The organism is Chlorobaculum thiosulfatiphilum, from assembly GCF_006265165.1.
GTDB lineage: Bacteria > Bacteroidota > Chlorobiia > Chlorobiales > Chlorobiaceae > Chlorobaculum > Chlorobaculum thiosulfatiphilum.
The window spans coordinates 1-57,671 of sequence record NZ_VDCH01000006.1 but is presented as its reverse complement, the minus strand read 5'-3'; the positions used below and the strand labels follow the sequence as shown (position 1 = coordinate 57,671).

Genomic DNA, 57,671 nt, shown 5'->3' with positions numbered 1-57,671 from the left:
GCTTCTGAAATGTATTGTGCCTGTGTTCCTTTGCCGGCGCCCGGCGCGCCCAACAGGATGACTCTCATGAAACGATGTCCTTTTATGAATTTTTCTTCAGGGAGATGACGGTAATTTTCGGTTTCGCAGGTTTCTTCACCTCTTCGACATCCTGATCCGGGGCGGACGACTGTGCGCCATTCTGGACGACCGGGATGGCTTGGGATGAAACTGCGGTTTTTACGGTTTCTCCACTACTTTTGGATGACTTGAACTCTATCTGCTGTTTGGCGGGTTTTTTCAGCTCGATGGGCTTGGCTTTCGGTGAGCTTGGCCGGTGTTCGAGCGTGGATTCATTGAAAAGCTCCTGGAATGCGGCGCTCGAGTTTTTCGGATCGATGGAGCGATGAACGTACTCATCTTCGTGCACGATCTGCGGCCTGAACTCGAAATCGAGCGCGACCAGCATCATTCTGAGCATCCTGCGGCTTTCGCCAAGGTCGCCTTTAGAGTCGATCCTGGTGTGCGCCTTGCCATTGACCGTGGTGATTTTGCGGCCGTTTATGTCTGTTTCTTCAACCAGTCCGAAAGTGACATCGATCTTCATGCCGAGCAGGGCGAACGAGGAGACTTCGGCACGGATGGTTTTCATGCCGCCGACAGCCGTTTTCTGGTTTTTGAGACCCCAGCCAACCCAGCCTTCTATTTTGTTGTTGATAAATTCGGCAACATCGTCAATCGGGCAGGAGTAGCGGCGAACCTTGAGTTCACTGAAAACCGGTTTTTCGGAGGTGTGGGTCGCATTATTGGTCAAGCAGTGATAGACCTTGACCATTTCGTCTCTGAAGGGGAGGAAAGAGGATAGATCCATGAGATGGGCCGGTTAAAGATTTCTTCGGTTTCAAGCCGTTATTTCCGTACAGTCCGGGTAGCCAGTTGTCCGCATGCTGCATTGATGGCTGCGCCCTGACTTTTTCTGACGGTAACGGGCAATCCAGCATCGAGCAACCTTTGAATAAACATGGTTTTCGAGCTGCTGCAACCCGACTCGAACTTCAAGGTAACGATAGAATTATAATCAATCAAATTAATTTTGCACAACACGCTCTTCGCGAAACGAGCCAGTTTTCGGGCATCTTCGGGCGAGTCATTGACTCCTTCCAGTAGCATGTAAACCAGCGTCACCGGTTGGCCGGTTATGGTATTGCAGATGCTGATTGCTTTGGCAAGCTTGTCGAGGGGGACATCAAGGGCGACCGGCATCATCCGCTCCCGTACGCTCTGATCGGCGCTGTGCAGCGACACGGCGAGTTTGGTTTTGAGGCCCGACCGGGCGATCCGCTCCATCTCCGCTGGCAGGCCGACGGTCGAGATCGTAATTTTTTTTTCGGAGATGCTGAAGCGGTAATCCTGTTCGGTGAGTGTGCCGATAGACTCGAATACATTGTCGAGATTCAGCAATGGCTCGCCCATGCCCATGAAGACGATATTGCTCAGGCCGCGTCCGTGGCGTTTCAGGGCTTCGGCATCGAGCAGGAAGGCTTGATCGGTGATTTCCGATGTCGCGAGGTTTCTTCTGAAACCCATCTGGCCTGTGGCGCAAAAGGCGCAGCGGAGCGGGCAGCCGACTTGCGAGGAGATGCAGGCGGTCATGCGCTCTTCGGAAGGGATCAGAACGCTTTCGACCAGCTCGCCGTCCTCCAGCCGGATGAGAAATTTTGCTGTCTGGATGTCAATCGCAGCGTCTGCCTCCCGAGCTTCGCTTTCGGAACTGGCGATCGAAGCCGGACGTATGCTCCATGCCGAGGCGAGTTTTTGGCGGAGTTGCTTGCCGAAGGTGCTCATCTCTTCAAAATCGAGGGTCTGGTTACTATATAGCCAACGGTGCAGTTGAGTTGCGCGGTAGGCGGGTTCACCGAGAGCCGCCAGGTGTTCCCCAAGCTCCTTTCTGGTCAGCATCCTCATATTTGGTCGCTCGTCATGCTGTATTTTTTTTCGTTCTGGTTGGTTGTTTATCGTCATTTTGTCCGTTATACTTTGTATTTATCGATAAAAAAAGTACTTTACCTTATATATTTTAAGATTTTATAGGTCATATATAATTTTTGCATCGAAAAGTGAAGTCGGCTGTAATAATTTTAAAAGATAGGATGACTTTGGAAACGATGAAAAACAAAAAGGATTACGATCATCAGCTTCTCGACAAGGTTATTCATGCGCGAATTCGTTTTGCGGCGCTGGCTTACCTGTTGAGCGAAACTGAAGCATCGTTCGTGGAGATTCGCGACAGTATCAGAGCTACTGACGGAAATCTCAGCATTCATCTCAGAAAGCTCGAAGCCGCAGGGTATGTGGAGTGTATCAAGAGTTTCGAGAGCCGCAAGCCCCTGAGCAATTACCGGGTGACTGAAAAAAGGCGGGAGGCATTTTCCCGTTATCTCTGCAATGTGGAAAAATTCTGTGACGATATGCCCGGGTTGCAAGCGGAAACCGCTTGATCATCTCTGTTTTTGATTAAGTTCAGGAATTCAGAACGTTTGGCTTTTTGTTGCCGTTCTTCAAATAACCGGATTTCGTGCGTCCGGTTATTTATGTATTATAACGTTCGTTTCCGTTGAGGATTTTTTGCCAACCATTTCCTGAGCTGATGATTATACCTGAATATGGCCGGACATTGACCCCTGAAGAGTGGAAGCCGGTCATCGATGAGATGCTGGTATCCTCGCACATTCTTTTTACTACCCACGAAAATTCCGATGGCGACGGGCTTGGCAGCCAGGTCGCGCTGGCTCTGGCGCTCAAGGCGCTTGGCAAGGAGGTTGCGATCTTCAATCCCACGGAAGTGCCGCCGAACTACCTGTTTCTGAAGGAGCTTCATGACATCAGGCTCTTCCGCGATCGCGACGAGGAGTCCATGCAGGAGTTTTTCCTCGCCGATCTTCTGGTGGTGCTCGACGCCAACCTGCACGACCGCATTGGCAGGTTGTGGCCGCAAGTCGAGTTTGCCAGAGAGATGAGCCGACTCCGGGTGCTTTGCATCGACCATCATCTCGAACCCGAAGATTTTGCGGACATAACGGTCTGCGAGACCTACGTCTCTTCGACCGGTGAGCTTGTCTGCGATCTCATTGCCGCCCTGGAGCTGCGCACCGGCCAGAAACTTTTCACCGCCGAGGTGGCTTCGGCCCTCTATGTGGCCATCATGACCGATACCGGCTCGTTCAGGTTTTCCAAAACGACTCCCTATACCTATCATGTTGCCGGTATGCTGGTCGAAAAGGGGGCCGATCCCGAAATGGTCTATGACCGCATCTACAACTCCCTGACTCCGGAGGCGCTCAAGCTGCTCGGCCTGGCGCTTTCAAGCATAAAAATCATCGAGAATGGCCTGATCTCCTGGCTTTTCATTTCGCAGGATATGCTCAATCAGACCGGCAGCAAGCTGTTCGACACCGATCTCATCATTCGCTATCTTCTGAGTGTGCCGACCGTGAAGGTGGCCGTGCTGCTTGTGGAGATGCAGGATGGCCGGGCCAAGGTCAGCTTCAGGTCGCGGGGGAAAATTTATGTCAACCAGCTGGCCAAGCATCATGGCGGCGGCGGCCACATGAACGCCGCGGGCTGCCTGTTGCGGATGTCCGCAGAGAAGGCCCAGCTCGTGATTCTCGAGGATGTTCGCAAGTTCACCCTCGAGCAGGTCAATAGTTAATTCTTTCAATTATTTCTACTTACGCGGAAGCATGAAATGTACTGTTACGGTTAGGGATGGCGGGTCGGTCAAAGCCGATATTCTTGTTCAGTTCTTCAGCAAAAAAGAGATGAAGCGCGATGCCGCGAAGGTTCTCGCGGGCCTTGGCATCATTGCGAGTCCCGATGGCGATTTCAAGGCGGCCGCAGGCGAACTCTCCCTGCTTTATCGCCAGATCTCGGGCAAGTCGGCTTCGCGGGTGCTTCTGGCCGGTATCGGCGAAGGCAAAACCACCGAAGATTTTCGAAAAGCTGCCGATGCCGTTGCCCGCAAGGCGGTCGATCTGCATCTGGGTGTTCTGGCCATCGATTGCTCGCCTGTCGATGAGTGGTCGAAACAGTCTGGTCACAAGCAGGAAGAGCTGGCCGCCATTCTCGTCGAAGGCGTACTGTACGGCTCGTATCGTTTCGACCGCCTCAAGAGTGGCAAGCTCGACAAGGAGGAGAAGAAGGCGGGCAAGCTGAAAGGCATCGACGAACTGGTGCTTGCCGGATGCGGCGACCGGCTCGAAGCTGTCGAAAAAGGCGCTGGAAAGGGGATGATCGTCGGCGAGTGCCAGAACCGGGCGCGAGACCTCGTCAACCTGCCGGGCAACCATCTCTCTGCCGAAGCGCTGGCCGACGCGGCCATCGAGGCCGGTAAACGGGGCGGCTTCGAGGTGACGGTGTTCGATAAAAAGAAGATCACCGAACTTGGCATGGGCGGTCTCCTGGCCGTCAACAAGGGGAGCGAGGAGCCGCCGACCTTCACCATTCTCGACTACAAGCCGAAGGGCAAGTCGAAAAAGACCATCGCGCTGGTCGGCAAGGGCGTGACCTTCGATTCCGGCGGCATTTCGCTCAAGCCCGCCCAGGGGATGGAAGAGATGAAATCGGACATGTCCGGAGCCGCCGCGGTGATCGCCACGGTCGAAGCTGTCGCGGGCCTCGGACTTCCGCTGCGGGTGATCGGCCTTGTTCCGGCCACCGACAACATGCCGGGCGGATCGGCGCAGAAGCCGGGCGATGTCATTACGACCATGTCGGGCATTACGGTCGAGGTCGGCAACACCGATGCCGAGGGACGACTGATCCTTGCCGATGCCCTGACCTACGCCAAAAAGGAGTACGATCCCGACGTGATCGTCGATCTGGCTACGCTCACCGGCGCCTGCATCGTGGCGCTTGGCAACTCGGTTGCCGGACTTTTCAGCAACGACGACAAACTGGCCGAGAGTATATTCGAGGCTGGCCAGTCGTCCGGCGAAAAGGTTTGGAAAATGCCGCTCTGGGACGAGTACGACGAACTGATCAAGTCCGACGTGGCCGACGTGCACAACACCGGCGGACGCGGCGCGGGTTCGGTGACGGCGGCGAAGTTTCTCCAGAAGTTCATCGACGGTCATAAGCGCTGGGCGCATATTGATATCGCAGGCCCGGCATTTCCGGCAAAAGGCGGCTCGAAGACGCCCGGCGCGACTGGTTTTGGCGTCCGTCTCGTGCTCGATCTGCTCAAGGGCTGGTCGTAAGCAGAGTATCGCGGGAACCAAGCCGTCATAAAGCATGGAATTGCCAGTTATTTCAGTGGTCAGGCAGAATCCGGTGGTGATCGTTCCGGGTGTGCTTTTCTGGGACTCCCTTTACGAGGTGATGCGCCAGGCGCTCTCCGCCTGGATTCCGGCTGAGAAGATCGCCATCGCTCCGGTCAATCTTCTCGACTGGATCGGGTTTCCTCCATCGCCCGAGCGTTCGACCAACCGCGTCATGGCGGTGCTTGACCGGACGGTGCGCGCCATGGCCTCGCGTTTTCCCGGCGAGCCGGTCACCATCGTCGCGCACAGCGGCGGCGGCACGGTAGCCATGGTCTATCTCCTGGAACGTCCGTTTCAGGGCGATGTTTATGCCGTGAACGGTCTGGTCGGCAGACTGGTCGCGCTCGGAACTCCATTTCATACCCACGAGCATTTCGCGAAAATCAAGACCGATTTTATTTTTCAGCATCTCAGCTCCGAATTTTTCCGTAAATATAAAGTCGTCTCGGTCGTTAGCGACCGGTATAAAGGTTCGCTCGATGGCGGCATGATCGAAAAACTGTGCTATATGTTTTACCTGGGAGTGACCGACGATGGAAATCTTGCCGGAGACGGGGTTGTTCCGGCGAGATGCTGTTTTCTTGAAGGCGCCGAAAATGTTACTATTCCCGAATGCGAACATTTGCCTGCGCCGCATACAAAGTGGTATGGTACCAAAGATGGAGTTGAACAATGGATAGAGTGGCTTTGAAGCCATTGAGACGCTTTGCCGTTATCTTTCTGGCAGGAGCGATAATTGCCACAGTTTCTTCTTGCACACGGGAAGAACGGAAAAAGGAGGAGCAAAAGCATCTCGAGTCGATGATGACCATTCTTGTCCAGGTACAGAAGAATCTTGGACGGATACGTCAGAAAGAGGCCGTGGTCGTTCGGCTCTCCTCGGATGTGGAAGGGCGCAAGCCTCAGAGCGCCGAGCAGATCGGTAAGGAGATCAACAGCAATATCCGCTTCATCGACTCCACGCTTTCGGCAAGCAGGAACCTGGTCACGACGCTTGAAAAGGAGAATCACGAATCGCAATACCGTATCTCGGCGCTTGACCGCATGACCGGTCAGCTCAAGGGCGAGCTGGACAAGAAAAGTCTGGAAGTCGGAGCCATGAAAGGGGAGATTGCAAGGCTGAACCGGAGCATCGCTAGGCTCACCAACACGGTCGATGTCATGGACGAGGTTATCGATGATCAGGAGGCGCAGATGGTCAAGGCCTATTACATCAGCGGCACCATCGATCAGCTTGTCGCCAAGGGCATTTTGCTGCCGCCTGCTCCTTTTTCCCGTTTTCTCGGCGCGCAGCCTGTTCTGGCCGCCGATTTCGATATCCGTCCGTTCAGGATGGTGGATATTACCGAAACCAGGGACATTTATTTTGATAAGCCAGTCAGCCGCCTGCATATCATAACCCCTCATACCAAAGGCTCTTATACACTCGTTGGCGGCAAAACCTCTGCACTGCTTTTGATCAGGAACGAGGCGGAGTTCTGGAAAAAGTCACGATGCCTGATTATCGTCGTGGAGTGAGTGCTGGCGCATTTCGAGGGGGTTAACCTCTGTGCCGATTCTTTTTGCCGAGGAATACTCTTTGTTATCCGGTAGTGAAGAGGCAACAGAGGGGGTCGATTTCAGCCTCTACCAGTTCATCGCCGTCGGCACACCGCCCGACGAGGATGGATCGGCTGACCTGAGCCAAATGCTCAGCATCGCCGAAAGTATCGGACGCAACATGGATGATTACCGTATCGTGATCGACAAATCGACAGTGCCGGTTTGTACGGCCGATCTGGTGCGTGAAACGATCAAGTCTGTGCTTGAAGAGCGGGGCAAGGCGCTCGATTTCGACGTCGTTTCCAATCCCGGGTTCCTCCAGGGGAGGGATGCCGTGGACGATTTCATGAAGCCCGAGCGGCATCGTCTTCGGCGAGGACAATCCGCGCACCAAAGAGCTTCTGCGCAACCTCTACGCGCCGTTCAACCGCAGCCGCGAACGATTCATCGCCATGGGCATCCGCTCGGTGGAGCTGACCCGGTATGCGATAAAAGCGACGCTTGCCACCAAGATCAGCTTCATGAACGAGATCGCCAACATCGCTGAAAGAGCCGGTGATCTTCGACGGCAGGAACCTTTACAACCCCGACATGGTGGCGCAGGCGCGACTCAGATACTTACTACTCGATCGGACGCAGCCCCCGTCTTGTGCTCTGAACTGCCTTATCGATTCATTCCCGGTCTGGCCTTGACCTTCCGGCCCGGAAAATGCTCCAGCGGGCCGTTTCCGCGCCCCAGTCTCCACGACGCCCCGGCCTGCAACGCTTTTCTCGTATAGTCGATAGCCGAGGCCACGGCTTCATCCATCGGCACTCCTTTGGCAACTCCGCATGCTATGGCCGACGAGAGGGTGCAGCCGGTGCCGTGCGTGTTGACCGTGTCGATTTTCGGGTTCGAGTACCAGAAGAACCTGCCCTCGTGCAGTAGGCAGTCCTCACAGTTTCCTCCCTCGCCATGCCCCCCCTTGATCAGCACGGAACGCGCCCCTTGCCGCTGCAATTCCTTCGCCATCGCTTCGATTCCGGCTCTCGTTGCCGGGGCCTTGTTGCGGCCCGTCAGTGACGCCGCCTCCGGCAGGTTTGGCGTGATGAGGCTGGAGCGGCGAAAGAGTCGCTGCATCGGCATCATACTTTCTGCTTCGAACAGCGATTTCCCGCTCGATGAGCGCAAAACGGTGTCGAGAACGACCGGAACGCCGTCGAGGCATTCGATGAGTTCAGCGACCGTTTCCGCCGCTTTCGTCGAGCCGAGCATCCCGATCTTGACCGTGTCGATGCGGATGTCGTCGGTAATCGTCTCGAACTGCTCTGCGATGAATGCGGGCGGAATCTCATGAATCGATCCCACGCCGAGGGTGTTTTGAGCCGTTACGGCGGTGATGACGCTCACTCCGTAGCAATTGTTGGCGGCGATGGCTTTCAGGTCGGCCTGGATGCCAGCTCCGCCGCTGCCGTCCGAACCGGCGATGGTGAGTACGGTGGTGTAATTCTGCATCATAGTCACTGCCGAATTCTCTTGACCAGCTCACGGGTTGCCGCTGCCGGATCGTCGCTTTCGGATATCGCCGAAATGACTGCGATGCCCGACGCTCCGGCGCGGATGACCTCGGCGGCGTTGTCGTGATCAATGCCGCCGATGGCGATGACCGGCAACTGCGCGGCATTCCGGATGGTTCGTATCGCTGCCGTACCGATCGGCGGGGTCGGTTTGTCTTTGGAAAACGTCGGAAAGATATGCCCCACGCCGATGTAGCTCGCTCCTTCCGCAGCGGCTTTTAAGGCTTCGTCGGTACAGGAGACTGATACGCCGATGATCGCGTCGGGGCCGCAGAGGGATCGGGCGGCGGATGCGGGCATATCCTGCTGGCCGAGATGGACGCCATCGGCATGCATGGCCAAGGCTATATCCACCCGATCGTTCACGATGAAGAGCGCATCTTGCTCGCGGCACAGAGCCTGAATTCGCACAGCCCATTGAAAAAGTTCGCGGCCTGTAGCTTTTTTTCGTCGCAATTGCACCATTCCGGCTCCGCCTTCAAGGGCCAATCGGGCAAGTTCAACGGGATCGGTGCTATCATCAGTGATGACGCAGAGGAGTCTTCGAGGGAGGTTCATGAGGGAATGAATGCGAAAAAACGGTTGATGGTTTCTGGCATTGCTTCGGCATCGAGAAACGGGGTGAGCGCGGCGACGCCCCAGGCTCCGCATTCGAGGCAGGCCAAGGCTTTTTCAGGCGTGACGCCGCCAACGGCGAACACAGGAATGCGTACTTTTGCGCAGATTTCCCGGAGTCGCTCCAGCCCTTGGGGCGGGCCGAAAGGCTCTTTCGAGGGCGTATGGAAGACCGGCCCGAAAAGCAGGTAGTCGAGACCCGCCGAAGAGGCTTGGAGGGCAGCAGTTTCGCTATGAACGCTCTGCCCGGCAAGCAGGCCGCGCGCAGCCTTTCGCACGGCATCGGCAGGGCATGAGGATTCGGGAAGGTGTACGCCGCCAGCACCAGTGGCGAGAGCGAGGTCGAAGCGCTCGTTGAGGGCGAGGATCGATCCGGCCTCTTTGAGAATAGGCGCGATCTGGAGGCTGAGTTGCCAGATCGACGCAGCATCGAGGCCTTTTTCGCGGAGCTGAAACAGCACCGGCGCAGATCGTGCGAGCGCCTGCGCCTGCTTCAGGGCAAGGCCGCGATGCGCGAGATGTTCGCCGCCGCTGCTGACAATCATCAGCCGGGGAAGTGAGGGACGTTTTCCTGTCATAGATAGCAATTTCACGCACGATAACTATTTTTCAAAGGAATCCCAATGCCGGAATCAGGTCTCGTATAACTCCTGTTTTCCGGCCTTTTTTTCAAGCAAAACATAATGACAGTCATGGCTTCAAATGAAGAAAATCTGAGACGATCAGGCATCGTCTTGCCTGAATTACCCTCTCCAGCGGGACTTTACCAGCCAGCGATACGTGTAGGCGATCTGATCTACACTTCGGGCCAATTGCCGCTGGTCGGCGGCAAGCTGATGGAGCCTGGAGGCAGGGGAGTCGTCAGCGCGGCGAGAGAGCAAGAGGCGACGGTTGCCGCCAGAACGGCGGCGCTCAATGCGGTTGCTGTTTTACGTTCCGTTGCCGAATCCCTCGATGCCGTGGCGGGTATCGTGAAGTTAACTGTCTATGTGTCCAGCGCCGAAGGATTCACCAATCAGCACAAGGTGGCCAACGGAGCCTCGGAACTTGTCGGTGAAATTTTCGCTGAATCAGGTCAACATGTCCGGAGCGTCGTCGGCGTTACATCCCTTCCTCTCGATGCAAGCGTCGAGATTGAGATGATTGCGTATTGTCCAATCAAATGAGATCAAGTAGCGTATTAACTCTCGTCATAAATAATTAAAAGCAGATTGATGTTAGAGTCAAAGCTGCTTTTTTATTTTCATAAATAATCATTTATGATTTGATTAATGGCAGGTTTTTATTTTTATAATTTTATTATAAAACGTCTCTTTTATTTATTTAATCTCTTTATATATGTTTTTATAAATACTTAAAAATTAATTTAATATTTTTAATCTAAAATATTAAATTAAAAGCGCTTAATAATTTTAGATTAAAAATATTATTAAGTGTTTATTTTTTAAAAAATTAATATTTTAATTTAATTTAATCCTTTGAATATTGTTCTGTATGTGCATAAAATTTCGTTTTTTATTGTCTTTTATTTATCTTTGTAATTCTAGTTAACGGTTAGGTTTTTTTCTAATTAAAATTATTATATTTCGTATTTTTGTTCAAATAAAGTTGAGATTAAATAATTTTATGTAAGTTTTTTTTTCTGATAAAAGACATCTCTCTATCTGAGTAAACTATCCGATTAATTCACGGCGGAGAACGGCAATACTGCGGGATTTGGCTGTCGAGGCTTTTTGTCGTGATCGTTACAGTTGCGAATTCCTCTTCTCTTCGGTACCATTAGATGGAGTCGATTGACATGCTTTTTCTGTCGGTTTCTACTGATCTGTTTTTATTGTTCTGTGTCTGTGCCGCATCTTGGTCTGGAATTCCGGGTCAGGATTTCATGAATTTCTTCCGCTGTTTCGTTATCATTCTGTTATAAAGAGTTTGCCGTGACGACGTCTAGCCCGGCAAGTTCCAATTCCACCGTCAATCTGAACCTTTCTCTATGTCTCGTATATTCAGTGTCCTTCTCATGATTCTCGTCGGAGGATTCGGTTATTTTATCGGATGGCGGATGAATAGCGGGGCTGGCGGAAAAATGGCCGATACCTACAAGCTGATCAGGTCGTATTACGTCGATCCGGTCAACGCAGATAGTCTTCAAAGCGCGGGTGTTCGCGGCATGCTGCAATCGCTCGATCCCCACTCCATCTATCTTGAACCCGAAAAAGCTGCGATTACCCAGTCGAACTTCAATGGCAATTTCGAGGGGATCGGCATTGAGTTCGATGTCGTGCGCGATACCCTTCTGGTGGTTACGCCCCTTGCCGGAGGGCCAAGCGAGTCGGCTGGCATCATGCCCGGAGACCGGATCATTGCGATTGACTCGAAGAATGTCATTGGCATCAAACCTTCGGCTGTTCTCGGCAAACTCAGGGGCGAGCGGGGTACCAGAGTCAGTCTCAAAGTATACCGTCCCCTGACCCGCCGGACGATCGATTTTCTGGTGACTCGCGGAAAAATATCGACATCGAGCATCGACGCGGCTTTTCTCGACGATGCTCGCACCGGTTACATCCGGATCAGCCAGTTTGTCGAGACCACGGGAAGCGAGTTTCACAATGCCGTGCAAAAGCTGCGCAAAATGGGAATGCAGCGGCTCGTCATCGACGTGCGCGGCAATCCGGGCGGCTATCTCGATCAGGCTGTCGTCGTTGCCGATGAGTTGCTTCCCGCCGGAAAGCTTATTGTCTATACCAAAAGCCGTCATGGTGGTGATGACCAGATGAAATACGTCGCGACCTCCGGCGGGATTTTCGAGAAGGGGCAGCTTTGTCTTCTGGTTGACCGCGGGAGTGCTTCGGCAGCTGAAATTCTTGCCGGGGCGTTGCAAGACAACCATCGCGCCTTGCTCATTGGTGAGTTGAGCTTTGGCAAGGGGCTTGTCCAGCGCCAGTTCAAACTTCCGGATGACTCTGTTGTAAGGCTTACGGTTTCGCGATATTTTACCCCGTCCGGACGGCAGATCCAGCGGGAGTATGACGAGGGCCTTCAGGGGCGCGAGCGCTATTACAAGGAGATGTTTACCCGGAATCTGCCAGGTAACTTCATGAAAAAATACGGTGGTCTTATGTACCGGGAGGGGCAGGATATATCGGTTTACAGCACTGGAAATTTGTTGAAAAGCGCCTCGGCGGACAGTCTCCGCGCCGTTCTCGCCAAGGCGGGCGGCATCATGCCCGATTACTGGGTTTTTGGCAAGCCCACCTCCAATCTGTACCAGGAGCTTTATGCCAAAGGCGTGATCGAGGATATCGCCCTGAAGCTGATCGACGATCCTTCCGATCCTGTCCAGAAGTACCGGAGCTCGGTGACTTCGTATCTCAATGGATACCGTGTGCCAGAAAACCTCGAAGCGCTCGTTAGAAAAGGGTGCGCGGATACGAAGGTTACATACGATCCTGCAGAGTTCAGCCGTGATCGGGCCAGGATAGCGCTCGCGCTCAAAGCAAGGATTGCCAGGCATCTGTTCGGAACTGAAGAGCAGATCAGGGTGTTAGTCCGTGAAGGCGATCCCGTCATGAAGGTTGCTCGCCATTTCATCGAGAAAAAGGCTTCATGAGCCGCCTTGGAAGAACTTCTTCCCGGCGTCAGGGATGGCTGTTCACCACTCATTCATACAAACAGGTTTGTCATGTCATTACTTGAAAAAATCAATAGTAACACCTGTGCGCTCAGGTTCAGCAACGACTGGCTGAAGATATTCACCTGTCCGGTGCCTTCATCCGATTTTCTCTCATTTGTTGGCGTGGCCACGATCGACGCGCCTCAGCACTCCGTGCTTGGTCTCCTGTACGATATCGAGTCGGCCACCGAGTGGGTGTGGAAAACACGGGAGATGCGTGTGCTCCAGGAGCTTGCCGACGACAACGAGGGGCGGGTGGTCTATCAGGTCGTCAGCGCTCCGTGGCCGGTTTCGGATCGAGACATCATCACCCGTTCGACGGCCTATGTCGATCCCGAAACTTCGGAGGCGTTCGTTAAGATCGAAAGTCTGCCCGACTTCATTCCCGAGACCAGCAATTGTGTGCGGGTGCGAAAGCTCGAAGGGGCGTGGAACATCCTGCCGCTTTCGGAAAATTCGTGCCGCGTGGTATTTCGGCTGCACATCGAGCCTGCCGGCGAAATTCCGTCATGGCTGGCCAACATCGCCGTCATCGACACGCCGTACCATACGCTGAACAACATGCGCGACATGGTCAAGCGTGAAAAATACCGAAATCCCGTCGGTGCTCCCCTGAAGGAATCGACGGAGGGTATCATCAGGAATTACAACGATTTCATTGTCGAGTAACCCGCCGGGTCTCGCGCTCACTCTACCATAATCGCCAAGCCAATGGATGTAGCAAACGCCCTCGAGGGTAACTGGGAATTTCGTGTCGATCACAAAGACATCAAGATTTTTTCGTCAAAGATCAGAGGTTCCCAGGTGCTGGGCTTCAAGGGTGAGGCCGTTTTCGAGGCGTCGCTCAGAAAGCTCATCAGCCTGTTTCACGATTTCGGAAATTACGGCAAATGGGTGCATCAACTCTCCGAAATGGAGGTGCTGCACCGGAGCGATGAACTCGACTATGTCGTCCGTCAGGTGCTCAACACTCCCTGGCCTATTCCGAAAAGAGAGATGATCGTGCGCACGGCGCTGCACACATCCGAGGGGGGGGCGCTGGCCCTGACGATGACCGGCATTCCCGATTACGCTCCGTCGCGGCCCGATGTTCATCGTGTGCGCGATGCGAAGGGGGTCTGGATACTGATGCCGGTAGAGGGCGGCAAGGTGCATGTGACCTTCGTGATGCATCTCGATCCCGGCAGTGACATTCCTGCTGCGATCAGCAACGCGGCCCTCTTCGAGGTGCCGTACTACTCGTTGCTCAAGATGCGGAATCTCGCGCAGGATCCGTCATACAAGCCGGCGTGGCCGTCGGTCGTTGACAATCACATCGCCATCAGCGAAGATGGGCCAGGCATGCATTGAAGAGCTTGTCTGGCCTGACCGGCACCGCACCGACCTCCTGGCACACCGTGTTGGCCGCGAGGTTGGCGATCCGGGTGCTGGTCACCAGATCGAGGCCTGAGGCCAGCCCGAGCGCGAGCGTACCAATTACTGTATCTCCCGCGCCGGAGACATCGGCGACATCGAGCGACAAGGCCGGAATGTGGGTGAACGAACCGTCATAGGCGGTCATGCCTTTTTCGCTTCTGGTCACCACGATGCTCTCGAAATCGAGCTTTTCCCGGAGCGCGAGGCACGCCTGTTCGACGGCGCTATCGGCGTTCGCCACACGATCACCGAGTGCAGCCGCGAGTTCGGAGAGGTTGGGCTTGAACACCGTGCAGCCGAAGTAAGAGAAGAAGCCTTTCAGCTTCGGATCGACCAGCACCGGCGTGTCGCGCTCCCGGCAGATGGCGATTACCGATGCGATCAGCGTTGGCGTCAGCACTCCCTTGTTGTAATCTTCGAGTACCACCGCATCGACCGTGCCCGCGATCTCCCTGAACATCGCGAGCAGCCGCTCTTCCAGCTCTGCATCCACCGGCTTGCGGCTTTCGTAGTCAACCCGCGTGATGTGGTGGTTTTGCGACAGGATGCGGGTTTTGCAGGTGGTTGGGCGGGTGCTGTCGGCCACGAGCATCTCCGGATCGAGGCCGTGCTCCTGCATCAGGCTCGTCAGGTTCCGGCGCTCCGCGTCGTCGCCCGTGACGCCGATCAGCAGCGTTTCAGCGCCGAGCGATTGGGTATTGACCGCCACGTTGGCCGCCCCGCCCAGGCGGCTGCTCTCTCTGGTGACATCGACCACCGGCACCGGATATTCGGGTGAAATTCTCGATACGTGGCCGAAGATATATTTGTCGATCATTACGTCGCCTATAACGGCGATTCTCTTTTCCCTGAACGATCTGAATATTTTTTCGATAGCTTCCGGGGTCATGGGCAGTGCTTTGAAAATTTGCTAACTAATATAATCGAAAATAGTTCGGTGATGGTTTCATTGATTGGTTTTATTTTAGCAGAATATTTTTATATTTAAAGCTATCCATTTTTAGAATTTATGTGACGGGTTCAACATGTTCGACAATCTCAGTGACAAACTTGAGCTGACCTTTAAAAAACTCGCCGGGCAAGCGACGATCAACGAGGTCAATATCGGTATCGCCATGCGCGACATCAAGCGCGCCCTCTTGAGCGCCGACGTCAACTACAAGGTTGCCAAGAAGCTGGTCGAGGATATCCGCGAAAAGTCCCTCGGCGAATCGGTCATCAAGAGCGTCTCGCCGGCGCAGATGATCGTCAAAATCGTCAACGACGAGCTTACCGAAATCATGGGCGGCGAGAACCAGCCGCTGAACCTGCCTCCAAAGAAAATTCCCGCCATCGTGATGGTTGCCGGCCTCCAGGGTTCCGGTAAAACCACCTTCTGCGCCAAGCTGGCCAAGCGCCTCAAAAAGAACGGCAAGAATCCGATCCTTGTCGCCGCTGACGTTTACCGCCCGGCGGCAATCGAACAGCTCCGGACGCTCGGCGAGCAGATCGATGTGCCCGTTTTCTCCGTCGAAGAGCCGGATGCCATGAAGGCCGCGCTCGGCGGTCTTGAAGCCGCAAAATCCGGCGCTAAGGATGTGGTGATCGTCGATACCGCCGGTCGCCTGCAGATCGACGAGGTGATGATGGCCGAGGCCGAGGCTCTCAAGAACCGTCTCAGCCCGGACGAGCTGCTCTTCGTCGTCGATTCGATGATGGGCCAGGAGGCGGTCAACACCGCCAAGGCATTCAACGATCGTCTCGATTTCGACGGCGTGGTGCTCACCAAGCTCGACGGCGACGCTCGCGGCGGCGCGGCGCTCTCGATCCGCCAGGTGGTCGAAAAGCCGATCAAGTTCATGAGCGTCGGCGAGAAGGTCGATGATCTCGACGTGTTCTATCCCGACCGCATGGCCCAGAGGATTCTCGGCATGGGCGACATCGTCAGCTTCGTCGAAAAGGCGCAGGAGACGCTCGATCTCGAAAAGACGATGCAGATGCAGTCGAAGCTCATGAAGAACGAGTTCGACCTCGACGACTTTTTCGACCAGCTTCAGCAGCTCAAGAAGATGGGTTCGATCCAGGGCCTCATCGAAATGGTGCCCGGCCTGAACAAGATGGTGCCGAAGCAGGATCTCGAAAACATCGACTTCAAGCCCATCGAGGCGATGATCTCCTCGATGACCAAGCTGGAGCGCAAGCAGCCGGAGATCATCAACGGCAGCCGCCGTCAGCGCATCGCGCACGGCAGCGGCACCAGAGTGCAGGAGGTCAACATGCTGCTCAAGCAGTTCTCCGAAATGAAGAAGATGATGCGCTCGGTCAACCGCCTGGCCAAGTCCGGACGGAAGATCACCACCGAGAACCTGGCGCTCGACAAGTTTTTGAAACGATAAATGAACAATGTCTCTTACAATAAATTAAACTCTTTACGCATTGGTTAAGATCAGATTGAAAAGAGCCGGAAGGAAAAAGATGCCTTTCTACCAGATCGTTGCCGCCGACGGGCGCGCGCCGAGAGATGGCAAGTTTCTCGAAGTGGTCGGCCACTACAACCCGACCGCCAAACCGCACACGGTGACCATCGAGAAGGATCGCGTGGCATACTGGCTCAACGTTGGCGCACAGCCTACCGATACCGTTCACAGTCTCATTCGCGGCACCGGTCTGCTTCATGAAATGAACCTGAAGCGCCGTGGTTTCAGCGAGAGCGATGTCGCCGCCCAGATGGAGGCATGGCAGCAGAAAGAGACCGAGCGCCGTCAGAAGCGTCTCAATGCCAAGCTGCGTCGCCGCCAGGCCAAGAAGGCCGCTGAAGGCGCCGAAGGCTGAGGAAGAGGGAATTCCGAACCGGCTGAGCCAGAGTGGAACTGTTTCTGACAGGCGTCGTCCTGAAGCCGAAAGGCTTGAAAGGCGAGCTCAAGGTGAAGCCGGTGACCGACTTTCCGGAGAGCTTCCTGAAACGCCGGGAGTATTACGTAGGTAAAACGCCGGATGATGCCGCGCCCCGCAAGGTGTTGTCGGTAAAGCTTCGACAGGGTTTTGCCTGGCTTATGCTCGACGGCGTCGGGACACGCGAGGAGGCCGAAGCCTTGGCGGGCTTTGGCTTGTACGTGACCGGTGAAGCGCTGGAGCCTCTGCCGGATAACCGGGCATACATCCACGACCTGATCGGTCTGGAGGCGTTTGACGAAGAGGAAGGGCGGGTCGGCAAGATCAGCGATGTGTTGCAGATGCCTGCGCACGACGTGTATGAAGTCGATACCGGAGAGCGGAAAGTTCTCGTACCGGCAGTGGAAGATTTTATAACTGAAACGGATCTCAAAAAAGGGATCGTGACGTTGCGCAGATTCAGGGAATTTTTGTAACGTCAGCGCGTCGCGACTTCTTCGATGAAGTTCAGGCGCGATGTTCTTGACAGGATTGATAAAGCGGACACCTCTAAACGGTGTCTAGGCAACGACTCAGAGGTGTGGACGCCATGCGGATAGATATCATTTCCGTCATTCCGGATTTTTTTTCGTCACCCCTCGAAAAGGGATTGCTCGGCATCGCAAGGCGGAAAGCTCTTGCGGAAATCAACGTGCACAACCTGCATGATTATGGATTGGGCAGGTACCAGCAGGTGGATGATGCGCCGTTCGGAGGCGGTGCGGGAATGGTGATCCGTCCGGAGCCGGTTTTCGCATGTATCGAGAAGTTGCAGGCTGAAAGGAGTTATGACGAGGTTATCTTCATGACGCCGGACGGGAAGGCTTTCGACCAGAAGCGGGCTAATCGCCTTTCGCGAAAGGGGAATCTGATTATTCTCTGCGGCCACTACAAGGCCATGGACGAAAGGATTCGCCGGACACTGGTCACCATGGAGCTTTCCGTCGGCGATGTGGTGCTTTCCGGAGGTGAAATTCCGGCGCTCATGGTCATGGACGCGGTCGTCAGGCTCATACCGGGAGTTCTCGGTGATGGCGAGTCGGCGCTGACCGATTCGTTCCAGAACGATATCCTCGATTGCGCATGGTTTACGCGCCCTGCGGAGTTCCGGGGAATGAGAGTGCCCGATGTGCTTCTTTCAGGCCATCATGAAAAAATCGAGCGCTGGCGGCAGGAGAATGCGCGGGAGCGCACTTTCGAGCGCAGGCCGGAGCTGCTCGGCAAAGAGAGTGAAGAAGAGTAAAGACAACATAAAGATAACAGTGTCATCATGGATCAGTTAATTCAGTTGGTCGAAGCAACCCAACAGAGGAGCGATATTCCCGAAGTTCGTCCCGGCGACACCGTCAGGATTCAGCTCAAGGTTATCGAGGGCGAAAAAGAGCGCCTTCAGGCTTACGAAGGCGTCGTGATCGGCGACAAGGGCATGGGCGCATCCAAGACCATCACCGTTCGCAAAATTTCGCACGGCGTTGGCGTCGAGAGGATCATCCCGATCAACTCGCCGAACGTCGAGAGCGTCACGGTGGTCAGGAACGGCAAGGCAAGAAGGGCCAAGCTTTTCTACCTCCGCAAGCGTACCGGCAAGGCCGCGCTGAAGGTCAAAGAGCGCAAGAGCGCTTCCGCCCAGGCATAAACTGTAGCATTTCCAGCTTTCAGGCAGAGCAGCGCAACAGTGATAAGGTGGCGCTGCTTTGTTTGTTTCGTAGTGGACTTTGTGGACAAGAGATGAGTGCTGAAAGCGCAGACTGCTCTATTTTTCCCTTCTGATTTTACCCTGCCATGAATACCACTCGCGTCGAGGCTTTTCAGGCGAAGATTTTCGATTTTTACGAAAAGAGCAGGCGGAGCTTTCCCTGGCGCTCGACCAATGACCGTTATGCCGTGATGGTGAGCGAGGTGATGCTGCAACAGACCCAGGCCGACCGGGTCGCGCCGCGCTTCGTTCGCTGGCTTGAACGCTTTCCTGACCCGCGCTCGCTCGCCTCGGCTTCGCTGCGCGAGGTGCTCGAAGAGTGGAGCGGCCTCGGCTACAACGCTCGCGGCCAGCGGCTGCACCGTGCGGCCTCGATGATCGTCGAACAGCACGGTGGCCGAGTGCCCGCCGATCCCGCGCAACTCATCGAGCTGCCGGGCATCGGAGCCTACACGAGCCGCTCGATTCTCGTCTTTGCCGACAACCTCGATATCGCAGCCGTCGATACCAATATCAGGCGTGTGCTGATCTACGAACTCAACCTTCCCGAATCGATCACTCCGAAAGCGTTGCTCGACGTCGCCGGCGAAGTGCTACCGAAAGGGCGCAGCCGCGACTGGCACAACGCGCTGATGGATTACGGCGCAATGGAGCTGACCGGCAGGAAAACCGGCATCGCGCCGCTGACCCGCCAGTCGAGCTTCAAAGGCTCCCGGCGCTGGTATCGCGGAGCGCTGCTTCGCGAGTTGCTCACGAGCGGCGAGCTGTCCCGCGAGTCGGTCGAGGAGCGCTACGCGGAGTGCCCCCACGGCATCGCTTCGATTGTGGATTCGCTGGTTATGGAGTCGATGATCGAGGAGTACGGCGAGAACCGGATGCTGCGGATTGCCGGAGAGTCGGGGAGAGGAGGGTGAGCGAGGCTGTTCCGGGACGCTATCCCGGTTCAGCCTGTCGAGTCATCGGCGGAGCGAGCCTCACTCGGTGTTATAGACCATGTTCAGCGCGTTGTAGAGATTGTCGATCTCGGCGCTGAATTTGCTGGTGATCTCCTTGCGTTTGAGCTTGAGCGTCGGGGTCATCATGCCGTTCTCGATCGAGAACGGTTGTTCGACAAGCAGAAACTTTCTCACCTTTTCGTGGGTGGCGAGCTGGCGTGAAATACTCTTCAGCAGCTTCTCGTAAATCTGAACCACCTCCTTGTTGGCGATCAGCTCTTTCGGGCTGGCTGCCTTGATCTGGTTCTCCGCCGCGAAATCCCTCAGTTTCACGAAGTCGGGCACGATGAGCGCGATGAGGAAGGGGCGCTTTTCGCCGACAATCATCGTCTGATCGACGTACGGGCTGTCGAGAATGAGATTCTCGATCGGCAGGGGCGCGATGTTCTTGCCGCCGCTGGTCACGATGATGTGCTTCTTGCGGTCGGTGATTTTCAGGTATCCATCGGCATCGATCAGGCCGATGTCGCCCGTATAGAACCAGTCATCCTTGATCACCTCGGCGGTCGCGGCCTCGTCTTTCCAGTACCCCTTCATGATGTTGGGGCCTTTGAGCATGATTTCGCCATCGGGGGCGATCCTGACCTCGACGTTGCTGACCGGCGGGCCGACCGTGCCGAACTTGACCTTTTCGGGGCGGTTGACGTGGGTGACGGGCGAGGTTTCGGTCAGCCCGAACCCTTCGAGAATCGTGATGCCGATCGACTGGAAGAACTCGCCGGTTTTCTGCGGCAGCGCCGCGCCGCCGGAGACGAAGTAGCGCAGCCTTCCGCCGAACTTCTTGCGGATTTTGCTATAAACGAGCTTGTCGGCCAGGTTGTGCTGCGCGGCGAGTATCGGTGATACTTTTCCGGCGGCGAGCTGTTTGTGGTACTTGTCGCCGGTGCTGACCGCCCAGAAGAAGATTTTCTCCTTCATGCCTCCTTCGCTAATCACCGACTTGAGAATGCTTGCCTTCATGCGGTCGAAGAGCCTTGGGACCGTGAAGATGATGGTGGGCCTGGCCTCCGAGATGTTGAGCGAGATAGTTTCGATGCTTTCGGCTAGATAAATCCGCGCTCCGCAGGCGAACAGGAGGTAGTAGCCGCCGGTGCGTTCGTAGGCGTGGGAGAGCGGCAGGAAGGAGAGGCTGCTGTCGGTTTCGTCGAGGCGGATGACCGTCGAGCACGATTTGACGTTTTCGCACAGGTTCCGGTGGGTGAGCATCACCCCTTTCGGCAGGCCGGTCGTGCCGGAAGTGTAGATGAGCGTCGCCACGTCGTCTGGCTTGGTTTTGATGCCATCGAGCAGCCACGGCGCGGCTTCGAGGCTTTTCTTTCCTTCAATTTTCGCCTGGGCGAGATCGACCACGTCATCGACAGGCTCTTCGAGCTTGTTCATGACGATCACCATGTTCAGCTCCGGAAGCTTCGGCCAGATGGAGAGGACTTTGCCGAGCTGAAGCATGTTCGAGACAATGATGCCTTTCGCGCCGCAGTTGTTCAGGATATATTCGATCTGGTTCGGCGGAAGGGAGGGGTAGAGCGGCACGTCGGTCGCTCCGAGCGAGAGAATGGCCATATCGGCCAGGTACCATCCCGGACGGTTCTCCGACAAAATGGCTACCCGGTCGCCGGGTTCGATGCCCCGCTGTTTCAGATAAGCGGCAAAGTGGCGGTAATCCTCCGCAAGAGCGTCATAGCTGATCGGGGCATAAGCGCCATTGATTTTCCTTGCGACAGGCGCTTTGTCCGCTTGTCCCCTGAAATGGCTGAATACCGAGGTGAACAGTTCGGGCAATGTCTGGAAATCAGGATTGATGAGTCCCATAAACGAACGTTTGATTCCGGAATGCTGTGAAGAGAATCGTGAAATCGGGTCTGACGCAAATGGTCAACAAGGACGTCCGCCGAAACGGACAGAGTGACAGGAACGCTCTGAATATGATCATATACTGATATGTAACAATAGAAGCCCGTAAATCCAATATTTTTTCACGTTTCGATAATCCGCCACCGGTGCTCGCCTGTTGCGATCGAAACCGATTTCTTCCCCTGCGTTAGCCATGCAAACGGCGGGTTCACGGGAATCCCCTATTTTTTATATATTTGTGCGCTTCTGTTCCGGATGGGGCGGATGGCGGGCAACGGCCCTGTTCCTGTAGTTCCTTGTTTTCAGGGCAGCTCGCGTTGAAAAGAGATTCCTGACACGAACACGCCGAAAGCCGGGGAGCTGACCCGCTGTACGCAGAACTGTTTCATTTCCAATCGATTTCATGCAGGTACGCAATAAAGGAAAAAAGTCCTGGACCAGGTACGCGGGGCTTCTGGCCGGTCTGGCGCTTATCGCCTATCTGTTCAGCAAGGTCGATCTGGCCGGTTCGATGAAGCTGATCAGTTCGCTCGGTCCCTCCGTGCTGTTGATTCTCCTGCCCTACCTCGGCCTGCATCTTCTGGAGACGGCGGCCTGGCAACGGCTTTTTCCGAAAGAGAGCGGCGCGCCACCCTTTTTCGGCCTTTTCAAAATCCAGCTGGTCACCGAAACGGTCTCCATGACGCTGCCCGCGGGCGTGGCGGTCGGTGAGCCACTGCGCCCGTGGCTCTGCCGGAAATTTCTCGGCATTCCGCTGCCCGACGGCTTCGCAACGGTCGCGGTGCGCAAGCTCCTCCTTGGCGCGACCCAAGGCATCTATACCCTTCTCGGCGCGGTTGCCGGTTTCGGCATGTTGCAGGCTGTGTCTAAGCAGGTGGTGGATTTTCAAGGACTTGGCGTGATCATGATTGCTGTCAGCCTTGCCATGGCCGTGGTATTTACGCTGTTTTTGATTCTGATGACCAACGGCAACGCTGTCGGGAAGCTGCATCGTCTTCTTCTGAAGATTCCGTTTGAAAAGGTCCGGCAGTGGCTGCTCAGGGTGCAGGAGGGGTTTGCCGAGACCGACCGCCAGCTTCAGCGGGTCAAGTCGGATGGCATGAAATCGTTCCTGCCGGTAATGGTGATCTACGTCGCGGCGTGGATGATGCTCGCGTTGGAAACTTATCTTATATTACAAGTACTTGGTCTTAAAGTGACCTTTTTGCAGGTGTTGGCGTTCGATACGGCTCTGACCATTCTCAGGGCGATCTTTTTTTTCATTCCATCGGGACTGGGGATTCAGGATCTTGGCTACCTCGCTTTTTTTCATGCGCTCGGCCTTCCCGATTATCTCGCCTATGGAGGAGCGTTCGTGATGCTGCGCCGTCTCAAGGAGGTTCTCTGGTATTCGATCGGTTACGGAGTGATGTTCATGGAAGGCATTCATCTCCGGGATGCCCAGCAAGTCAGTGACGAGAGCGCATGAGGAAGAAGATTCTGTTTGTTTGCGGTTCGATGAATCAGACCACCCAGATGCACCAGATTTCGGAGCATCTCCGGGAGTACGATCAGTGGTTCACCCCTTTTTTCAGCGACGGCCTGCTTGGCAAAGCCAGCGACATGGGAATGCTCGAATTCACGATCATGGGCAGGAAGCGCGCCAGCAAAGCCATCGATTATCTTACTTCGCATAATTTTCAGCTCGACATTGGCGGTACGCTGCACCGGTACGATCTGGTGTTGACCTGTACCGACCTCATTGTGCCGAAACATCTCAAGCGCAGCAAAATCGTGCTCGTGCAGGAGGGGATGACCGAGCCGGAGACGATCCTTTTCCACCTCGCCCGCAACTTCCGCTGGGTGCCGCGCTGGATCGCGGGCACGGCGACCACGGGCCTGTCGGACACCTACGAGAAGTTCTGCGTGGCCAGCGAAGGCTACCGCGACCTGTTCATCAGCAAAGGCGTCCGGCCCGAAAAGATCGAAGTGACCAGCATTCCCAACTTCGACAACTGCGAGCGCTTTCTCGAAAACGACTTCGAGCACCGCGACTACGTGCTGGTCTGCACCTCCGACAACCGGGAAACCTTCATCTACGAGAATCGCAAGCGCAACATTCGCAAGTACCTTGAGATGGCCGACGGTCGGCAGTTGCTCTTCAAGCTCCATCCCAACGAGAACGCCGCGCGGGCCGCGCGAGAGATCGAGCAGCACGCGCCGGGCAGCATCGTCTATGCGGAAGGGAAGACCGAGGAGATGATCGCCAATTCGCAGATGATGATCGCGCAGTTTTCTTCGACGATCTTTGTAGGATCGGCGCTGAACAAACCGGTATATTGCGGGTTGGAACCAGATTATCTCAAGCGCCTCACTCCGTTGCAGAACCGCTCGGCGGCCCGCAGGATCGCCGGTGTCTGTCGGCAGGTGATCGAAGCGTGAGGCGGAATCGGGCAATAACGAAGAATCACAGGAAACACTGAATGCGGACGGCAGCGATCATTCCGGCGCGCGGCGGCTCGAAGGGCCTGAAAAACAAGAACATCCATCCGGTGGCCGGTCTTCCGCTGCTGGCATGGAGCGTCTTGCAGGCGCTCGACGCCGAACACGTGGACAAGGTTTTCGTGACCACCGACGACCCGGCCATCGCCGAGGTCGCCCGCGCGTACGGCGCGGAGGTGATCGAGCGGCCCGAAGAGATCAGCGGCGACAAGGCGACCTCCGAGGCGGCGCTGCTGCACGCGCTCGAAACGATTGCCGCGCATCACGGCGCGGAGCCGGAGACGGTCGTTTTCCTGCAAGCCACCTCGCCCTTGCGCAAGCCCGGCGACATCGACCGCTCCATCGAGCTGTTCCGGCAAGAGGGGGCCGATTCGCTGATTTCGGTCACGCGGGCCGACGACCTCACCATCTGGGAGCAGCGCTCTGGCGAGTGGAACAGCGTGAACTTCGACTACCGCAATCGCGGGATGCGGCAGGATCGCCCGTCGCAGTTCATCGAAAACGGCTCGATCTACCTTTTCACGCCATCCGTGCTGCGCAGCTTCAACAATCGCATTGGCCAAAAGCTTTCGGTCTATCCGATGGAGTTCTGGCAGACCTGGGAGATCGACACCATCGAAGAGGTCGATCTCGTCGAATTTTACCTGAAACAGAAAGGTCTCGACCGCTCGTTCGTTCGATCCTGAAATCCGACAAACCCAACAGAATCAAGACAATATGAACTTTTTTCTCTCCACCGACCTGTGCATCGGGGTTAACGAAGCACTCTCCGTGCATGAGCACCTCCAGTCGCTCGGCATCCAGAAACCGGGTATTATCTACGATGCGAGCCTTTCGGAAAACCTCTATTTCCAGGATGTACTGCGCAACATCAACGCCAGCTACCCGAACGCCGTCGTCTATTGCAACGAGTTCAGGGGCGAGCCTACCTACAGGCATCTCGAAAATGTGGCGGAGTTCTTCCGTCGCGAGCTGCCCGACGGCATGGTTGCCATCGGCGGCGGCAGCACCATCGACCTCGGCAAGGGAGTCGCGTTGTTGCTCACCAACAATGTTCCGGCGCTCTCGCTCAAGGGCTTTCCGAAGGATGTCAGTGATCCCGTGCCGCTCGTGACCGTGCCATCGCTGCTCGGCAGTGGCGCGGAGGTGAGCTACAACGCGGTCTTCATCGACGAGGACGAAGGGCGCAAGCTCGGCATCAACAGCCGCAAGAACTTCCCGAAGCGTTCGGTGATCGACCCCCAGCTCTCGATGAGCGCGCCGATGGAGAGTGTCATCGCCTCGGCGATGGACAGCCTGGTGCACTGCGTGGACAGCTTCGGCTCGGTCAAGCACACCGCGCTCAGCCGCATCTTCTCGATCGAAGGCTTCCAGCGCACCTTCTACGCCTTGCAGCAGGGGCAGCTCGACCGCGCCGAATCGCGCCTCGATCTCGCGCTCGGCAGCGTCTGCGGCGTCACGGCGCTGATGAACTCCGGCGACGGCCCGACCAACGGCTTCGCCTACTACGTCGGCGTGAAGCATCAGGTACCGCACGGACTGGCGGGCGCGATCTTCCTCAAGGAGGTGATGCGCTACAACGTCACCAAGGGGTACGACAAATACGCGCTGCTCAATCCCGCCCGCAAAGAGGGGGCATCGGCAAGGGAGTCGGCGCTGGAGCTGCTCGAACAGATGGACGCGCTCTATCGCCAGCTCGACATTCCGAACCTTGCGCCCTACGGCTACGGCAAAGGCAACGTCGCCGAACTCGCCGCCAAAGCCTCGGGCGCACTTTCAGGCTCGTTCGGCGGCAACCCGGTGGAGTTCAACGAGGACTCGGCCAGGGTGGTAATCGACGCTCTGACCTGAGCTGTAGAGTTTTTTCTTTCTGACCTATAAGACCTATAGGACTTATAGGTCTTATAGGCACAAGATTTTGGATACTTAAAAGAACTTAAACGCATTGCACTATGGCAGGAGCCGAGCTGATTGGCAAAGAAGAACTGGCCCAGATACAGGAGTTGTTCAGCGGGGAGAAGACCACGCTGTACCGGTACGCGCCGGGGAACTACAAGGCGCGGGAGCTGGAGGAGAAGTTCGCCGCGTACATGGGCGTGAAGTACGCCCACGCCGTGTCGTCGGGCACGGCGGCGATTCACTGCGCCCTTGCGGGCGCGGGCGTCGGCCCCGGCGACGAGGTGATCACCACCGCCTGGACCTTCATCGCGCCGGTCGAAGCCGCTGCGGCGCTTGGCGCGGTGCCGGTGCCGGTGGAGATCGACGAGACCTACCACCTCGATCCGCTTGAGGTCGAAAAGGCGATCACGCCGAAAACAAAAGCGGTCGTGGCGATTCCAATGTGGGCCGCGCCGAAGATGGACGAGATCGCCGAAATCTGCGAGCGCCGCGGCGTGACGCTCATCGAGGACGCCGCCCAGTCGCTCGGCGCTACCTACAAGGGGCGCAAGCTCGGCACCATCGGCAAGGTCGGCTCCTTCTCCTTCGACGCGGGCAAAACGCTGCACGTCGGCGAGGGCGGCATGGTCATCACCGACGACAAGGAGGTCTATGACCGCGTCGCCGAGTTCAGCGACCACGGCCACATGCACATCCCCGGCCTGCCGCGCGGCAAGGATCCGCGCCGCGCCAAGGGTCTGAACTACCGCCTCAGCGAAGTGACCGCCGCCATCGGCCTCGCCCAGCTCGGCAAGATCGACTACATCCTCTCGAAGGCGAGGGAGAACAAGTACAAGATCAAGGAGCGCATCAGCCACCTCGACAATCTCCTGATGCGCCCCTTCACCGACGAAGCCGGCGCGCAGGGCGACACGCTGATCTTCAAGGTTCGCGACCCCCAGACCGCCCTGCAGTTCGAGGCGCACCTTTTGGAGCACGGCTTCGGCACCAAGATTCTGCCCGAAGCGATCGACTGGCACTACGCCGCCGTCTGGGGCCACCTGCTCAAGGCGTACGACCGCTACCGCGACGCCAACCTCGAAGAGCTGTGGCCGCGAACCGGCCAGCTCCTCCAGAGCAGCATCTGCCTGAACATCTCGGTGCTGATGGACGACGCCACCATCGACAAGCTGGTCGCCGCCATCATCTCCGGCGCGGAGAAGATCGGGTAAGCCCGACACACGGAAATTCGTCACAGAAAAAAGCCTGTTGCAAAGCAGGCTTTTTTCATTTGGTGTCATTGTCCTTGCTGTCCTTTTTGCGCAACGCTATCTGACAATCCAGACTTTCACAGGTGCGCGAAATCTTTGTTACATTAAAGTTCAGAATTTCCGCAGACTTTCACGGGTACTCAATTCATGAACCTATCCGCCGACAATTCGTCATCCACCGAAGAACCGGTTATCGAAACCGGTCGCATCGTGGTCAAAGTGCTCGACGCCCACAACTGCAACGGCGATCTCGGCATCGCGCTTTTCAATGACAAGCATGGATTTCCGGGAGAGACGGAACATGCGTTCAGAAAAGGCGGAGTGCACGAAATAGGGGAGTCGAATCTCTACGTCTTCGAGAACGTTCCGTATGGCGCTTATGCAATCTCCGTCATCCACGACGAAGCTTGTTGCGGCGAGCTGCACAAGAACTGTTTCGGCATTCCGAAAGAGGGCGTCGGCGCCTCCAACAACCCCCATTTCTTTCTCGGCCCGCCATCCTTCGAGTCTTCCAGTTTTCAGCTCGGCAGCGCCGAGGTGGAAATCGAAGTGCATCTCAAGTATTTGTGCGGGTGAAAGCGGTTCGCGATCAGCTAATCAGGCATCACCGCCAAGCTCATTGTGGTCGGCTGTGCAGGCCGCTCATAAAAAAAGCGCCGGGAAAATCATTTTTATCATGGATTGTATAGGTGATTCGTCTCGGCCTGAACAGGCTGAAATATGCTGGCGCTTGAAATTTTACGTCAAACTATCGAATTTCAGTGCAGCTCGCTTGAACTCACCTGCATCATGGGTGCAAATTAACTAGTGAGCTTCAAGAAAAATGATCGTAAAATATGTGTTAATTGCACGTATTTAAAGCTTTTAACAAGTTAAAGGCAGACGAAGCCAAAGCTCTTGCGCAGACCTCTTCTCCAGCAAATGGAGAGCAAAAGCCCCTGAATCTCCATTCCATTCGCCCCTCTTTTTCTCCCGATTCCTCAAAAAATCCTCAACCATTGAGCCTCTTGTTTTCATGTTACAGAGGTTTGTTTCTGGTTTTTACTGCGCTATAAATACGCTTTTTTGTTTGCGTTGGTGGATTTTTGGTTGTTGATGTACTATTTGTGTGCACATATAATTCATATGCATTATGCGTTGATTTATAAATATTATTTGTATATAAATCGCGTTCGTCAACCAAATTTTCAGTACACATCAACCAGACAGACATGAAAAAGCAATTACTTGCTACTCTGTTTATGCTTGGATGCTTCGGCATAACCAGTCAGACCTATGCGGTGCCTGTCCTGAACACGATCACGCTCGATGATATTGCTCCCACTCCCGGTTCGTCGGCCACGAAACTCCCTGACGGGGTTTTGCAGCTCACCGATAACAGCCTGAGCGACCCGGAATATCAGATCGGTTCAGCTTACAGCACCTCTCCAGTCGGAATCGAAACCTTCAACGCCACGTTCAGTTTTCAGTATTCCGGAACTTATCCTGCTCACGGAAGCGCCGACGGGATCGTGTTCGTCATCAAAAATCCCGCCAGCGCGACCTCCGGAGGTGATGGCGGCGGCCTTGGTTACGGTACGATCACGACCGGCAATGGCTCGTACGCCGGCATTCCGAACAGCGTCGGCATCGAGTTCGACAACTGGTACAATCCTGAGGTTGGAGACCCGAGCAGCAATCATATCGGCATCAATGTCAATGGCTCCGTGGTCAGTCAGGGTACCGTTGACATTTCGCCAGAGTTCAACGGCAGCGGGCCGTGGTATGCCTGGGTCGATTACGATGGCAGCCTGTTGTCTGTGAGCGTCAACCAGACAAATCTGAAGCCCGATTCCGCCATGCTTTCGTACAACATCGGCAACATACAGTCGGTTATCGATTCGCCAGCGGCAACGGTCGGCTTTACCGGATCGACTGGTTGGGCGACGCAGACGCAGCAGGTGCTGTCATTTGATTACAACGACCCTCCGCGCGCAGTGCCGGAGCCTGGCACGGTGACGCTGCTCGGCATTGGCGGCGCTCTCGTCTCGATCTGGACGAGAAGAAAGAGGCTGGCGATAAGCGATTGAGCCTCTCGATGGCCGCCTCGATTCACTGATGACAACTATCACGTTAAACCCTTTCCTGGCGCTCGCCTCGAAGGGGTTTGCCTTTTTGGAGCATCGCGTCATTGCTCTCGATGCCGCGTTTCGGACAATAAAAAAACCCCTGCTTTTACAGGGGTTTTGGGGGTTCTGGAGGTGAAGAGCGGATTCGAACCGCTGTACGAGGTTTTGCAGACCTCTGCCTAGCCACTCGGCCACTTCACCAAAGTGAACCTAAGGTAAGAAAAAAATCGTTTTTACAAAACTGCGACTTTTTTCATTTTTGGAAACCCGGCCCGGGCGCTCCCGGCGGGAAGGTCAAACGATATGGCAATACAGAATTACAACGCTTTATGATCGATTTCATGGTTGACAGGGAAAAGTGTACGCAGTGCGGCCAGTGCGTGGGGGATTGCCCGTCGCGCATCATCGTGATGGATGGCGAGGGGTATCCCGCGATTGCGCCCGAAAAGGAACCCTTCTGCCTCAGGTGCGAGCACTGCCTGGCGATCTGTCCGGCGGGAGCGATTTCGATTCTCGGCTACAGGCCGGAAGAGAGCCTGCCCCTCGCGGGTGGCTATCCCGATCCGCTGCAACTCGAAACGCTCATCAAGGGAAGGCGCTCGGTGCGCCGATACAAACCGGAAAACCTCGATGCCGCGCTGATGCAGAAGCTGCTCGACGTTGCGTGGCACGCGCCCACCGGCGTGAATTCGCGCCAGGTACGCTTCACCGTGCTCGACGACCGCACGAAGGTCGCCCGCCTGCGCGACGAGGTGATGGAGGGGCTGATGCGGCTCGACAGGGAGGGGAAATTGCCCGCCGCGAAAGCCTACTACGCGAAGTTCGTGAAGATATGGGAGAAGCACAAGGTCGATCTCGTGTTCCGGGACGCGCCGCATCTGGTCATCGCGTCGGCCCCGAAAAGTCTCTCGACGCCAAAGGAGGATTGCCTGATCGCGCTCGCAACCTTCGAGCTGTACGCGCAGGCTTGCGGCGTCGGCACACTCTGGAACGGCATCGCGAGCTGGGCTATCGACGAGATGCTGCCCGACATTCGCCGAAGCCTCGCCATTCCGGACGACCATCTTTTCGGCTACGCGATGCTCTTCGGCAAGCCGGCGGTGCGCTACGCGCGAACCGTGCAGCACCGGCCGGCGCTGATCCATCGCGTACCGTAGCGCGGTCGCGTCACGAAGCAGATTCGGCGACGCGCTCGATGCAGTGCGGGTCGTCGTTGCGGGGATTGTTCACCCTCGTCGAAACCGGCCAGAGGTCGAGCACGTTGTCATCCGCCGGGTCGAGAAGCTGCACGGCATCGCGGTTCGAGGAGTCGAGCCAGGCCGACCACTCCTCCTCTTCGAGAATCACCGGCATCCGGTCGTGCACCGGCTTCATCTCGCGGTTCGCACCGGTGGTGACGATTGTGCACGAGCAGAGCGGCAGCGACGGCGGGCCGGGAGGCCGCCACTCGTCCCACAGCCCCGCCAGAGCCATCGGGCGATTGTCCTTCCGGCGGATGTACCACGGCTCCTTGCGCTGGTCGGCAACGGGCTTCCATTCATAGAAGCCGCTCGCCGAAACGATGCAGTGTCGCCGGTTGAGCATGTGGTGGAAAAATGGCTTGACGGCGAGGCTCTCGGCTCGGGCGTTGATCGGGCGGTTCTTCGGCATCTCCTTCGACCAGTGCGGAATCAGCCCCCAGCGGGCCATGCCGAGCCGGTAGCGCCTGTGATCGCCGAAGAGCGTCACGATTTCGCTGCCGGGCGCGATGTTCCAGCTTTGCCGGTAGCCGAACCCCGGCGCCTCATCGAAAGGCAGTTCGAGCTGCCGGAGCTGCTCGATAAAGTGGCTCAGCTCGAAAAATCCGAATCGTCCGCACATGGTCGTGATGGTTTACTTGTCACCGCTTCATAAAGCATACAAAAAGCGTCGAGGGGTTGCAACCCTCTTGCAATGGCGCAACTTCTGCCATATCGTCCACTGCGTTCTATTCGATCGATCACTCCGCTCTGTCTGATTCTTTTATTCTCTCTTTGAACCCCGCCGTAATTTTTGCGCCATTGGCTATCTTCAGAAAAGTGTGAGTCTGTATGCGCAACCCCATTCTGCCAATCGCATGGATTCTGCGGATAAAGCAAAAAAGGATTTCTTCATCAGCTACACCGGTGCTGATGAACAGATCGCGTCGTGGATCGGCTGTACGCTCGAAGATGCGGGGTACGACGTTGTTTTACAGGCGTGGGATATGCGGCAGGCGGGGAGAAGCGTGATCGGCAATATCGACGAGGCCGCGATCAATTGCGCCCGCACCATTGCCGTAATTTCTCCAGAATACTTCGCCTCGAAGTTTACCGTGCCGGAATGGCAAACTGCGATGCACAGCGATCCGACGGGCCAAAAAGGATTGCTGATTCCGGTGATTGTTCGTCCGCACGAGATCGACGGCGTGATGAAGCGGTTGGCCTATATCTCGTTTATCGGTCTCGACGAAGATCAGGCGGAGACTGCGCTGCTGAATGGCGTCAGCACTGACAAGCGTTTCAAGCCTGCGACCAAACCGGCGTACACTCTCAACCGGGCGAAGAAAAAGCCTCGCTTTCCCGGCACATTGCCCGATCATCACAATCTGCCGCATCGCAATCCGAACTTTTCCGGTCGCGAACAGCTCTTGCTCAATCTTCGGGAATCGTTGACCAAAGGGCAGAAAACCGCCCTGACGCAGCAGGCGTTGTACGGGCTGGGCGGGATTGGCAAGACGCAGCTTGCTGTCGAGTATGTGTATCGGCACAGCGCGTCGTACGAGGTGATCTGGTGGATTCGCTCGGAGGAGCCTTCGACGCTGGCGAGCGATTACGCGGGGCTGGCTCTGGAGCTGGATTTGCCGGAGAAGGAGGAGGCTAACCAGGCGCTGGTCGTTCAATCTGTGATGAGGTGGCTGGAGCGCAACAGCGACTGGCTGCTGATTTTCGACAACGCCAGAGATGCCGATAGCATAAGGAGTTTTCTGCCCCGCTCGGCTATCGGCCACGTACTGATCACCTCCCGGAATCCCGACTGGAAGAGCGTCGGCAATCCATTGCAGATAGAGGTGTGGGAGCGGAGCGAGTCGGTCGAGTTTCTCTTGAAGCGAACCGGGCGGACGGATGACGCGGGGGCTGATGCGCTCGCCGAAGCGCTCGGCGACTTGCCGCTCGCGCTCGAACAGGCGGCGGCTTATTGCGACAATAAAAAGAAGAGTTTTGCGGATTATCTGACGCTTTTCAACACCCGGAGAGCGGAACTCTGGAATCGGGAAAAAGCGCCGGATGGTTATCACGACACCGTTGCGACAACGTGGAGTTTGGCATTCGAGGAGATTCGTAAAGTTCCGATGGCCGAAGAGTTGCTGTCGCTCTGTAGCGTCGTCGCTCCAGACGCCATTCCCCGAACGCTGCTCAATAAAGCGCTAGCGGACTATACTAAAGCTGTGAAAAAAGCTAAAAGCGTCGATGAGTTTGTGATCGACGAGGCTTATGAGGCGTTGCGCTCCTATTCGTTGATAACGCTTGAAGAAAAGTTCGTCACTGTTCATCGCTTGGTTCAGTCGGTTGTGCGTGATCAGATGGGTGACGATTTTATTGTCCAATATCGGCAAGTTATGGTGCAGGCTTTGGGTGAGCAATTTCCGCAAGAAGGATACCGAGAATACTCATGCTGGGTGGAGTGTGCAATGTTGTTACCTCATGCGCAGACATTGCTTGAAGATGACCAGTACGATCATGATGTGGTTTGGTTAACTCGATCTTTTTTACTCGGTGGATTGGCCGGGTATCACTATGGCCGAGGATTATATGCAGAAACTGAACCATTATTGCGCCGTTCATTGGAGATCACTGAAAAACAGCTTGGACTCGATCATTTTGAGGTGTTAAAAACATTAAATAATCTTGGATTGTCGCTGAAGTCTCAAGGAAAGTATCAAGATGCAGAAGAATTGATTCGTTGTGTGCTTGAGATCAAAGAAAAAAATATGGATATGGACGACCCGTCTATAGCGACAAGTCTTATCAATTTGGCCACAGTGCTATTAGATCAAGGTGAAATCATTGAAGCAGAAGTATCACTGAGGCGTGCTTTGAAGATAAGAGAAAATCTGTATGGTTTGGATAATCCTGATGTAGCATTGAATCTGAACAATCTGGCTGAACTGTTGCGATTAAAGGGTGAAAATGGTGAGGCAGAGCCTTTGTATCGTCGATCTTTGGCGATAAGGGAAAAGCATTATGAACCGGATCATCCCCTTATTGCAACATCTCTTAACAATCTGGGGCTATTGCTTACAAGTGAAGGCAAGTGCTCAGAAGCTGAGCTGCTACTTCGTCGTGCACTGGCGATATGTGAAAAACAACTTGGTAGTGATCACCCCAATACCCAAACTGTAAAAGCGAATCTCGACACGCTTTTGCGACTGATGCAAAGCGCTCAGGATTGATTCTGCGATACCTTGCTGATACTATCATCCAACCACAATCTCCAATCCACCCATGACCTCGATTCTCGTCATTCTCCTGCTCGTTATCCTTATCGCGGCGCTTGGGTTTCTGCTTCTGCGCAGTCAGCGCGAGTCGCAGGCGCTTTCGGTCGAGAATGCGCGGTTGGTGGCGGAGGTGGAGCATGAGCGGGAGCGGGGGGCGTCCGTATCCGAGGCGCGGCGGGCGGATGAGGCGCGGTTGCAGGCGACGCTGGAGAATCTGGCGAACCGGATCGTGGAAGAGCGGGGGACGGCGCTTTCGGAGCAGCACCGGCAGCGGCTCGACGGGCTTCTGGAGCCGTTTCGCTTGCAGCTCGACTCGTTCCGGCAGCGCGTCGATGAGGTGCATCGCAGCGACACGGAACTGTCGGCGCGGCTGCTCGAACAGGTGCGGCAGCTTCAGGAACTGAACCATCAGGTGAGCGACGAGGCCAACAACCTCGCGCGGGCGATCAAGGGCGAGAGCAAGAAGCAGGGCGACTGGGGCGAGCTGATCGTCGAGCGGCTCTTCGAGGCGTCGGGGCTGGTGAAGGGGCGCGAATACACCGTGCAGGAGAGCGACCGTACCGGCGACGGGCGGCTGGTGCGGCCCGACTTCATGGTGCGCCTGCCGGGCGAGAAGGCGGTGGTGGTCGATGCCAAGGTGTCGCTGACCGCCTACGAACGCTGGTGCGGCGAGGAAAACGAGGCCCGCCGCAGCGAGGCGTTGCGCGAGCACGTGCAGTCGGTGCGGCGGCACGTGGCCGAGCTGGAGCGCAAGGATTACGCCGCGCTCCGGGGCAACCGCACACTCGACTTCGTCATCATGTGCATCCCGCTCGAACCGGCCTACCAGGCGGCGATGCAGGCCGATCCGTCGCTCTTCTACGATCTGGCGGGGCGGAACGTCGTCGTCACCGGCCCGGCCACGCTTATGATTACGTTGCGCCTCATCGCGCAAATCTGGCGGCGCGAGAACGAAAACCGCAACGCCGAACTGATTGCCGACAAGGCGGGCCGCATCTACGACCAGGTGGTGCTGGTCGCCGAAGCGATGACCGACGCCCGCCGCAAGCTCTCCGGCGTTTCGGAGAGCTTCGAGCTCGCCATGAAGCGCCTCACCGAAGGCCGCGGCAACCTTGCCGGAAGAGCCGAGGAGATTCGCCGCCTGGGCGCAAAAGTCTCGAAAAAGCTGCCGCAAGAATTAATGGGCAATGAACAATTGACCATTGACAATGAAATGTAGGGGCAGGCCTCGCGTCTGCCCTGATGGTTTTTTCTTCGCTGTTCGATCCATTCGACGTATAAGACTTATAAGACTTATACGTCCTATTGTGGACGAAAATTGCCGGACGCGAACTCTTTTGTGTGGCTTTACTGTAAAGAGCTTTACAAAGCAAAGTATAAGCCCGTTTGTAGATTTTGCTGATAAATACCCCGGTTTTTGCCGGTCCGGCGCTTGGCGCTCCCGGCGGCGCTTCCTACATTGTGCATTATCCATCATCAATTCTCCATTTATCCCTTGTCTTTACGAATCCTTCATACATCCGATTGGCATCTCGGGCGGTCGCTGTTCGGGCGCAGCCGCCTGCATGAGTTCGAGGCTTTTCTCGACTGGCTGGCCGGAACCGTCGAATCGCGGGGCATCGAGGTGCTCGTCGTCGCGGGCGACATTTTCGACACCACCACGCCCGGCAACGCCACGCAGAGGCTCTACTACCAGTTCCTGAACCGCATCGCTCTCTCGCCCGATTCGCCGTGCCGCCATGTGGTCATCACCAGCGGCAACCACGATTCGCCGACTTTTCTCGATGCGCCGAAGGAGCTGCTGCGCTCGTTCGACGTGCATGTCATCGGCGCGGCGACCGGCGAGCTGGCCGACGAGGTGCGGGTGCTGCGCGACCGGCAGGGAAATCCCGAGGCGATTGTGTGCGCGGTGCCGTTTCTGCGGGATCGCGACATCCGCACGGTCGAGCCGGGGGAGAGTCTCGAAGACAAAATTCGCAAGCTCTCCGAAGGCGTGTCGCTGCACTACGCCGAAATTGCGAGGATAGCCGACGAGATCCGCAAGAGTCTCGGCGCGGAAATTCCGGTCATCGCGATGGGCCATCTCTTCACGGCTGGCTGCGTCACGGTCGAGGGGGACGGCGTGCGCGAAGTCTATGCCGGAGCGCTCTCGCTGGTCTGCTCGACCGCCTTTCCGCCTGTTTTCGACTATGTGGCGCTCGGCCACCTGCACGTGCCGCAGAAGGCTGGCGGCGAGGAACGGTTGCGTTACTGCGGCTCGCCCATTCCGATGGGGTTTGGCGAATCGAAGCAGCAGAAGCTGGTGCTTCAGGTCGATTTCGAGGGGCGCAAGCCAGCCGTCACGGAGATCAAGATACCCTGCTTCCAGCCGCTCGAACGCCTTGCCGGAAGCCTCGACGAGCTGAGTCTCTCGATCGCCGCGCTCCGGGCGGCGGGCAGCAATGCGTGGCTCGAAATCGACTATAGCGGCGACGAGCCGCCAGCAGTGGTGCAGGAGGCGATGGAAAAGGCGGTCGCGGGGTCGCTGCTTGAAATCCGCCGCATCCGCAACAACCGCCCGCTCCAGCAGGCGCTACGCCAGTCCGCCACGGACGAGACGCTCCAGCAGCTCGATCCCGTTGCGGTTTTCAGCCGCTGCCTCGATGCGTATGGAACCGACGAGTCGCTCCGCCCCGCGCTCCTGGAGAGCTACCGCGAGGTGCTCCGCTCGATCCGGGAGGAGGATGTCCTGGCCGAAAAGGAGGCGGGCCAATGATTATCCGGAAGCTCCGTTTCGCCAACCTCAACTCGCTGCAAGGGGAGTGGGAGATCGATTTCACCCGGCCCGAATATCTGTCAGACGGGCTTTTCGCGATCACCGGCCCCACCGGTTCGGGCAAGAGCACCATTCTCGACGCCATCTGCCTGGCGCTCTACGGCCAGACGCCGCGACTGCCAAAGATCAATGTCAGCACCAACGAGATCATGTCGCGCCACGCGGGCGAGTGCTTCGCCGAAGTGACCTTCGCGACCGCCGCCGGCGTTTTTCGCTGCCACTGGAGCCAGCACCGCGCCCGCCATCGTCGCGGAGGCGCATTGCAGGCGCAGAAGCACGAAATTTCCGACGCCGCGACCGGTACACTCATCCAGTCCAGAGTGCAGGAGACCTTGCAGGAGGTGGAGGCGCGAACCGGCATGGACTTCGACCGCTTCACTCGCTCGATGATGCTCGCTCAGGGCGCGTTCGCGGCCTTCCTGCAGGCTGATGCCAACCAGCGAGCGCCGGTGCTCGAACAGATCACCGGAACCGAAATCTACTCGGTCATCTCGATGAAGACGCACGAGCGGCGGCGCGACGAGCAGGCGCGGCTCGACCGGCTGCTGGTCGAATGCGAGGGCATCCGCCTTTTGAGCGAGGAAGAGCTGAAAGAGCGCGAAATCGAGCGGGCGGGCTGCATCGAAAAGGAGCGCGAACTGAGCGGCGAGGTCGAACGCGATTCAGCGGCGCTGCGCTGGTTGCAGGAGATCGCCCGTCTCGAAGAGTCGCTCGCGGCCATCGGCAGCGAAGCGGCGGCGCTCCAGACCGAGCGCGAGGCTTTCGGCACGGACGAGGAGCGGCTGCGGCTCGCCCGCAACGCCGCCGCCGTCGAGCCGCTGCATGCCGTGCTGACGCTGAAACGGGCACAGTTGCGGCGCGACAGCGAAGAGCTTGCGGCGAAGGAGGCGGGGCGACCAGAGGCCAAGCGCCAGCAGTTGGAGGCGGAAGCGCAACACGAAGCCGCCGGAAAAGCGCTCGCCTCGGCGCAGGAGAGCGTGGCGGCGGCGAGGCCGCTCATCGCGCAAGCGCGTCAGCTCGACGCCGTGATTGAGGGCAAGCGGCAGGAGGCCGGGCGGCGGAAGCGTGAGCTGGAGGCGCTCGAAGAGCGGCGCGGGCGGCTTGACGCCGAACGCACGGCGGCATCGGCAAACGTCGAGTCGGCGCGGAACGAGTTGCAGCAGCTCCGCGCCTGGCAGGAGGCGCACGGCGCGGATGCCTCGCTCGTTGGCGCGTTGTCGGGCATCCGACACGCCTTCGACGAGCTGCGCCCGGTGGCGGAGCGGGAGCTGGCGGCGGCCTCCGGCATCGCCACTGTCCAGCAAGCCATCGAGCAGTTGCGGGACGAGAGCGCCGCCATCGAGCTGGAGTCGAAAGCGTCGCAAGCCGCGTACGGCGAGGCACGCCGGGCGCTCGACGAGCGCAATGCGTCGTTTGCCGCTCTGCTTGGCGGCTCGACGCTCCGGGCGCTTCGCGGCGAACTCGATCTTCTGCGCGATCGCCGCCGCCTGCTCGAAGAGATCGTGGCGCTCTACAAGTCCGGCAAGGAGTTGCTGCCGAAAATCACCGAACTCGGCGCGGGCATCGAGGCGCTCGAAAGCAAGCGGGCGGACGCCATCCGAAAGCTCGAACATGCACGGGAGCTTCTGGCGCACACGGAGCGCGAGGCGGCGGCGCAAGAGAAGCTCGCGCGGCTGGCCGACCGGGTGCGCAGCCTCGAAGAGGAGCGCCGCCGACTCGTCGCCGGGCAGCCCTGCCCGCTGTGCGGTTCGGAGCATCATCCCTACGCCGGAGAGGCCGCTCCGCCGGAGAGCGACGACGCGGCGCTCGACGCGGCGAAGCGAGCCGTGCAGGATCGCTTGCGTGAAATCCGCGAGCTTGAAATCAGCGTCGCCGAGCGCCGGACGGAGATCGAACAGATGGAGCAGCGCCGCGACGACCTTGCCGCCATGCGCGAGTCGTCCGGGCGGCAGTGCCTCGCGCTGCTCGAAAAGGCGGGCATCGAAGCTCCGGCGCGTGAAGCCGAGCCGGTCGTCCTCGAAAATCTCGCGGAGAGCGGGCGCAAGGTTGACGAACTTGCCGGTCGCATCGAGCAGCTCGACCTTCTCGAACTGCGGATTCGCGACGACGAAGCGCGATTGCAGCAGCTCAGCGAAGCCGCACGAAACGACGAGCGGCGTCTCGAACAGGCCGCCGAGCGGCAGCGCTCGAACCGCCTTGACCTCGCCCGCCTCGAAGGCGAGCACGAAACGGCGCGGCGCGAACTCGTCGAGCGGCGGCAGCTCCTGCGCCGCCTCGTCGAGCCGTACGGCATCACGCTCGACGGCGAAATTGCCGAGCCGCTCGTCGCCGGGCTGGAAGCGCGGCGCGATGCGTGGCGGCGCGAGGAGGAGCGGGGCCGAAGTCTCGAACGATCCGTGCAAAACGGCGAAGCGTCGCTTCACAACTTCGCCGAGCAGCTCGCGGCGCTCGACGCCGATCTCGCCATGCGGCGCGAGGAGGTCGAGGCGGCTTTCGCCGGGGTTGAGGCCAGCACGAAAGAGCGGCTCGAACGGTTCGGCGAAAAGTCGCCCGATGCCGAAGAGGAGCGTCTCGAAAGCCTCGCGCAGGCGTCACGCGACCAGCTTGCCGCTTCGTCGGAATCGCTCAACGCCGCGCGTCAGGCGCTCGCCGTGCTCGACACTTCGATAGCGGAGTTGCTGCGCGGCGTCGAAGAGGAGCGCGAGGAGGCCGAGCGCCGCGAGGCGGAGTTCGGCGCGGCGCTTGCCGGGAAAGGATTCGCCGACGAAGCGGCGTTTGTCACCGCGTGTCTGCCGGAGGCTGAGCGCGAGCGGCTCGAAAGCGCCTCGTCTGCGCTGGAGCATCGCAAGCGTGACCTCGACCTCAAGCGCTCCGACCGCGAGGCGCGGCTGCGCGACGAGCTGGAGCGCCGCCTCACGGCGTCGTCCGCCGACGAGCTTGCGGCGCATATCGACGAGCTTCAGGAAGAGCTTCGCCAGGTGCGTGGGCGGATCGGGGCCATCGCGAGCCAGCTCGAAGCGCATCGGCAGGCGGCGGACGAGCATCGCATGAAAATGGCGGCGGTAGAAGCACAGAAAAGCGAGTGCCGACGGTGGGAGCTGCTGCACAATCTCATCGGCTCAGTGGACGGCAAGAGGTTCCGCAACTTCGCGCAGGGCATCACTTTCGACATTTTAATCGCTAATGCCAACAAGCAGCTCTCGCGCATGACCGATCGTTATGTGCTTTTCCACGATTCGGATCCAAAACGACAACCACTCGAACTCAGCGTGATCGACCAGTGGCAGGCTGGTGAAGTGCGTTCAACGCGCAACCTCTCGGGCGGCGAGAGCTTCATCGTCAGCCTCGCGCTCGCCCTCGGCCTGTCGCAGATGGCGAGCCGGAACGTGCGCGTCGATTCGCTCTTTCTCGACGAAGGGTTCGGCACTCTCGACGAAGAGGCGCTCGAAACGGCGCTGAAAACGCTCGGCAGCCTCCAGCAGTCCGGCAAACTGATCGGGGTCATTTCGCACGTTCCGGCGCTCAGGGATCGCATCGCCACGCACATCAAAGTCACGCCGCTCACCGGAGGTCGCAGCGCCATCGAAGGCCCCGGCGTCAGCGGCCCTGGGTGACGCCGGGGGCGGGGTCAGTAGTAGGCGAGCAGGTAGTAGATGTTCTTCTGGAGTTCGCTCACCACGAAGCGGTAGCTTATGTCGTTACGCCACCAGAAGAGGGGGCGCCACCAGGCCGGTTCGGTCGCCACAAGCCGGAAGCGCTTGTCGCTGCCCGCAAACACCTTTTTCCAGGTTTTGTTGAGGCGCAGCATGTGCGGCGGATCGCTCACCACGAGCGCGCGTTTCCATCCCTTCCTGTCCATCAGGTCCGAGGTGTTTTCCGCCTCTTCCCAGCTCGTTTCCGACCAGGTATCGACGTGGATGTACTTTCTTGGCACACCACGCTCGATGAGTTTGCGTTCGCGCCAGTTGGGATGATCCGGGCGGTAATAGCGGCTGTCGATGCCGGTCAGCACGATGTGTTTCGCATAGCCCGCCTTGTACAGGTCGCCCCCTTTTTTCACCCGCAGTCCGTCGTCGCCGCCGAGAACGACGATCACGTCAGCCTTTTCGGGTTTCGCCGAATGCAGCGACACGAGCAGCCCGAGGCCGAGATAGAGCGTGGCGCAGAGCGCGCTGGAGATCAGAAAGAAAAGCAGGGAGATTTTCAGGAAAGCTTTCATGATGCAGACTGACGGAGATCGAGGTTCATGTGGTCAGCAAAAATCAAAATACAGAAATACATCTTTATAGAGTATAATATCGCCTTTTTGGAATGAGGGGCATGGATTGATTCAACAGGAATTGATCAGCATTGCCCACGGTTCCATGCCTGTCTGACGGCACCGCGTGAATATACGTAATTCAATAGAATAAAGCATCTTATGGTTTATGAAGGGGGCTGCGGAATGTGTTAGAACGATGACCCGGGCATCGAGCGCGGCGTTCAGGCGTGAGGATGGAAAGAGGGTGAATATGATCGTTACAGCGTTGGTCATCCTGTTTGCCTCTGCCCGAAATCAGCAGGGCAGTCAGAATCGGCCGCATTCACCCCGGCTTGATCTGCCTTTGCGTATGGGAATCAGGAGGCGGCGTTGGCGTCGATCGACTCTTCGATCAGGTTGCTGAGGTCGTCCTGGAGATGGCTGCCCTGCACGTCGAGAATACGCACGCCGGTGGCGAAGCGTTTGTTGTAGTAGTTTTCGTTGAGAGTGTCGCGGGTGATGCCCTTGGAGAGCGAGGAGTGGACGAAGGTGTCGTTGCCGATGAAAATGCCTACGTGGTTGATGCGGTTTTTGCCGTTCGTGAAGAAGACAAGATCGCCGGGCCGCAGTTCGCTCCGGTCAATCTTTGCGCCCATCGAGGCCATTTCACGTGACGAATGCGGCAAATTGACGTCGAGTTCCTTGTTGAACATGAACCGGACAAAGCCAGAACAGTCGAAACCGGATGGAGTATCTCCGCCGAAACGGTAACGGATGCCAAGGTACTGCTTGACGTTGGTAAAAAGATTCCGGATGTTTTCAGCCGATTGTTTGACCGGCTTGATCATATTGGCGGATGGGGCCGCGCAAGTGATTTCGGTCGCCTCTTCGGCGGCCATGAGCGAGGGGGAGTGGAGAAAGAGCGAGGAGGCAATGGCGGCGCAAACCATGAGACTTTTCAGAACCCGAAGGTCTGTCCGGGATTGTTGCTCTCTTTGCATAGGCTGCGGGATTGGTCAACTCCCGCGCTGAGCGGGTCTTTGACGACGTTAATATATTGTTTTTTAAAACTTTACATTTTAGTACCCTTTTCGGGATTATCCAAATCTTTTTGGCGGCGTTGACGTGTCTTTTTGAGCTTTTTTCTGATTTGTAACTGATTTTTTTTGATGAATACGGAGGCATCCTCTCCGATTTTTCGGATAACCGCGCTTCCGAACGGGAAGGATTTCGGGGCGATAACATCGCCATACCCCTCTTCGATGCTGCTGGAGTTGAATTGCGCCGGATAGATCATGATCTTGCTGATGTCGGGCAGATGCTTTTCGAGACGTTCCGGCACGTGGTCGAAAAAGGGGTGGTAGGAGATCGACTCCCGGCGGGCGCTGACGAATGCGATGAGGTCGTCAGTCCTGAACTGGAGTTTCTGTTTCGGTATATCCTCCCATTCGCGGAAGTTTTTGAAGGTCTGGTACAGAACCGGCGAGCCGGAAAGCTTCGTTTTCAGCGCCTCGGTAATCGCCAGGCGGCTTTTGCGGTCGCAGTGGAACAGCAGCGGAATGGCCAGCTCTTGCGAGAGGCGGCTCATTTTGCGCACCCACTGCGCGAATCCCTTCTCTTTTTCGGAGAGCGGCGGGCAGATAACCACGACTCTGCGGTGCATGGCCAGCGGGCGCGTGAGATGGCAGATCACCGTGGTTTTGCAGGTGCAACCGACGATGCTTTCAGGACTGTCGTTGATCATCTTCTCGATGAAGCCGTGACGGCTTGGCCAGTCGAGGATGATCAGGTCTGACTGAGACTCCTTGACCGTTCTGCCGATGCCGCTGCAAATGTTGTAGTCGATCGTCGCGACGATGTTGAGGCGGGTATCGAACGAGGCCGCGAAATCGACTGCCGGCGACAGCTCTTTTCGCGCTTTTTTCAGATTCAGCTCAGCCTCGCTGTCGTTCGGCACCACGGTCAGTAGGGTCAGCGGATTGGCGGAGAGCTTCTCCCGGATCATCACGGCCAGCTCCAGCACCCGTTCGGAGGGCTTACTGTCGGCGATTGGCAAGAGAATCTGCTCGTCGGTTTCGCCCTGTGCGCTCTCTTTTTCGGGCGCGGCGGCGTTTTCTTCGAGCACCAGCTTCTTGGATGCGGCTTCCGTCACCAATGAAGCCACGATGCAGGTCACCAGTATGAGGATGATGGTGCCGTTAAGAATGTTCAGGTCGATGATGCGGGCCTGGTAGCCGACGAGGATGATCGCGATGGTGGCGGCGGCGTGGGAGCTGCTCAGACCAAAGATTATCTGGCCCTGTGCCTTGGTGTATCCAAGCGCTTTCCGGGTGAGCATTGCTGCTACCCATTTTCCGGCGAGAGCCACGACCGTCAAAATAGCCGCGATAATCAGCGACATCGGGGTGCTCATGATCACTCTCATGTCCACCAGCATTCCGACGCTGATGAGGAAGAAGGGGATGAAGAGCGAATTGCCGATGAACTCGATGCGGTTCATCAGCGCGGAAGCGTTCGGGATGAGTGGATTGAGGGCGAGGCCCGCCGCGAAAGCGCCAATGATCGGCTCGATTCCTGCGACCTTTGCAAGGAAGGCCGAAAAGAACACGGCGGCAAGCACGAAGATGTAATGGGCATGCTTCTCGTTTTCGAGCCGGGTGAAAAACCAGCGGGCGATAGCCGGCAGAACGAGAAAGACGATGAGCGTGAAAATCGAAAACGAAATGGCGAGGTGCAGCCAGAAGCTCTGGTCAATGCTGCCTTGGCTGTAGTTGATGATCAGCGCCAGAATGATCAGCACGGCGGTATCGGTCAGGATCGTGCCTCCTACCGTGATGGCTACGGCCTGGTTTTTCGAGACGCCCATGCGGCTCACGATTGGGTAGGCTACCAGCGTGTGCGTCGCGAACATGCTGGCGGTCAAGAGGCTGGTGTTCAGGGGGTAGTTCAACAGGTAGCGGCAGACCGGATAGCCGATGGCGATGGGGATTGCAAAGGTCAGCGCTCCGAAGAGAACGCTTTTGTATTTGTTTTTTCTGAAATCGTTTACATCGAGTTCGAGACCGGCGATAAAGAGAATGTAGAGCAGGCCGATGGTCGAGAAAAGCTCTACCGCCGAGCTTTTTTCAAGAAGATTCAGGCTGTGCGGCCCGATAAGCACACCAGAGAGAATCAGGCCGACCGTGCCGGGAATGTTGAAGCGTTTGAAGACAATCGGCGCGAGCAGAATAACGAAAAGTACGAGCGAAAAGACCAGCACCGGGTTGGTCAACGGCAAATGGAACTCCTCAAGAAAGTTATGGTAGTAGGATTCCATACGCTCGCGTTCACTTTGGATTTGGATTGCCTTCTGTAGTGGGATTGAATTTAAGGAATTTAACTGAATGCACCGGCGTCATGACTCGCGCAGGCCAGGCTGTTGTCGCCTTATCTCTTTTTTGTTTTGGTATAATAAAGAGCTTTACAAAGCAAAGTAAAAAGTATAATGAAAAGCCAGTAGCAGAATGCGCAGTACGCCATCCTGGCCGAGCTTCATTTGTTCGTCATTACTCGCCACGCTATTTTCTCTTTTCCTGAAAAAATCACTGGTACCATTGCACTGTATGAAGAGTCGCTCCGCATCTCTTGGCGTCGTAATTACCGGCGGCACTGCCGGACTTGGGCTGGCTATGGCGCGTGAGTTTTTGCGCGCGGGTGATCGCGTGGTGATCTGTTCGCGCCACGAATCGAATCTGGCGTCTTCGTTGCAAACCCTCGCAAGCGATGCGCCGGGCGAGGAGGCGCATGGCATTGCCTGCGACGTTTCCGACTCCCGGCAGGCTGCGGCTTTTGCCGCCTTCGCGGCAGCCAAGCTTGGCGTCATCGATCGCTGGATCAACAATGCAGGCACGGCGGGCCGGATGCGTCGGCCGCTCTGGCAGCTCGATCTCGACGACATCGACGAGACCTGCCGCACCAATCTTTCCGGCAGCATGATGCTTTGCGCGGAGGCGTTGCGCGTCATGCTTCGCCAGCCCGCGGGCGAGGGCGGGCCGCGCTATCATCTGTTCAACATGGGATTTACCGCTGCTGGCCTCCGTTCGTCGCCCACTTCTGTGCCGCATCGCGCATCCAAGCGGGCCGTGGCGATCATGAGCGAGCTGCTTCGCCAGGAACTCGACGCCGCCGGAAAGCGCTCGGTTGGCGTTCACGAGCTGAGTCCCGGACTGGTGCTGACCGACCTGTTGCTTCGCGACGCCACGCCCGCGCAGAAGCGCTTCTTCAACGCGATGGCCGAAACGCCCGAAACGGTGGCGGCAAAGCTGGTTCCCGCAATCCGGGCCGCGAGCGGGCAAGGTGGCACACTACGCTACCAGCCGTTGCTGCTCATGCTCGCCCGGCTGGCGGCGTCACTGTTCGGGTATCGCAATGAGCGGTTCTTCACCAGTGACGGAGAGTGGCGTTTAGGTGGGGGAGTGCTGTAGCTTTGATAGGTCGGATAGGAAAAGGGAAGGGCGGACTCGCGGATCCGCCCCTGAAAATTCATTCTTATTCAATTCATCATTCAACATTCATAATTCTCTTCACGCCGCTATCCACTGGACGGCGCTGTCGAGGTTTTCGAAGAGGTCGATGCTGCGTGAGCCTGTTTTTTCTTCGTCGCTGAAAAGTCCGCTGATGGCGCTGTCGATGCCGTTTTGCAGCACGATCGCCACTTTGCTCTTTCTTTTGCCTGGCGTGTCGAGTTCCCCGATAATCGGAATGACCTCGGAGATGGTCGAGAGCGAAAGGCTTGCCTCGTCGTTTTGCCTGAAGATCCAGATGCGGTTCTTGTGCTTGTATCCGGGCAGCGCGGCGATGCGAAGGAATGCTTCGAGAATCGCTGAAAAGCTGACGCCGCCGTTAAACGTAACCTTGATGTAGGTTTCTTCGTTGATGATGGTGTACATAGTCGTGTTCCGTTCAGCGTTGTGAGTTGCATGATGGCGATGGTCATGATTGACCTGCGCTCCATTATTTTTTGATCAAATAACATGCCAAACGGTCAGAATTGTTTTCACCACGACGCTCGATCGACTGTAACTCCTTTTTTTACCGTCGCTTGAAAAAGTTATCCGGATCATCATAGCCATGTCAAGGCGGCGTCGAAAAACTACATCCGCGTCGGTATATCGTTGAGTGCCGGGAAAAAAGACATTATGGTGGGGAAATCCAGGCGTTCATGGCTGATGCGGGATCCATCCGAAGCGAAAAAAAGGCGGACACCGAGGCCCGCCCTTTCAATTCATCATTCATTATTCAAAACAGCACCGCCTGGGCCTTCGCGGCCTGGGCGAGGAAGCGTTCCATCCAGTCGGGGCCGGAGTGCTTTTCGGCCAGCGCCACGGCGATGTGCTTCGGTTCGACGCCCATGTCGTGGTTGCGCCCGAGGCCCTGCACGCACGAGGGGCAGTTGGTCAGTATCGTCGCCGTCGGCGCGCCGTGCATCGACTCCTTCAGCGCTTCGCGCTTGCGGTGCAGCATCGAGTCGGTGATGTCGGGCCGCGACAGCGCCAGCGTTCCCGCCTCCGAGCAGCAGTGCGGCACGTCGGTCACCTTGCCGAAGCCGCCGACATCGCGCAACAGGTCGCAGGCCTTGCCTTTCAGCGAGTCGTGGCAGGGGGCGTGGTAGAGGCTTCCTGTCTCGCCGCCGTCAACCCGCATCCCTTTTTCGTAAGCGTAGCGCGAGACATCGATGATCCGGTTGCCGAAGAGCTTCGGGGCGTCCATGATTTCGAGTCCCTCCATGCAGGTGCCGCAGGAGATGACGCAGGCGTCGAAATCGAAATAGGAGAACATCTCGCGAATCTGGCTGAACATCACCGTGTTGCGCAGCACGATCGAGGCGTACTCCTCCTCTTTGGCGTTGACGTGCAGCGGGAAGCCGCAGCACAGAAAAGGCGGCGGCAGCACCACGCGCGTACCGGTTTCGAGCAGAATGTGGATCGCGGCCATCGAGATGGTCGAGTGCAGCCGCTCCGAGCCGCAGCCGGGGAAGTAGAGCACCGTCGAGGCCGGTTCCTTGCCGGTTGGCTCGAACACCAGCACCTGGTCGCTGTCGCAGGGCGGCAGCACGTCGCGCAGCGTCTTTTCCGGCACCGGCGGCACCGCCGAGCGCAAGAGCCGCAGCGGCGGCAGCACATTCTGCGCATCGGATGCCTGGAGCGGCGCGGTCATTTTCGTGCCGGCCCGCTGGACGGCCCCGCCAATCCGCAGCACCGTGTTGCGGAACATCTTGTTGTAGAATGGCGAGCGGTTGGCCAGGTAGTTCAGCGTCATCTTGGTGATGGGCGGCGAATTCTTGAAGCCGCGCGCTGAGAGAATCTCCCGTTCGAGAATCGAGACCTCGCCCGAATCGATGTCCACCGGGCAGGGTTTCAAACACTTGTGGCAGATGGTGCAGTGATCGGCCACCTCCTCCAGCCACTGCAAGAGGCGGAAATCGGTCGAACGCTCGCGCTGGGCGTCGTAGAGCAGCGCCTCGATGAGCGAACCGATGGCCAGGTTCTTGTTGCGCGGATGGTAGAACATGCCGCGCGCCGGGTAGTAAACGCAGCAGTCCGGCTTGCACTTGCCGCAACGGATGCAGTAGTCCACCTTCTTCGACAACTCTTCGAGCTTGCCGCGCTTGAGAATGTGCGCCTCCAGCTCCAGCAGGTTGAACGACGGGGTGAAAATGTGGTTCAGCGCTTCGTAATCCTCCAGCTTGCCGGGGTTCATGATGCCGTCCGGATCGACCTCGCGGCGATAGGCGGTCAGCTCCTCGATGCGCGCTTTGTCCATGTACTTCAGCTTCGTGACGCCGATGCCGTGCTCGCCGGAAACGACGCCGCCAAGCGAAATCACTTTTTCCATTACCATGTCGATGACGTGATCGGCGCGGTCGAGCATCGGCCGGTCGTTGGAGAGCACCGGCACGTTGACGTGCACGTTGCCGTCGCCGGCGTGCATGTGCGTGGCCAGCACGATGCGCCGGTCGCGCACGTGCTTGTAAGCTGCTTCGATGGCGTCAAGCGTTTTCGGATAGCCCCGGAAGAGCTGCTTCAGCTCGGTGCGGAACTCCTGCAAAAGCGTCAGCGAGCGCAACAGCAGCGGATCGGCGGCTTCGAGGCGGTTGCCGATCAGGTCGCACAGGCCGAGGCCCGCCGGAATCTTCGCCTCGAATGGCGTGAGTTTTTCCGGATTGCTGCTTTCGCGCAGCATCGCGTCGATCCGGTCAACGTACTTCAACTGCGCGAAACGCTCCTCCTCGACGTTCAGGTCGTCGATGAAGCGGGCGAACACGGCGAGCTGGTCGATCGGGATGACAATATCCTCGTTCAGCTTGAAGGCGTTGGTGCGCCGGGCAATCGCGCCGAGCTTCTTGCGATCCGCCCAGAACAGCGTTGCTTCGGCCTCGTCACGCGCCACGAACATCAGGGTGTTCGGGTGCTTTTCGAGCAGGTTGCGAACGCGCTCCACGCCCGCCTCGACCTCCGATTCCGAGTGCCCGGCGATGTCGATCAGCAGCACCGCCTTGGGCGTCTGCGGGCGGGTGGCCTTCACCTTGTAGTCGATGGCGCGGATGTACTCGTCGTCGAAGTGCTCGAGGGCGAGCAGCGTTTCGTGATCGACATTCTGGTAGGGAAACGCCTTCGCGAGTTCGACGATCACCCGGCTCGCCTCGTCCATGTCGGGGCCGAAGAACTCCAGGCAGAGCGTGCGCTTTTCTTCATATTTCGGATAGAGCACGAACACCGCCGAGGTGATGACGCCGTCGGTTCCCTCCTTCTGGAGGCCGGGCACGCCGCCGAGCGCCTTGTTGGTGATGTCCTTCCACAGCCCCTGCTTGCGGATTTCGGTGCCGCGCAGCGCGATCCGTTTGAGCGGCGCGCCGTGCTGGTCGAGCACCTCGTAGGTCACGGTATCCTCCGGCAGAATCTTGCGTAACTGGTGGTCGGTTCGCCGCACTGTCCACAGCTTGCCGCCCGGCATGGCGATTTTCCATTCGAGCAGGTTGTCGATGCAGGTGCCCCAGCGCACGGCCATCTTGCCGCCCGCGTTCTCGGCGATGTTGCCGCCGATGGTGCAGGCCCACTCGCTGGTGGGGTCGGTGGCGAAGACGAGGCCGTGCTGGTCGGCGTGGTGCATGGCCGCCTCGGTAATGACGCCCGCCTCGACCTCGATCACCTTGCCCGGCACCGTGTGGCCGTCCTTCAGATGGAACGTCCGTTCGGTGATGCCGCGCACGTGGTTCAGCTTCTCGGTGTTGATGATGACGCAGTCCGAGCGCAGCGGCACCGCGCCGCCGGTGAGTCCGGTGCCCGCGCCGCGCGGAATCACGCGCAGACCGAGCTTTGCGATTGCCGCGATGAGCGGGGCGACCTGCGCCTCGTCGTCCGGCGTCACGACAGCCACCGGAAGGTACAAGCGCCAGTCGGTGGCGTCGGTGGCGTGGGCGACAATCGAAAAGGGATCGAACAGCACGTTCCTCGTGCCAACGATGGGGGCCAGCTCCTTTTTGAGCTTGCGCCGGAACTCCGGCAGCCGCTCGATTTCGGCGCGGAACTTCTCCAGCTTCGCGCGAAGGGTCTGCACGATCGCCATCACTCTCGGCTCACCGTTGGCCGACGACTGGATTGTCTCGATGTCCTTGCGGGCGTGTTCGAAAATCCGGTCGCGCCTCCGCTCCGAGCCGATCAGCTCCTGGAACAGATAGGGATTGCGGCCATGAATGAGAATATCGCCGAAGAGCTGCATGAGCAGGCGGGCCGAGCGGCCGGTCACACGGAGGTCGCGCAGTTCGTCGATCTGCCGGACGACCTCTTCGCCCAGGATGAACGAAATCGCCTGGCGGTCGCTTGCAGAGGTGTAGTTATAAGGTATCTCGCGCTTGACGGCAGGAACTGCCCGCGCGGCATCAGGCTCTTTATTGACAGTCATAGGTATTCAATACTGGCGAAAAAATATTCATGCTTCATCCGAATCTCGTCCGGCAGGAAGCCACGATAAATAACGACGATAAAAATTCCGGACTCTTGCGTTTTTCCGTTCGGCCCGTTTATGGCCGCCGACCCGTTTCGCAAGCGTTTCTTCAGGCATTAACGCCATACAAAGGAATAGCTTGTGCAACAATATAACGAAACTCCCCGTAACTCATTGACCAGCCATTTCCACACGCTGCGAGTTCACGATCGATACACTTTGTCGCCCTCTTCTCGACGAAGCCTCGGGACGTGGTGATCGAGTCGTTCATCGATCGTTAACACACTTAACCTGCCTTGCCCCGAGAACATTCCCGGCCCGATTTTTCCCTCCACCCGTCACCTGTCGCGCATCACCGGTTTTCATGCTTGTAAATGGCGTAACCAATCAGTATATAACAAGATGCTGATCTTCGTGGCATGACGCTCGTCAACGTTTGCTGAAATCCCCGTTCAGAAACCGGTATCTTTTCCATGAGTTATTGTTCCAAATATTCTCAGGCTGCGCCCATCCGACCGAAAGGAGGTTCGTGCTGATGGATAATCGCTTTTTCGATCACCCGATTCTCAACTCGCCTTACGACCATCCGGCTCGTCACTGGGAACTCGACTCGACCGGCCAGCCGACGCAGCAGATTATCGAAAGCCGTCGCCGGGCAGATTTCATCACGGCGGTTCCGAAGCCGAAAAAACGCCGGGCCGAAGAGGGGCAGCAGGAGATCGTGTTCGATGAAGGCATCGGCCTTTCAACCGAAATCCAGCAGTACGACCAGACCTTGATCATCAACGCGCTTCGCGCCGAGGTCGATAAATGGCGTCAGTTGCCCGACCAGGCGAGCTGGCAGGTGACGCCCGAAACCGCCCGGCTGCTCAGGCACTGGCGGCATCACGACTTCAGCGGCATCCGCCCCTTCTTCTGCCAGCTTGAAGCGGTTGAAACCGCGATCTGGCTGACCGAGGTCGCGTCTCATGCGGGCAAAACCGGCAAACGCTTCCTCGACCATCTCGAAAGCGCCAAAGAGAACGCCAATCCCGAAATCCTGCGGCTGGCGCTCAAGCTCGCCACCGGCGCGGGCAACAGTGAATAACTTAAGCATAGAGCAAGCGACAAAATGAGCATCGCAGGAATACGCTCCAATCGCGGGGATATTTATCAGACTTTGATTGCGTTCGATTGGGCATTGACTGTTCTTTCCGATCCAGAATATAAATGGCTTGAAATAGATTCTACGGCTTTTCCGGTAGATGATGTCGTGATTGGCAAATCTGACGGCTCCCTGATTTGTTGCCAGTGCAAAAAGAACCAGCCTGATTTTAGGGCATGGTCGATATCCGATTTAGGTGACGAATTAGATAAGGCTTCTGTAGTGTTGGCTGAAAATCAACAGGCTCAAGTCAAATTCTATTCCCGTGGAGAGTTCGGAGCACTTGCAAAACTTCGTGAATACAGCACCCTTTGGGGCAATGATGAAGAATACCTTGGGAATTTGACCCAAGAACATATAGTAACAAATCGCGATTTAGACGCTCGAATTACTGTTAAGGCACCCCGTTTCACTACCTATGAATTCCTGTGCCGTACAAGCTTCGAGACCAGTCCAGATTTTGATCGCATTGAGACTTTACAGCGTGAACGTTTGCGCTATTTGACGAGCAATTCAGATGCGGCCTTCAACGCTCTCTGGGTACGCATAGATAATCTTGGTGGCCGTATCAGCAGTGGCAACCTGAGCGCATCTGCCCAGCATCGTCTCACCAAGGATGATCTGAAAGACATTCTCCATCAAGCGGGAGCCATGCTGGTTCCGATGATGTCCATTACGGAGGTGCGTGAATCATTTGCCAGCACCTCAACTATTGGCAGGTCGTGGCAACGGGATATTGCCGGGCATCGCATTTCAAGTCCTCTTGAGAAAGAACTCTTGTCTGCCATAGATGCCAAGAAGCATGCTGTTTTGCTTACGGGTTTGCCGGGTTCAGGCAAAACTTGTGTGATGTTGAACTTGCAAGAAGCTCTTGAGCAGCGCATGGAATTACAAAGTGACCTTGTTCCGCTTTTCATTCAATCGCGTGAATTTGCTGACTTTGCGACGGCGCAGGAGCGTCAAGCACAAGGCTTATCGGAGCAATGGGTAGAGCAGGTTGCCCGATTAGCAGAAAATACGTATGTGGTTGTGGTAATTGATTCGCTGGATGTTTTGTCCATTGCCCGTGAGCACAGTGTGTTGACATATTTCCTTGCACAAATTGACCAGTTGTTACTCATACCCAATGTCACTGTAATCACGTCTTGTCGAGACTTCGACCGCAAATACGATCGACGAATTGCCACGCGGCAATGGGATTGCGAGTTACAGCGCTTGCCGTTGAATTGGGATTCTGTCATTGTTCCGTTACTTGATAGCCTCGGAATTGATACAAGCGCTATTGATGATGTCACTCGTAAACTCATCCAAAATCCTCGTGAGCTGGCCCTTTTTGTTGAACTGGCTCAGCGTGAGGGCATCTTCAACGTGGTTACCAGCCAGGCACTGGCGCAGCGCTATCTCGATGCTATCGTGCAGATTGATCACGAGTTGGGAGATGAAGCCATGCAAGTGCTTGAAAACATGGCCAATGCAATGCTTAAGTCTCGCAGCTTGTCTATTCCATATCAGCGCTTAAAGGCATCGCCAGAAATTCTGCGGCGCTTGCATAGTCTCAATGTCTTGCAAGATACCCATGATGGAAAATTGACGTTTGGTCATCAAACATTACTGGATGTTCTGGTTATAAGCAGCGCAATACGGCAAGGTGTTTCGCTTAATGAATTCATCAAAGGGTTGCCTCCAGTTCCATTTGTACGGCCCAGCATACGTAGTTTTGTCGCACAGTTGGCAACTGGAGACCGTCGAGAGTTCAGGAAACAACTACGAGCTGTCTTGACAGGAAACGCAGCTTTCCACATTCGTCGTCTGATTGCTGAGTCGTTTGCCCAGCAAGTACCGCAAGATGATGACTGGCTGATGATAAGAGACTTGCGAGACAAGCATCGTGAGGTGTTCCAAGTTATATACATTCATGCAGAGCTTATTGAGTGGCACTACTTTTGGCTTTCTCATTTGGTGCCCATATTGAAAGAGATGCACGATAGCGAAGGAATGACGGCCCATGTTTACCAAGTGGTGCATTGGCAAAATGAAGATACTGCAAGGATAATGGCATTTTGGATGGAAGCTTTGGATTTGGATTGGCTGGATAGAAATAGAATCGCTGAACAATTGGTATTTGGGATATCTAAACTCAAAACAGAAAAATTACCACTTGTTACGCCGTTACTTGAACGATTACTCAGTGTGCCTAAACCAGCACATAGTATATTAGGAAAAACTATTGCTCGCGGTGTTGAGACCGGTGCTTTTGACGATAGATTGTTATGGTGCTATATTGCAGGAGATGTTGATGATGATGATGTGATTGAATTTCATTTTAACAATAAGCTTCATTGTCAACCCCATGAATTTGGTGATAAGAACGATGGCTTTTTTGTGCGAAGAATGGTGAATTCAGTAGTTCTGTTAGATGTGGCATTAGAATCAATTGAGCGTTGGAGTCAAATCAAATTAGCGAAAAGAGTTTATCGTTGTGATTTCTTGGATGAAACCTCATATTTTGATGTTCACTCACAGATTGATCACCGGCATGTAGATGGGGAACGAATTCTGTTCGATGCAATTGAGGTGGCGATTCTCGATCATGCAAAAAACCACTCAGAGTGGTGGCTACAGAATCGAGAACGCCTTTCCTTTAATCATGAAGCCGCATTACGCTATTTTGCGATTATTGCTTACACAAAACATCCGCAACAAAATATTGATTTGATTGGTCGCATGTTGTGCGATAGAGATTTATTGGAATCAAAACTATCTTACGAACTATGTGAGTTGAGTCACACTGCATTTATTTTATTGGATAGAGATACGCAACACCTTGTTCTGACGACAATGCAGGGCGTTTTTGAGGAGTATACGCCGGATAGGGATAAACATTCGTGGATATTAAAGAATCGAGCAGGATATATCTCATCAGTGCCTTGCTTTCTCCGTACAATAGATGCGCAAGCAATACTTGATGAGTACGAAAGAAAATATGGTAAAATGGATAGAAAGCCATCAATTGGTATGACAAGCAGTAGTATCGCTGCTCCATTTTCATTCGAGAGATTTTTAAGCGTACGTGATGAAGGAGTGATTCGCTTGCTATCGCACTACTCTGGATATAATCGAGATTTTGAGGACTTTTCAGTAGGAAGAGAGCGTGAGGTCGGTTGGCAATTACGGGAGGCAGCATCTCGCCATCCAGTGAGATTCTTGAGATTACTGGTATCGCAATGGACAACTATTTCAGCACGTTTTCGCGATGATATCATGGCTGGCATCACAACATACTTGGCTTATTGCTTTGGTAATTTACAAATCAACGGCAATTGGGAGCCTATAGATGAACCTGATGCTGCTGATTTGGTCAGTCATATTCTTGATGAGCTGGAGAGACATTCTGACCACTGGCAACTCAATCGCTCTGCAGCCGAAGCTCTTGAAAGCTGCGCACATGTGATTTGTGATACACAAAGTGCTATGCGATTGGTGTTTTTGGCAATAGGGTTCGAGCGGTTTAAGGATGAAGAAAGTGTTTTTCAAGGAGATTCAGTCAGCTTGATTAATGTTGGTTACGGTATGATAAGTGGAAAAGTAGTCGAAGCTTTGATGATTTTAATCGATAAATTATACGAGCAAGGAATTGAATTACCCGAATTGTTACCGCCTTTATTACTTCGATTTGCCAGTAACGAAAATCCAGCAATTCGAGCTCTGATTCTTCGGCGTTTGCCTTACCTTCAAAGCAAGAATCCCGAGTTGGGTTGGGAACTCTTTCGCCTTGCTATGCAAAAGAACTATGTTGGGCTTTGGCGGATAGCTGAACCTTGTCTCTATTACGCATATTATGATCATTTCGAAAAGGTAGCGCCCTTGCTTGAGCGCATCTTTCATGAAGGTGGGAAGGATGATATGGAAACTTGGGGTCGCATTTCAGCTTTGTCGGCTTTCAGGGGTCATATCGACTTTAGCAATTTGCTTGATGATTTGAAAACTTTGAATATTACTGAAGCATGGAAGGGAGCTGCGGATGTTTGGACTTCCCCTGGCAATATCAAACTTCATCGTGACCAATGCCTTGTGGGCATAGAGGCTGGACTAAACGCAGCGAGTATTCATTCGAAAGTTGTAGCTCAATGTGTTGAAAAAATTTATCGAGAGAAAACACCGCCCATTGCGATTCCTGATGAATTGGTTCGGCTTTTCTTTGTTGTACTCGAAAATGATAGCGAGGATAAATATCACAGTCTCTTTGGATTTGATGAATGGCTTAATACTACTTCGCAACGAGACCCAGAGTTTGCTTTAAATGTAACCGAAATTTACTTGGCTTATGTTAGTCGTGCCAAACCATATTTTTACGACTATGACAATCAATTAGTCCAACTGGTAACTCGACTTTTTGCTGAAGCTGAGGAACGAGAAGAGTCAGATAATGGTGAGATGCTTAAACGTGTAGTAAAAGTGCAAGATTTACTGTTGGCTTTAGGGGTGACTTCTGTTAACGATTGGCTGATCGCGGCTGAGAGGCAATAGTACCTCAGAAAATTGCAGATGAAAACCTGTAAAAATAAAAAAAGAAATAGGCTTTGATGAAAGGCATGGACAAGTATAATCGCCTCCAATTCGGTACCGTCTCGCGTCCCGACCTCGTCGGAGCCGCCCGCGAAGCCGGAGACGCCGGATTCGACGTGCTTGTCGCCTGCGCCTTCAACTACGACGCGCACTTCTCCGAATTCAACAAACTCGGCAGAATCCCGGTGCTCAAAGCCCGGATGCACGACGACCTCATGCAGGACGGCCTGCTCAAAAAGGACAAAAAAGCCGGATCGTTCATCACCATCGGCGAGCCAGACATCCGCCTGCGCAAAACCGGCAGCGAAGCCACCGTCGAAATCTGCGGCCTCGACATCTACGACCCCATCCGGGACGAAGTCAAATCGCGCAACGTCGCCGACATCACCTACTGGATGGTTGACGACAACTACGACGGCAGCAACTTCATCGTCCGCCAACTCTTTTTTTGCGGCGGTGCCCGCGACGAATTCGCCCAATGGCAAAAAGGCTTCGGCAACCTCGCCAAAACCGGCGCGAAACGCAAAGCCGAAAAGACGCTGAAAATAGAAATAGACGAAGAAGCCTTCGACCGCCTCTACGGCTTCCAGTCACATCCAATTCCAGCCACGCCAGGCCGCAAAATAGCCGTCCGGGTAATCAGCCAGTTCGGAGAGGAGAGCATGAAAGTGCTGGAGGTGTAGATGTTTTAATGGAAAATTACTTTAAGAAAAACATCATGAAGAAAAAAGAAAGACTTGAGAGTATGACCGGAGGCTCAACTACTGAATATCGTAGAATTTTTTCAAATAAGGGTGATTTTATCAAGTCACTGGTTGAGATTGTGTCTGTAATCGCATTGGTTGTCGGCGCTGTGATAGGCGCATATTCGTATAAAGAGTACAGATATAATAATTTGATAAATATTAATAATGCTTTATATGTTCAAGATCGAGAGATATATAAAAAAATGGAGGGAAAGAAAAATGTTTTTGGTTTGTTTATACAGCGGTCATCAGATATGAGTATTATCGATGGTTCAAACAAATTATTGGAGAGCTGTGCTGGCAATAAATTAAGCTTTGTCTGGAGAGATGTTCCTGATTTATATGAAAAACTGTATCAGGTAGACGGGTTTTATAATGAAGATCGTGTGTGTTTGAGAGATGCTTTGGATACAGCGGAAAATATATTGTATTTGATTTATAACGTACATGATGCTGACGTGCTAACAAATCATGCTCAAGAAATAGGGGTGGAGACTTGGTATGCCTATATAGAAGAAGTTGGTGAGAATCCTCTATTTTTAGCGGCGATATACAAAGGTATCAAATATAGATATATAGATAAAGAATTTGCAAGATTTCTTTATAATCGTATGAATAATTCAAAACATATAAAAGAAACTTTAATCGTGATATACCATGAAATGACTAATGCATCATGGGTTGATAGTGTTGGTGAAAAATAACGCTATTGTTAATATGAAGTTATTTTTTTGTTAAATACATAGAGTATTTTCGTTGGGAAGTTTTTTTTTGAGGAGTAAAAGATTGTTAATATTTAAAGGTATTTTTGATAATAAGTTATTAAAAATTTTTGCAAGGAAAAGATTGAGGTTCATGATTTCTAACAGAGCAGAATAACAAGATGCTGATGTATCAGCTCGAAAAATCAGAGTTCATAAAATGCATTTCGGAGATGAAGAGATGACCACGGAAAAGAGTTCAAAGCTATCCGAAAAGCAGCCATCATCAATGGTTCGCTCATTTGCGGCGGAGTATCTGACATTTATCGCGCCTGTCGGCAGTTCGGAAGCCTGCGTGGAGATGCGCTATGGTGACTGAGCTGTCGCCGCTGAAAGAGAGAAGTTGAATTGGTCGTGAATCAGATATATTTATCGAACGAAAACAGGGCGTGACATAGGAAAGATGTATGAGGTAGGCAATGATTTTTTTTATGAAAAAATATTGGCTGCCATGTTGTTTAGGTTTCGTAACGTCAAAAATCCATCAACAGTAACCGTTCATCCGGAACTCATGGTGAAGATAAGGGAGAATTTTAAGGATAAAGTGACATCGCCGAAGGGTCAGTGAGATAAAGTGTGTAAACGGTCATAGATTCCACTCATGAAACAAGGAGCAAAACTATGACCAGAAAGAA

At 55.7% G+C, this 57,671-nt stretch carries 46 protein-coding genes, 1 tRNA gene and 2 pseudogenes (1 of these 49 running past the window's edge); 34 read left to right on the top strand and 15 right to left on the bottom strand.

Annotated features, from left to right (window positions below; all coding sequences use genetic code 11):
• The 3 genes in view from adk to rlmN are tightly spaced (at most 38 nt apart) and all read right to left on the bottom strand, a layout consistent with a single transcriptional unit that may run on beyond the window.
• Positions 1-68, bottom strand: the 5' portion of a protein-coding gene (gene adk / locus FGF66_RS04565) for an adenylate kinase (RefSeq protein WP_139456513.1). It extends 589 nt beyond the left edge of the window; only the first 68 of its 657 coding nucleotides appear in the window; it begins with the start codon at positions 66-68; the stop codon falls past the left edge of the window.
• A gap of 14 nt (positions 69-82) precedes the next feature.
• The gene (locus FGF66_RS04560) at positions 83-850 is read right to left on the bottom strand and encodes a hypothetical protein (RefSeq protein WP_139456512.1); all 768 of its coding nucleotides are present in this window, start codon (positions 848-850) and stop codon (positions 83-85) included.
• Positions 851-888: 38 nt separating this feature from the next.
• On the bottom strand, positions 889-2,001 hold the full coding sequence (gene rlmN, locus FGF66_RS04555; RefSeq protein WP_139456511.1) for a 23S rRNA (adenine(2503)-C(2))-methyltransferase RlmN: 1,113 nt from the start codon (positions 1,999-2,001) through the stop codon (positions 889-891).
• Positions 2,002-2,129: 128 nt separating this feature from the next.
• Between rlmN and FGF66_RS04550 the strand changes: the two genes are divergently transcribed.
• The 6 genes and pseudogenes from FGF66_RS04550 to FGF66_RS04525 form a co-directional block, all read left to right on the top strand.
• Entirely contained in the window at positions 2,130-2,477 is a 348-nt protein-coding gene (locus FGF66_RS04550; RefSeq protein WP_139456510.1) for a winged helix-turn-helix domain-containing protein, read from the top strand.
• Between the two features lie 149 nt (positions 2,478-2,626).
• Positions 2,627-3,688, top strand: coding sequence for a DHH family phosphoesterase (locus tag FGF66_RS04545; protein ID WP_139456509.1), 1,062 nt, complete (start codon positions 2,627-2,629; stop codon positions 3,686-3,688).
• 31 nt (positions 3,689-3,719) lie between these two features.
• A complete protein-coding gene (locus FGF66_RS04540) occupies positions 3,720-5,234 on the top strand; it encodes a leucyl aminopeptidase (RefSeq protein ID WP_139456508.1) in 1,515 nt (504 codons plus the stop codon).
• A gap of 34 nt (positions 5,235-5,268) precedes the next feature.
• Entirely contained in the window at positions 5,269-5,988 is a 720-nt protein-coding gene (locus tag FGF66_RS04535) for an esterase/lipase family protein (protein ID WP_246046575.1), read from the top strand.
• Positions 5,970-6,815, top strand: coding sequence for a Cbp1 family collagen-binding glycoprotein adhesin (locus tag FGF66_RS04530; RefSeq protein ID WP_139456507.1), 846 nt, complete (start codon positions 5,970-5,972; stop codon positions 6,813-6,815). Before FGF66_RS04535 ends, FGF66_RS04530 begins: the two co-directional genes overlap by 19 nt.
• 85 nt (positions 6,816-6,900) lie before the next feature.
• Positions 6,901-7,396, top strand: a pseudogene (locus FGF66_RS04525) (UDP-glucose 6-dehydrogenase); the annotation flags it as partial.
• A 107-nt stretch (positions 7,397-7,503) separates the two neighbouring features.
• Here the strand turns inward: FGF66_RS04525 and thiD are convergent.
• Genes thiD through FGF66_RS04510 form a run of 3 tightly spaced genes read right to left on the bottom strand, consistent with a single transcriptional unit; the run spans position 7,504 to position 9,589 of the window.
• Positions 7,504-8,337, bottom strand: coding sequence for a bifunctional hydroxymethylpyrimidine kinase/phosphomethylpyrimidine kinase (thiD, locus tag FGF66_RS04520; RefSeq protein WP_139456506.1), 834 nt, complete (start codon positions 8,335-8,337; stop codon positions 7,504-7,506).
• A gap of 2 nt (positions 8,338-8,339) precedes the next feature.
• Complete coding sequence (gene thiE, locus FGF66_RS04515) at positions 8,340-8,954, bottom strand: thiamine phosphate synthase (protein WP_139456505.1); 615 nt, start codon at positions 8,952-8,954, stop codon at positions 8,340-8,342.
• Positions 8,951-9,589 (bottom strand): thiamine phosphate synthase, encoded by a 639-nt coding sequence (locus FGF66_RS04510; RefSeq protein ID WP_139456504.1) that lies wholly within the window; start codon positions 9,587-9,589, stop codon positions 8,951-8,953. Before FGF66_RS04510 ends, thiE begins: the two co-directional genes overlap by 4 nt.
• Before the next feature lie 114 nt (positions 9,590-9,703).
• Here FGF66_RS04510 and FGF66_RS04505 point away from each other — a divergent pair, with 114 nt between their 5' ends.
• The 4 genes from FGF66_RS04505 (at position 9,704) to FGF66_RS04490 (ending at position 14,031) form a co-directional block, all read left to right on the top strand.
• Entirely contained in the window at positions 9,704-10,177 is a 474-nt protein-coding gene (locus FGF66_RS04505; RefSeq protein ID WP_139456503.1) for a RidA family protein, read from the top strand.
• An 824-nt stretch (positions 10,178-11,001) separates the two neighbouring features.
• Positions 11,002-12,618 carry a S41 family peptidase gene (locus FGF66_RS04500; protein ID WP_139456502.1) on the top strand — a complete coding sequence of 539 codons (1,617 nt, stop codon included), beginning with the start codon at positions 11,002-11,004 and terminating at the stop codon, positions 12,616-12,618.
• Between the two features lie 72 nt (positions 12,619-12,690).
• Positions 12,691-13,350, top strand: coding sequence for an START domain-containing protein (locus FGF66_RS04495; RefSeq protein ID WP_139456501.1), 660 nt, complete (start codon positions 12,691-12,693; stop codon positions 13,348-13,350).
• A 42-nt stretch (positions 13,351-13,392) separates the two neighbouring features.
• Positions 13,393-14,031, top strand: a complete 639-nt coding sequence (locus tag FGF66_RS04490) for an START domain-containing protein (RefSeq protein ID WP_139456500.1) — start codon at positions 13,393-13,395, stop codon at positions 14,029-14,031.
• Here the strand turns inward: FGF66_RS04490 and rfaE1 are convergent.
• The gene (gene rfaE1, locus FGF66_RS04485; protein ID WP_139456499.1) at positions 14,003-14,986 is read right to left on the bottom strand and encodes a D-glycero-beta-D-manno-heptose-7-phosphate kinase; all 984 of its coding nucleotides are present in this window, start codon (positions 14,984-14,986) and stop codon (positions 14,003-14,005) included. The genes FGF66_RS04490 and rfaE1 overlap by 29 nt on opposite strands.
• Positions 14,987-15,122: 136 nt before the next feature.
• Here rfaE1 and ffh point away from each other — a divergent pair, with 136 nt between their 5' ends.
• The 6 genes from ffh to FGF66_RS04455 all read left to right on the top strand — a co-directional run bounded on the left by ffh (position 15,123) and on the right by FGF66_RS04455 (position 19,617).
• Positions 15,123-16,472 carry a signal recognition particle protein gene (gene ffh, locus FGF66_RS04480; protein WP_139456498.1) on the top strand — a complete coding sequence of 450 codons (1,350 nt, stop codon included), beginning with the start codon at positions 15,123-15,125 and terminating at the stop codon, positions 16,470-16,472.
• 40 nt (positions 16,473-16,512) lie between these two features.
• Positions 16,513-16,908: a 30S ribosomal protein S16 gene (gene rpsP / locus FGF66_RS04475; protein WP_139456497.1), complete on the top strand. Its 396-nt coding sequence runs from the start codon at positions 16,513-16,515 to the stop codon at positions 16,906-16,908.
• A 32-nt stretch (positions 16,909-16,940) separates the two neighbouring features.
• Positions 16,941-17,444, top strand: coding sequence for a ribosome maturation factor RimM (gene rimM, locus FGF66_RS04470; RefSeq protein WP_139456496.1), 504 nt, complete (start codon positions 16,941-16,943; stop codon positions 17,442-17,444).
• 113 nt (positions 17,445-17,557) lie between these two features.
• Positions 17,558-18,250: a tRNA (guanosine(37)-N1)-methyltransferase TrmD gene (trmD, locus tag FGF66_RS04465; protein WP_139456495.1), complete on the top strand. Its 693-nt coding sequence runs from the start codon at positions 17,558-17,560 to the stop codon at positions 18,248-18,250.
• 27 nt (positions 18,251-18,277) lie between these two features.
• The gene (gene rplS, locus FGF66_RS04460) at positions 18,278-18,643 is read left to right on the top strand and encodes a 50S ribosomal protein L19 (protein WP_139456494.1); all 366 of its coding nucleotides are present in this window, start codon (positions 18,278-18,280) and stop codon (positions 18,641-18,643) included.
• A 146-nt stretch (positions 18,644-18,789) separates the two neighbouring features.
• Positions 18,790-19,617: an HhH-GPD family protein gene (locus FGF66_RS04455; protein WP_139456493.1), complete on the top strand. Its 828-nt coding sequence runs from the start codon at positions 18,790-18,792 to the stop codon at positions 19,615-19,617.
• Between the two features lie 60 nt (positions 19,618-19,677).
• Here FGF66_RS04455 and FGF66_RS04450 read toward each other — a convergent pair whose 3' ends face one another.
• Entirely contained in the window at positions 19,678-21,507 is a 1,830-nt protein-coding gene (locus FGF66_RS04450) for an AMP-dependent synthetase/ligase (protein ID WP_139456492.1), read from the bottom strand.
• Between the two features lie 445 nt (positions 21,508-21,952).
• Between FGF66_RS04450 and FGF66_RS04445 the strand changes: the two genes are divergently transcribed.
• The 7 genes from FGF66_RS04445 (at position 21,953) to FGF66_RS04415 (ending at position 29,248) form a co-directional block, all read left to right on the top strand.
• On the top strand, positions 21,953-23,017 hold the full coding sequence (locus FGF66_RS04445) for a lysylphosphatidylglycerol synthase transmembrane domain-containing protein (protein ID WP_139456491.1): 1,065 nt from the start codon (positions 21,953-21,955) through the stop codon (positions 23,015-23,017).
• Complete coding sequence (locus tag FGF66_RS04440; RefSeq protein ID WP_139456490.1) at positions 23,014-23,970, top strand: glycosyltransferase family protein; 957 nt, start codon at positions 23,014-23,016, stop codon at positions 23,968-23,970. Before FGF66_RS04445 ends, FGF66_RS04440 begins: the two co-directional genes overlap by 4 nt.
• Before the next feature lie 41 nt (positions 23,971-24,011).
• Positions 24,012-24,716, top strand: a complete 705-nt coding sequence (locus FGF66_RS04435; protein ID WP_139456489.1) for an acylneuraminate cytidylyltransferase family protein — start codon at positions 24,012-24,014, stop codon at positions 24,714-24,716.
• Positions 24,717-24,747: 31 nt separating this feature from the next.
• On the top strand, positions 24,748-25,881 hold the full coding sequence (locus FGF66_RS04430) for an iron-containing alcohol dehydrogenase (RefSeq protein WP_139456488.1): 1,134 nt from the start codon (positions 24,748-24,750) through the stop codon (positions 25,879-25,881).
• Between the two features lie 101 nt (positions 25,882-25,982).
• Positions 25,983-27,140, top strand: coding sequence for a DegT/DnrJ/EryC1/StrS aminotransferase family protein (locus tag FGF66_RS04425; protein ID WP_139456487.1), 1,158 nt, complete (start codon positions 25,983-25,985; stop codon positions 27,138-27,140).
• 186 nt (positions 27,141-27,326) lie between these two features.
• Positions 27,327-27,755, top strand: coding sequence for a DUF2141 domain-containing protein (locus FGF66_RS04420; RefSeq protein WP_139456486.1), 429 nt, complete (start codon positions 27,327-27,329; stop codon positions 27,753-27,755).
• 704 nt (positions 27,756-28,459) lie between these two features.
• Positions 28,460-29,248, top strand: a complete 789-nt coding sequence (locus FGF66_RS04415; protein WP_170181210.1) for a PEP-CTERM sorting domain-containing protein — start codon at positions 28,460-28,462, stop codon at positions 29,246-29,248.
• A 166-nt stretch (positions 29,249-29,414) separates the two neighbouring features.
• On the opposite strand, the gene FGF66_RS04410 is transcribed toward FGF66_RS04415, so the two are convergent.
• Positions 29,415-29,488: transfer RNA gene (locus FGF66_RS04410), tRNA-Cys, on the bottom strand.
• Positions 29,489-29,616: 128 nt separating this feature from the next.
• On the opposite strand from FGF66_RS04410, the gene FGF66_RS04405 reads away from it, so the two are divergent.
• Entirely contained in the window at positions 29,617-30,444 is an 828-nt protein-coding gene (locus FGF66_RS04405) for a nitroreductase family protein (RefSeq protein WP_139456485.1), read from the top strand.
• A gap of 10 nt (positions 30,445-30,454) precedes the next feature.
• Here FGF66_RS04405 and FGF66_RS04400 read toward each other — a convergent pair whose 3' ends face one another.
• The gene (locus tag FGF66_RS04400) at positions 30,455-31,147 is read right to left on the bottom strand and encodes an SOS response-associated peptidase (RefSeq protein WP_139456484.1); all 693 of its coding nucleotides are present in this window, start codon (positions 31,145-31,147) and stop codon (positions 30,455-30,457) included.
• 235 nt (positions 31,148-31,382) lie between these two features.
• Between FGF66_RS04400 and fxsT the strand changes: the two genes are divergently transcribed.
• The 4 genes from fxsT (at position 31,383) to FGF66_RS04380 (ending at position 40,211) form a co-directional block, all read left to right on the top strand.
• The gene (gene fxsT, locus FGF66_RS04395; RefSeq protein ID WP_139456483.1) at positions 31,383-33,737 is read left to right on the top strand and encodes an FxSxx-COOH system tetratricopeptide repeat protein; all 2,355 of its coding nucleotides are present in this window, start codon (positions 31,383-31,385) and stop codon (positions 33,735-33,737) included.
• A gap of 52 nt (positions 33,738-33,789) precedes the next feature.
• Complete coding sequence (locus FGF66_RS04390; protein WP_139456482.1) at positions 33,790-35,001, top strand: DNA recombination protein RmuC; 1,212 nt, start codon at positions 33,790-33,792, stop codon at positions 34,999-35,001.
• A gap of 276 nt (positions 35,002-35,277) precedes the next feature.
• Positions 35,278-36,537: an exonuclease SbcCD subunit D C-terminal domain-containing protein gene (locus FGF66_RS04385; RefSeq protein ID WP_139456481.1), complete on the top strand. Its 1,260-nt coding sequence runs from the start codon at positions 35,278-35,280 to the stop codon at positions 36,535-36,537.
• Positions 36,534-40,211 carry an AAA family ATPase gene (locus tag FGF66_RS04380; RefSeq protein WP_139456480.1) on the top strand — a complete coding sequence of 1,226 codons (3,678 nt, stop codon included), beginning with the start codon at positions 36,534-36,536 and terminating at the stop codon, positions 40,209-40,211. Before FGF66_RS04385 ends, FGF66_RS04380 begins: the two co-directional genes overlap by 4 nt.
• Positions 40,212-40,225: 14 nt before the next feature.
• Here FGF66_RS04380 and FGF66_RS04375 read toward each other — a convergent pair whose 3' ends face one another.
• The 3 genes from FGF66_RS04375 to FGF66_RS04365 all read right to left on the bottom strand — a co-directional run bounded on the left by FGF66_RS04375 (position 40,226) and on the right by FGF66_RS04365 (position 44,153).
• Complete coding sequence (locus tag FGF66_RS04375; protein ID WP_139456479.1) at positions 40,226-40,816, bottom strand: YdcF family protein; 591 nt, start codon at positions 40,814-40,816, stop codon at positions 40,226-40,228.
• 398 nt (positions 40,817-41,214) lie between these two features.
• On the bottom strand, positions 41,215-41,838 hold the full coding sequence (locus FGF66_RS04370) for a C40 family peptidase (RefSeq protein WP_139456478.1): 624 nt from the start codon (positions 41,836-41,838) through the stop codon (positions 41,215-41,217).
• Between the two features lie 71 nt (positions 41,839-41,909).
• Positions 41,910-44,153: a cation:proton antiporter domain-containing protein gene (locus FGF66_RS04365; RefSeq protein WP_139456477.1), complete on the bottom strand. Its 2,244-nt coding sequence runs from the start codon at positions 44,151-44,153 to the stop codon at positions 41,910-41,912.
• 286 nt (positions 44,154-44,439) lie between these two features.
• Here FGF66_RS04365 and FGF66_RS04360 point away from each other — a divergent pair, with 286 nt between their 5' ends.
• Complete coding sequence (locus tag FGF66_RS04360) at positions 44,440-45,300, top strand: SDR family oxidoreductase (RefSeq protein WP_139456476.1); 861 nt, start codon at positions 44,440-44,442, stop codon at positions 45,298-45,300.
• A 99-nt stretch (positions 45,301-45,399) separates the two neighbouring features.
• Here the strand turns inward: FGF66_RS04360 and FGF66_RS12600 are convergent, their stop codons facing one another.
• Both FGF66_RS12600 and FGF66_RS04350 read right to left on the bottom strand, forming a co-directional pair.
• Positions 45,400-45,765, bottom strand: a complete 366-nt coding sequence (locus FGF66_RS12600; RefSeq protein WP_170181209.1) for a hypothetical protein — start codon at positions 45,763-45,765, stop codon at positions 45,400-45,402.
• Positions 45,766-46,114: 349 nt separating this feature from the next.
• Entirely contained in the window at positions 46,115-49,777 is a 3,663-nt protein-coding gene (locus FGF66_RS04350) for a DUF3683 domain-containing protein (RefSeq protein ID WP_139456475.1), read from the bottom strand.
• 577 nt (positions 49,778-50,354) lie between these two features.
• Here FGF66_RS04350 and FGF66_RS04345 point away from each other — a divergent pair.
• The 5 genes and pseudogenes from FGF66_RS04345 to FGF66_RS04325 form a co-directional block, all read left to right on the top strand.
• Positions 50,355-50,900, top strand: a pseudogene (locus FGF66_RS04345) (BPTD_3080 family restriction endonuclease); the annotation flags it as partial.
• Positions 50,901-50,930: 30 nt separating this feature from the next.
• Positions 50,931-55,490, top strand: a complete 4,560-nt coding sequence (locus FGF66_RS04340; RefSeq protein WP_139456474.1) for an AAA family ATPase — start codon at positions 50,931-50,933, stop codon at positions 55,488-55,490.
• A gap of 65 nt (positions 55,491-55,555) precedes the next feature.
• Positions 55,556-56,212, top strand: coding sequence for a hypothetical protein (locus FGF66_RS04335; RefSeq protein WP_139456473.1), 657 nt, complete (start codon positions 55,556-55,558; stop codon positions 56,210-56,212).
• Positions 56,213-56,247: 35 nt separating this feature from the next.
• A complete protein-coding gene (locus FGF66_RS04330; protein WP_139456472.1) occupies positions 56,248-56,979 on the top strand; it encodes a hypothetical protein in 732 nt (243 codons plus the stop codon).
• Between the two features lie 238 nt (positions 56,980-57,217).
• On the top strand, positions 57,218-57,355 hold the full coding sequence (locus tag FGF66_RS04325; RefSeq protein WP_211341975.1) for a hypothetical protein: 138 nt from the start codon (positions 57,218-57,220) through the stop codon (positions 57,353-57,355).
• Positions 57,356-57,671: the final 316 nt, after the last annotated feature.

Excerpts from the sequence above, each read along its gene's own strand:
- FGF66_RS04550 (WP_139456510.1), top strand. The coding sequence starts at position 2,130 with ATGACTTTGGAAACGATGAAAAACAAAAAGGATTACGATCATCAGCTT.
- FGF66_RS04490 (WP_139456500.1), top strand. The coding sequence starts at position 13,393 with ATGGATGTAGCAAACGCCCTCGAGGGTAACTGGGAATTTCGTGTCGAT.
- FGF66_RS04375 (WP_139456479.1), bottom strand. The coding sequence starts at position 40,816 with ATGAAAGCTTTCCTGAAAATCTCCCTGCTTTTCTTTCTGATCTCCAGC.
- FGF66_RS04540 (WP_139456508.1), top strand. The coding sequence starts at position 3,720 with ATGAAATGTACTGTTACGGTTAGGGATGGCGGGTCGGTCAAAGCCGAT.
- FGF66_RS04505 (WP_139456503.1), top strand. The coding sequence starts at position 9,704 with ATGGCTTCAAATGAAGAAAATCTGAGACGATCAGGCATCGTCTTGCCT.
- FGF66_RS04530 (WP_139456507.1), top strand. The coding sequence starts at position 5,970 with ATGGATAGAGTGGCTTTGAAGCCATTGAGACGCTTTGCCGTTATCTTT.
- FGF66_RS04340 (WP_139456474.1), top strand. The coding sequence starts at position 50,931 with ATGAGCATCGCAGGAATACGCTCCAATCGCGGGGATATTTATCAGACT.
- FGF66_RS04510 (WP_139456504.1), bottom strand. The coding sequence starts at position 9,589 with ATGACAGGAAAACGTCCCTCACTTCCCCGGCTGATGATTGTCAGCAGC.
- FGF66_RS04450 (WP_139456492.1), bottom strand. The coding sequence starts at position 21,507 with ATGGGACTCATCAATCCTGATTTCCAGACATTGCCCGAACTGTTCACC.
- FGF66_RS04425 (WP_139456487.1), top strand. The coding sequence starts at position 25,983 with ATGGCAGGAGCCGAGCTGATTGGCAAAGAAGAACTGGCCCAGATACAG.
- FGF66_RS04335 (WP_139456473.1), top strand. The coding sequence starts at position 55,556 with ATGGACAAGTATAATCGCCTCCAATTCGGTACCGTCTCGCGTCCCGAC.
- FGF66_RS04455 (WP_139456493.1), top strand. The coding sequence starts at position 18,790 with ATGAATACCACTCGCGTCGAGGCTTTTCAGGCGAAGATTTTCGATTTT.
- rfaE1 (WP_139456499.1), bottom strand. The coding sequence starts at position 14,986 with ATGACCCCGGAAGCTATCGAAAAAATATTCAGATCGTTCAGGGAAAAG.
- FGF66_RS04535 (WP_246046575.1), top strand. The coding sequence starts at position 5,269 with ATGGAATTGCCAGTTATTTCAGTGGTCAGGCAGAATCCGGTGGTGATC.
- FGF66_RS04370 (WP_139456478.1), bottom strand. The coding sequence starts at position 41,838 with ATGCAAAGAGAGCAACAATCCCGGACAGACCTTCGGGTTCTGAAAAGT.
- FGF66_RS04390 (WP_139456482.1), top strand. The coding sequence starts at position 33,790 with ATGACCTCGATTCTCGTCATTCTCCTGCTCGTTATCCTTATCGCGGCG.
- FGF66_RS04500 (WP_139456502.1), top strand. The coding sequence starts at position 11,002 with ATGTCTCGTATATTCAGTGTCCTTCTCATGATTCTCGTCGGAGGATTC.
- FGF66_RS04380 (WP_139456480.1), top strand. The coding sequence starts at position 36,534 with ATGATTATCCGGAAGCTCCGTTTCGCCAACCTCAACTCGCTGCAAGGG.
- FGF66_RS04405 (WP_139456485.1), top strand. The coding sequence starts at position 29,617 with ATGATCGATTTCATGGTTGACAGGGAAAAGTGTACGCAGTGCGGCCAG.
- FGF66_RS12600 (WP_170181209.1), bottom strand. The coding sequence starts at position 45,765 with ATGTACACCATCATCAACGAAGAAACCTACATCAAGGTTACGTTTAAC.
- thiE (WP_139456505.1), bottom strand. The coding sequence starts at position 8,954 with ATGAACCTCCCTCGAAGACTCCTCTGCGTCATCACTGATGATAGCACC.
- thiD (WP_139456506.1), bottom strand. The coding sequence starts at position 8,337 with ATGATGCAGAATTACACCACCGTACTCACCATCGCCGGTTCGGACGGC.
- fxsT (WP_139456483.1), top strand. The coding sequence starts at position 31,383 with ATGGATTCTGCGGATAAAGCAAAAAAGGATTTCTTCATCAGCTACACC.
- FGF66_RS04440 (WP_139456490.1), top strand. The coding sequence starts at position 23,014 with ATGAGGAAGAAGATTCTGTTTGTTTGCGGTTCGATGAATCAGACCACC.
- FGF66_RS04495 (WP_139456501.1), top strand. The coding sequence starts at position 12,691 with ATGTCATTACTTGAAAAAATCAATAGTAACACCTGTGCGCTCAGGTTC.
- FGF66_RS04325 (WP_211341975.1), top strand. The coding sequence starts at position 57,218 with ATGACCACGGAAAAGAGTTCAAAGCTATCCGAAAAGCAGCCATCATCA.
- FGF66_RS04560 (WP_139456512.1), bottom strand. The coding sequence starts at position 850 with ATGGATCTATCCTCTTTCCTCCCCTTCAGAGACGAAATGGTCAAGGTC.
- FGF66_RS04365 (WP_139456477.1), bottom strand. The coding sequence starts at position 44,153 with ATGGAATCCTACTACCATAACTTTCTTGAGGAGTTCCATTTGCCGTTG.
- FGF66_RS04350 (WP_139456475.1), bottom strand. The coding sequence starts at position 49,777 with ATGACTGTCAATAAAGAGCCTGATGCCGCGCGGGCAGTTCCTGCCGTC.
- rlmN (WP_139456511.1), bottom strand. The coding sequence starts at position 2,001 with ATGACGATAAACAACCAACCAGAACGAAAAAAAATACAGCATGACGAG.
- FGF66_RS04545 (WP_139456509.1), top strand. The coding sequence starts at position 2,627 with ATGATTATACCTGAATATGGCCGGACATTGACCCCTGAAGAGTGGAAG.
- FGF66_RS04435 (WP_139456489.1), top strand. The coding sequence starts at position 24,012 with ATGCGGACGGCAGCGATCATTCCGGCGCGCGGCGGCTCGAAGGGCCTG.
- ffh (WP_139456498.1), top strand. The coding sequence starts at position 15,123 with ATGTTCGACAATCTCAGTGACAAACTTGAGCTGACCTTTAAAAAACTC.
- FGF66_RS04445 (WP_139456491.1), top strand. The coding sequence starts at position 21,953 with ATGCAGGTACGCAATAAAGGAAAAAAGTCCTGGACCAGGTACGCGGGG.
- trmD (WP_139456495.1), top strand. The coding sequence starts at position 17,558 with ATGCGGATAGATATCATTTCCGTCATTCCGGATTTTTTTTCGTCACCC.
- FGF66_RS04400 (WP_139456484.1), bottom strand. The coding sequence starts at position 31,147 with ATGTGCGGACGATTCGGATTTTTCGAGCTGAGCCACTTTATCGAGCAG.
- FGF66_RS04330 (WP_139456472.1), top strand. The coding sequence starts at position 56,248 with ATGAAGAAAAAAGAAAGACTTGAGAGTATGACCGGAGGCTCAACTACT.
- rplS (WP_139456494.1), top strand. The coding sequence starts at position 18,278 with ATGGATCAGTTAATTCAGTTGGTCGAAGCAACCCAACAGAGGAGCGAT.
- FGF66_RS04360 (WP_139456476.1), top strand. The coding sequence starts at position 44,440 with ATGAAGAGTCGCTCCGCATCTCTTGGCGTCGTAATTACCGGCGGCACT.
- FGF66_RS04420 (WP_139456486.1), top strand. The coding sequence starts at position 27,327 with ATGAACCTATCCGCCGACAATTCGTCATCCACCGAAGAACCGGTTATC.
- FGF66_RS04430 (WP_139456488.1), top strand. The coding sequence starts at position 24,748 with ATGAACTTTTTTCTCTCCACCGACCTGTGCATCGGGGTTAACGAAGCA.